This window comes from Bacillus sp. ISO11, assembly GCF_003458115.1.
Classification (GTDB): Bacteria; Bacillota; Bacilli; order Bacillales; family Bacillaceae_G; genus Bacillus_A; species Bacillus_A cereus.
In genome coordinates, this window is the sequence record NZ_QXCO01000006.1 from 1 (window position 1) to 57,671 (window position 57,671).

The following is a 57,671-nucleotide window of genomic DNA, read 5'->3' on the forward strand; positions in this document are numbered from 1 at the left end:
TTCTCTTTCTGTAAATAGTTTTTTTGTCATTTTCAACATTCTCCGATCCCAATTTTCCTTTTATTATACAAGAAATACCCTATAGAATAGACTTTTTTCAAGTGTCTATTCTATAGGGTACATTTTAGAATATCCTACAAGTTCTTTTTATTATATTATTAAAACGGGAACAACAAACTATTTTAACATTCAGTACAGGGAGACCATTTTGATTATGGCTTGATTTTATTATAAATCAAATATAAGCTTTTGAAAGGTCTAGATTTTGAAAATTATGTGAATTAAAAAGCTACGATGTTTATATTAGATTTCATTTACGACCAACTTCTGCTTACTTAAATACACTGCACGATCTGATTTTTTAGCAACCTCCTGTGAGTGCGTCACAACAATAATGCATTTATTCTCTTTATGTGCAAGTTCTTGAAATAGTTCTATTATATCCATTGCAGTTTCCTCGTCGAGGTTTCCTGTCGGCTCATCTGCAATCAGTAAATCAACATTACAAGATAGTGCTCGAGCAATTGCTACACGCTGTTGTTGTCCGCCGCTTAGTTGGAGGACGTTTCGTTTCGCTTCAACTTCTGTGAGTCCTACCCTTTCTAACAATTCTAATGCTCTTGCTGTTTTATTTTGCACTTTAACACCCGTAATTTCCATTGCTGTTAAGACATTTTGAAGAGCTGTCATATAGGTTATCAAATTATAAGATTGGAAAATTACAGATACATTTTGATTACGGTATCGATCCAAACCAATTTTTCTAATATCTTTACCATTATACAGTACATAACCATTTTTAGGGACATCCAGTCCACAACCTAAGCTCAGAGTTGTGGTTTTACCAGATCCAGATGGTCCTAAAATCGTGTAGAAATGTCCTTTTTGAAAAGAAAAGTTAACATTATCTAGTATCGCTACATTTTTCCCATTACTTTCATAATAATAATCCAAATTTTTAAACTGTAAAATCGTCTCCATATTAAGCCTCCTCATTCATCTTTTAAAAGAATTTGTTTTGGGTTTAAACGTAGAATAGATAATGCTGGAAGAAGCGTTGCTATTATAGCAATAGCTAGTCCAATTCCACCCATTTTCCCTACATCTTCTCCTGTTACACTTACATCAATTTTATCAATTGGATCTTCTTTTTGATTTTGTAGAGTACCACCAGATCCAGCCATCATTACAGTACCATGTTGCGAAGTATCTGTTTCTTCGCTTGCAGTAGCAATTTCATTCGAAAGTAAATTATCTCCGATATATTGAGAAACTTTAGCTCCTGTTGTTATGGATAATCCAAATGCTAAAATAGCGACACACACTACTTCTACTACGAATTGCGCTATCAGTTTCCACTTTTTCTCTCCAATAGACAATAGAATTCCCATTTCTTTACGACGTCCTTTAATTGATAGCATAATGATTAATCCTAAAATAATTGCACCTGCAATCGATACAATATAAATAATCATTTGAGAAGTCGAAGAGATATTTTCGATAGGACCAATCATTTGCTTGTACAATGAATCATGCGCATCTAATTTATAATAATTAAAATCAATGTTAGATTTTTTTGCTTCTTTTTTAAATGCATCAATATATTGTGGATCATTCAAGAAATACACGACTTGACCACTACTTATACCTTGGTCTACTTCTAATTTTTTCATAGTTGAATGCGGCATATATAGTTTATTAGCTGGATCCATAATAGGAGGAGCCTGTTGACCCATTGCTTGCTCATTTGTTTCGTAAATGCCGATAATTTCAACCTCAAGAGTTTCCTTCTTATCCCCTGATTGTACTTTAACTTTGTCTCCTACTTTCAAATTGTTTAATTCCGCTAATCGTTTTTCCATTAAAGCTACATTCTGATCTTTCATTTGCTCTGTTATTGGTTTTCCATCAATGATTTTACTTTTTCCGTTTTTAAAGCTTTCTTGTAATGCAGTCTTGCGAATTCCCTCAATCATAAAAGAAGCATTCATATCTATTTCTGTACCAGAGCTTGAACCGCCTCGCACAGCCGTCATTCCCACTTTACCTTTTCCTTCTTCTTCTCCTTCTGAAGCTCCTACTAGTTTAAGCCCATCAGAAATACCGAAAGTGTTAGCTATGTAATTATAATCTTTTACATACTTGGACTTCGCTAATTGATCTGTTTCTTTTGCATCGAGCTGCGGCGGATTTGGCATTTCTCCAGTTTCCTTAGCTTTTTGACCTATTTTGTCGAAATCAAGACCTAAAGTAACATCTGCACCAAGTTTTTTTCTTGCAGCATCCGCTGCTTTTTTTGATGCATTTTGGATTGTGAAACCTGAAAGAACCAAATTTGTAACAATCAGAAAAACTGCCATCAAAATTAATGATGTTCCTATCCTTTTTTTCATACTGAGAATTGCTCGTTTCATAAAATTCATTTTTTCTTACCTCCTTGATAACTTGTATTCTATATAGGTTATCTAGAGTTTATATGGAGCTAATCGGTAGTTTAACTAGAGATATAAGGAGTTTATGTGTAGTTATTCATTTACCTGTTCAAGAAAAACTAGAACACAAATTCAAAAATGCAGTCGTTTTTGAATATTGGTAAGGATTTAGTCAATTTAAGAGACTTATAGAAAAGAGAGGTTAAGCTTAATTTAATGTATATAATATAAAAAATATATTTATTGTATAATTTCTATACAATAAATATAGAGAAGCTATTTGTGAATATCTAGATGGGAATTGTTAAGTTCCTCATAGAAATTACATCTTTTAATAAGAAAAGAAACAAGTTAATATTCTTTTATAAGGATAAGAATATTAACTTACTTCTTAAATTTTAATATAAATTATTTATAGTTTTATTTTATTGCAAGATTTATAATATAATATACAAATTTATCACCTATTTTTATAATTCAAGCACCTACTATTAGGAAAAGAGAATATTTCCTAATTAATTTAAAACATAAATTTTGTCTATGTTTTAAACAATATGTATTTTGGAGGAGGTTAATTTGATTTTTTCAAAACTCATTGATCGGTACGCCTTATATGATTTACACAAAAAAAGAAGTGTAGCGTTTCAGTTTACTTCCCTTTCTAACACTTCATTAAATATAAAGAACATAGAATCTTTTTATAAAGTAAAACCATCACATTTTCATTTTGACATTAAGCATTCAAAGCAGGAAAATGAATACATAGTTGGGCAATTCAACTATAAAAGCTCGGTTCAATCCAATGATTCACGAAACGACTCTGTAACTGGGGAATTATTCTTACATGAAAATGAAAATGCACCTCATGTTATCTTTGTTCACGGTTGGAGAATGGATTCTAACGAACGTGTGAAAAAAATATTCCACGATCATATGACCAGCCTGAAGTGGAATATGTATTATTTCACTCTACCCTATCATTTTGAAAGAAAACCCGATCAATCCTTATTCAGTGGAGAGTATATGGTAAGTGCAAATATTGAACGAACATTACAAGCAACTAGACAAGCGGTAGCTGATTTACGAGCTTTGATTAAATGGATTAAAGCAAATAAAAAGGGGCCCCTGATTCTAATAGGAATTAGTTTAGGCGGATTTATTACTAACTTAACCTCTCTTGTTGAAGAAGAAATTGATGTGTTAGCATCCATTTTCTATGCAAATCGACTTTCTTATTCTATTTGGAATACAACTCCAGGTAAATTTATTAGAGAAGACTTGGAACATCATGGTGTTACGTATGATGATTTAATAGATTATTGGAAAATCACTGAACCGAGTCAAGCATTGCCAAAAGTAAAAAAAGAAAATATTTTATTAATTTCAGGTAAGCATGATCTATATGTGCATTCTGAGGATACAGACTACTTGTGGGAATCTTGGGAAAGACCTCCACGATATATTTATAAATGTGGGCATGCCGGGATCGTTCTTAAACGTAAAAAAATTGCAACTGATACTATTGATTTTATTCAAAATCGATTGAACTCCCCACACTTATCCAATGTCATGCCTTAAATCGCGAGATTACTAAGTACAAAATCTTATACTTATATTGTTATATTTTTTACTAGTCACCTTTGTAAATCTTCGCCCCTAGCCTTACACGATTGAAAATGAAATAAAATAAATAACTAAGGAACTAATTTACCATATGGAAAAACATTGCTCAACATTTTCACTAGTAGTCCCTGTATATGCAATATTACATATAAAAATCTTTATGTATTCCGTTATTAATTTAAAAGGAAATTATTCATCCATTAATCTATACCATCCGTATTTGCAGTTAAGGATACCCTAATTACATATGAAAAAGAGAGAAGAACATTGGTTAGTTCTTCTCTCTTTGTTTATTTTTAAGATAACTATCTATAAAATTTTGCTTTTCATAATTCTTCATGAGTCTAGAAAAGAATCTAATCCTTTTCTAGACTCAAAAAGAAATTTTTCTAATGTACATAATTACAACGACATTAAACCACTTTGCTCTTAAATCCACTACTTGTATTATTGATTGCATGAAACTCCTTCTTGAGAAAGGTTTTAATTTCTGAATATTCTGTTGACCGTTATAACATATTCAATTTACAATTTAATTGTGGTGTTCTTTCACAATTAAACTACTTAGAATACACTTCATTTATTTGAAAACAATTACAAATAGAGGTGCTAAAATGAAAACTAGAGTAAATCCAGAATTATTACAAGGGTTAGAGATGTTTCCGGATCTCGATTTACGCCCAGAAAATTTGCAATCAATCAGAGAAGGAATAGCTCAAATGAGACCACCTACCGTTGTTGATGACTCTCTTTCTTTAACAGATAAAGTCATTGTTGGGCCTGATGATAATCCGTTACCATTACGAATTTATCGTCCAAAATCAAATCATGAATCTTTACCTGTCTTATTATGGATACATGGTGGAGGTTATATCTTAGGGTCGATAGATGATAACGATGATACTTGTATGAGGTTTGCAAAAGAAGCTAGCTGTGTGGTCGTGTCTGTAGACTACCGCTTAGCACCTGAACACCCTTACCCAGCACCAATTGAGGATTGTTATTCAGCTTTAAAATGGATTGCTGATAATGCAAAGTCATTAAACATTGATTCGAATCGAATTGGGGTTGCAGGAGTAAGCGCTGGCGGTGGACTAACAGCAGCATTATCATTATTAGCCCGAGATCGAAAATATCCTTCAATTTGTTTACAAATGCCACTATATCCAATGATTGATGACAGAAATGATACACCTTCAGCGAATGAAATTAAAGAGGGATTTGTTTGGAACCAAAAGGCAAATGAAGCTGGCTGGAAAATGTATTTAGGAGAAATGTATGGAACGGATCAAATCCCTGTCTATGCAGCACCTTCTCGAGCTGAGGATTATAGTGACTTACCGTATACTTACACATTTGTTGGTCAATTAGATCCATTCCGCAGCGAAACATTAACCTATGTAAGCAAACTAGCACAAGCTGGTGTTGATGTGGAGTTTCATTTATATCCAAATGCCTATCACTGGTTTGAAGGGTTAAATCCAAATGCCGATGTATCTATTTATGCTGTGAACGAAATAGTACAAGCAATAAAGACTGGTTTCAAACGAGTATCCAAGGTTGAGGCTTAATCCCATTACAAGAGAAACACTTATAAATAGTATATATGTATTTATCATTTAAATATAATAGCCGATTCTAAATAAGAATCGGCTATTAATATGTAAAATCCGCCTAATATATTAAGGTTGAGAAACAGATATAAGATGTTTAGGCGATGTGTTTATTTCCTCTGCTAATGCTTTGATGTTCATCATGATTTGAAGTATTTCTTCTTTTGTTGTCCTTGGGTTGATAGAGCAAAGTCGAATTACTACTTTTTCTTTTAATTTAGTCGTACTTAGCATAGCAAATCCTCTTTGATTAATTTCTTCCACCAATTTTTTGTTTATTTCATGAATTGTATCTGTAGATGTTAGCTCACATGGAATATAACGAAAAGTAACAATTCCTAATTGGGCAGGTGTTACTACTTCCCAATCTTTTTCTTTCCTTAAAAACTCTTCAACTTGTTCAGCTAGCATAATGCCATGATCAATTGCCTCACGAAAAGCTGTAACTCCGAATGCTTTAAAAGAAAGCCATACCTTTAATGCTCTAAATCTACGAGAAAGTTCAATTCCACGCTCCCCAAAATTCACTTTTTCTTCTATATTAGTTTCTGTATCCTTAATATACTCTGGGATCATACGGAATGTTTCACTTAAATATTGGCTATTTCGAATAAGTACACAACCAACATCATAAGGCTGAAAAAGCCATTTGTGCGGGTCTAACGTTAAAGAATCGGCACGATGAATTCCACTTAATAACTCCCTTCCTTTTTCACTGAGAATTGCTGCAGCCCCATAAGCACCATCCACGTGTAGCCATATATCTTCATCACCACATACATCAGCCAATTCATCGAGGGAGTCCACCGCTCCGCAATTCGTTGTCCCTGCATTAGCAATAACACAGAATGGTTTTTTCCCTTTTAATCGATCTTCTTTTATTTGTTTTCTTAAAGTACTAACTGAAATTTTTAAATCTTCATCTGTCTCAATTCGGCAAATTTGATGCTGTTTAAAACCTAATACTTTAAGTGCTCGATCTACAGAAAAATGAGTTTGGTTAGAAAAATAAACAATCGTATTTTCTATGTCATTATTCAGCTTGACCTGTCTCGCTACAGTAAGTGCAGTCAAATTAGCCATGGAACCACCACTGACAAATAGTCCTTCAGCTGAATCAGGGAATCCTAGCATTGATTTTAACCAGTTAATTGTCGTTAATTCAATTTGTTCGGCACCTGCACCTACTATCCAAGCTGTAGGAAATACATTAAACCCACTTGCTAAAAAATCTGCTAATACACCAACATAATTATTAGGACCTGGCACAAAAGCCATAAAATGAGGATGATCCACATGAGTAATTTGATTAAACACATTGTTATTAAGAAAATGAAGTAATTCCTTTGGATTAGATCCGTTTTCCGGAATCGTTTCAATTAGCTTGTCTCTAAAAATATTACTATCAATCGTTTCTGAAACTGGTTTACTTTTTAAATGATTCATATGATCAACAATCAAGTCAACCGCTTGATATCCTAACTGACGCATCTCTTCGGCTGATAACTGCAAGTTTTTTGTCATTTGATTTACTCCTATTCTATTTAAAAAGGCGAGTTCTTGCTCGCCTTTTTATTTTTTATAATTTGTAATCACCAATTGCTTGTATTGGATTTTGAAGAATCATGTTGATTAATCCATGGATCTGATTTAATATTTCCTGTATTTTCTCTGCTTCATATACCGTTTGATCAAATCCAAACTTTATTGTAAGTTTTTCTTCAGGGAAGCACATAATTCCATACTTTACATGTGGCTCATCAACAACTTCGTAATCCGTGATAGCAAAATGTCTGTTTTCATTTGAAGAAAAGATTGCTGGATTAGTTGGATAGTTTTCAAAAACCCAAAGATGGTCAGTCAACTCAGTTTTTAATTCACTTTGCTTTTGTATATCAACAAATGAATAGTATGCATACTCATTACATTTCAATGTCTCTAGTTGTACCTTTTGCAGAAAATCCACAAAAGATTGCGTTTCTGTCCATGCTAATCGGATAGGCAAAATATTTGTGAACAGACCGAACATATTTTCAATTCCTTCTACTTCGGGAGGTCTGACTGATACTAGATTAGGCAATACTACTTCTCTCGTTCCGTTAAATTTGCCAAGCAATATTCCCCATACAGCTAGTAATGCCGTATTCATAGTTATATTATTTTTAGTTACAAATGTCTGTAACTGATCAGTCAAATCCTTGTCTAATGTTAAATCCATAAAAGTGAAGTTTAACCCTTCACTTTTAGATGGGACTTTCTTTTTAGGAATACTAATTTTCTGATTGTATCCTGATAAATAATCTCGCCAAAAATGACGTGCTTTCTCATGATCTTGTGCCAAAGTCCAATCTATAAATGTTTCAAAAGGTTTTACCATAGGTAACTCCGCCGTAGTTCCCGCATTTGTAGTTTCGTAGAGCTGGAATAATTCGTCTATCAAAATGCTGACGCTCCAACCATCACATAATAGATGATGGGAACTCCAAATTACCTTATACTCGTTATTACCTAGTTGGAATATACAGAGACGGGTCATAAGTTCACCATTTTTAAATCCTTGACTTAAATTTTCATTCATCCACTGATCTAGGAATTCTTGCTGTTCTTGTTTCGTCATCTCAATCAAGTTTTTTATTTCTGAATTTATTTGAACATCATATAGAACAGCTTGCCAAGGTTTTGCTTGTTCATCTTGCACAATTATTGTTCTTAAAGAATCATGACGATCAACTAATTGTTGGAAACACTGAATAAAGAGTTTAATATCCAGCTCCCCCTCAAGTGCCCAAATTGTTTGTTCAAAATATGCATTTGTATCAGGTTCATTCGTAGCATGCTCATAAATAACTTCCTGGAAAGGTGCTAGCGGGTAAATACGTTCTATTTTTATATCCGGCATTTTTTCTTGTATTTTGGTAAGTGTATGTTGATTAAGTTGTTTATCTTTAACATTTAGTAATGTAGCTTTATTATCGTTCATTATATTTACATCATTTGTTTGTGAACTTGAAAACTGGTCTAGCTTTTTAACAAATTGAACCATATCTCTTAATATAGGAAATGAAAATAGATTTTTTGGTTCAAGCTCGAATCCTTGTCGATACAGTCTAACGGACACTTGAATTGCTTTTATCGAATCTCCACCTAAGGCGAAGAAATGATCATTTACTCCAACTTGATCTATTTTGAGTACTTCTTGCCAAATACTAGTTAATATTTTTTCCATTTCAGTTTTTGGGGCAATAAATACTTCATTTTTTTGTTTCTCCGGAGTAGGGAGCGCTTTTCTATCTAATTTCCCGTTTGGAGTCAGGGGTAATTGGTCCAAATAAACAAAATAAGAAGGAATCATATAATCTGGCAAGTGATCTCGCAAATGCTTTCGTAGTTCTGTTGTACTAATATTTTGCTCAGTTACCACATATGCAACTAAAAATTTTATCCCGTTCTCATCTGTTTGATCAATTACGACAGCATGTTCGACTTGTTTATAAGTTAGAAGACAATGAGAGATTTCTTCTAACTCTACTCGATATCCCTGAATTTTCACTTGGTAATCTTGGCGGCCTAAAAATTCAATATATCCCTCAGAATGCATTTTTCCACAATCTCCTGTTTTATATATAAGACCAAAATCAGGATGTGAAACAAACGCTTCATTTGTTTTCTTTTCATCATTTAAATATCCTTTAGCAAGGCCCACTCCCCCGATATATAAATCTCCAATTACACCAATAGGGCACATTTTCTTTTCATAGTTCAACACATAATACGTTTGGTTTGCCAAGGGCATCCCGTATGGAATACTATTCCAATGTGATTCCACCTGTTTGACCGGATAATAAATTGACCAAATCGATGCTTCTGTTGCCCCTCCTAGTGAAACTACTTCTGCAATCGGAAAATGTCTTTTTATTTTTTCTGGTAAAGAAAGCGGAATCCAATCTCCACTATGTAAAACTAAACGTAAAGAAGGATATTCAAAATGAGAACCTACTTGATCCAATGCCAAATCCATGATTGCAGGCACTGTATTCCAAATTGTAATCCCTCTACGTTCGACAGTGCGGATTAATTCTTGCATGTCTCTCGGATCACGAATCATTACTAACATTGCACCTGTGCTTAAAGCTCCGAAAATATCGTATACAGATAGGTCAAAACACATGGAAGAGATACCAATAATACGATCATCTTCATTCACCTCATATTTTTGATTTATGTCTTGAATAGTATTTGTAACCGCTTGGTGAGTAATAATTACTCCTTTTGGTTTTCCTGTACTTCCTGAAGTGTATATAATATAGGCAATATCTTCTGGACCAGCAATAGCGGGCATATCTTCTGTTGTATAAAATGACAAATGATTTTCTTCATAAAGACTAGGTTCTAATAAAAGCTTGCATGAGCTATTTTTTAAAATATATGTTTGGCGATCTAAAGGATGATCGGGATCAATCGGAACATAAGCGGCACCTGATTTTAAAATACCTAACATATTAACAATTGTGTCAACTCGCCTTTTTGCTAAAAGACCCACTTTGTCACCTAGACCAATACCTTGCTCTTTTAAGAAGTGGGCAATTTGATTAGAACGTTTATGAAGTTCCGAGTATGTTAACCATTCTTGTTCAAATACCACTGCTACTTCATCCGGTGTACGTTTTACTTGGTCTGTAAATAATTGATACAGAGTAGTTGAAGGTATTTTTTCTGTTGTTTCATTGTATTGCTTAATTAAAGTTTGATCCGATTCTTTTATCTGCAAAGATGTTATATCGCTTTGTTTCACCAATTGTTCCAATAAGTCAACAAATTGGGAAAACATTGCTTCTATTACATCAACATCAAACAACTCTTCAACATAGTTCCAGCTAATTAGTAACTCTCCATTTTTTTCAATTACTACATTATCCAAATACACTTGTGGAGTCCGAGCATGAATATAGCGAAGAGAACCAAGTTGTTCCCAAGAGAAAGCACCTGCACCTGCTAACATCGAGGTGAAAACGATTGGCATAACTGCTTTTGGCGTCATTTGATGATATCGAGTAAAATCTCGAATAAAGTTAACTCCATCGTAATGACGATGTTCAAGGCCATCTAATAAAGTAGCTTGCGTTTCTTTTACTCTAGTAAAGAAAGTTTGCTCTGGTTTTACATCAACATCCAATAAAATAAGCGATGTGAAATCTCCAACAATCTGTTCTACTTCATCATGAACAGGATAACGGTTAAATACAGTCAAGTTAATTGCTAATCGACGTTGATTACTCCAATATGCCAACACATCACCATATATTGTACAAAGTAGAGCGGAAGGAGTTACCTCTTTCTCTTGTGCTAACTTTCGTAGCTTTGTCCATTTTTTATTATCCAGGATTTTTGTAAGTGATTGGAATTTAGGAGTAGCAATCTCTGCTGGATCCTTTTTTAACAGCAAAGAAGGTGCAAACGGAAAGTCAGGAAGCTTACTTGTCCAATAATCTTTTGCTGTTTTATATTCTTCGCTTTGTTCCATTTCATCATAGATAAACATATAATCTTGAAAATCAAAAGATAAAGATTCTAATTTTTGATTTGGTTTATAATAATAATGCAACAAATCCTGTCCAACAATGTTCATGCTTGCTCCGTCCATTAATAAAGCATCGTATCGAAAACATAATAAATATGTGTCTTCTTTTAAAAGAAAAGCTTTCAATTCAAACAAAGGCCATTGCCCCAAAGGGAATACATGGTTAGTCATTCGAGAACGCTCTTCTTGTAAGCGAGCATTTTGATTCCTATCATCTAAATCTATGAGACTCACTATTTCAATCTCGTAATCAGGAACGCTTTGTAATATTTGCTGTTTTCCCTCTGGTAAAATTACAGCTCGCAACATTGGATGACGATGGATCACCTTTTGAAAACTTTTTGAAAGACGATTGATATCCAATGCTGTTTCATATTCAAAATATGTTTGAGGTGAAATACCACTTAATTCAAACTGTGAATTCCTTCCTAACATATACGCCGTCTGAACTTCTGTTAAGGAAAATGGATTAGACAAATCTTTAACATGAGTTGGTTTACTTTCAAAGTTTTCTTCTTTATGCTCTAACTTTACACAAGAACTCAGTTGAGCGATTGTAGGGTGCTTAAAAAAATCTGTTGTACTTATTTTTAAGCAGTCTTTTCTTAATAAATTAATTACCTGAAGTGCTTTAATAGATTCTCCTTTTAATGCAAAAAAATTATCATGAATACCGATTCCCTCAATCTCCATAACTTTTTCCCACGCACGCACCAATTTTTGTTCAATTTCATTGCGCGGGGCAACGTATGGAATTGATACATAATCCGTTTGGGTTATATCCAATAACCTTTTTCTATCCACTTTTCCATTTGGATTCAATGGAATCTCTTCTACCTGAATCATTTTTTCAGGAATCATAAACTCAGGTAATTTATTACTTAAATATTTTCTGATTTCACCAAAAGACACCTTGTTATCCGATACATAGTAGGCAGCTAATAATTTCCTATTTCCATACACTTGATCAACAACGATAGCCTGGTTTATTTCTGGATATTCCCTTAATTGAGTTTCGATTTCTCTTAATTCAATCCGATACCCTCGAATTTTCACTTGATGATCCATTCGACCTAAATACTCAAGTTCTCCATTAGGCAACCAACGAACGAGATCACCTGTATGATACATCATTTCCCCTGCCGCAAAAGGACTCTGTACAAATTTTTCATCTGTCAGTTTACTTTTACCAAGATACCCTCGTGCTACCGCTACTCCAGCAATGCAGAGTTCACCGGGAATTCCAAATGGTTTTAATTGGCCATACTTATTCAATATATAGGAATGATAATTCGGATTTGGTTTGCCGATCGTAACTTCTTTGGAAGTGCTCAAGTCTTTTACTGTTGCGCAAATGGTTGTTTCTGTGGGACCATAAATATTTAAAATTGTTGCTTCACTGATACAACGAATTTTTTCAACCAAATCAATGGAAAATGCTTCTCCTGCTAATAAAATAGATTTTAAATCTTTTAGAAAACTTGCCCCTTCTGGATCACTCAAAATCACTTCCATTCGCGATGGCGTTGATTCCCATAAATCCACCTTATGTTTTTTGACCAAATGAGCCAATTCTTTTGTTGCAAACTGTTCCTCTGTAGCAATTACTACTTTTGAACCTTGCGTTAAAGGAAGACATATTTCTAACAAGGAAATATCAAAAGATACACTAGCAAGAAACAAGAATGATTGATTAGCTTTTACTTTTTCCCTCATTACATTTAAAAAATGAACTAGCGATTTTTGTTCTATCATTACCCCTTTTGGATTTCCTGTCGATCCTGATGTGTAAATAACATAAGCCAAATCATTAGGATTATGTTCTCGTACTAAATTACTTTCTTCACCTTGGAAAAGATATTCTTTATCAAGATACAGTACTTCACCCGCAAATTGCGGCAATACTTCCTCTGTTCGCTTACTAAGTAAATATTTTGCTTGACTATCTTGTAACATATATTCAATTCGTTCAGTTGGGTAGTTAGGGTCGATTGGTAAATACGCTGCTCCTGCTTTTAAAATCCCCATCATACCAATAATCATTTCTAATGACCGATCTACCATAACGCCAATAATACTTTCTTTTGAAACACCTTTACTTTGAAGAATAGAAGCCAATTGATTCGCTTTCTTATTCAATTCTCTATATGTCAAAGATTGATCATTACAAACAACAGCAATTTGATCTGGAGTTTTTAATACTTGCGCTTCAAACAAATCTTGAAATGATTGAAACAAGTCTATGCCCGTTTGAAAAGCATTCAATCCTTCTAACAACTCTTTTTCTTCTTCTGCAATAATACAAATATCTTTCAATGCCAAATTCGGATTTTGTAAAACTTGCTTTAAAACATAACAATACGAATTGGCAAACTGTTGCAAAGAAGAGAATGAACGGGACTTACAAGAAATTTGAAATTCAAATTCATTATGTATTTCATTCCATTTTCTTCGTATCCATAGGGCTAAATTATTCTCTGCGTATTCTTCTAGCGAATTTTCATTATGTAATCCTTCCATCCCGATTACAATTTGAAAAGGAGTTAAATTGTGTTTAACTAATAATTCAGAGAGCGGATACTCCTGATTTTCATACCCGAATAAAGTCGTTTGTTCAATCTCATTTACTAATTGTTTAAAGGTGTGATGCGGATGGATTTCACTTCCTAAAGGAATCAACTTATTAAGATTCTCACTTTGTTCAAGATTCTTTTCAATTATAGGAATACCAATAGTAATTCTTTCTTGATCTGTATAATGTGCCAAACAAACCCTTAAAGCGGCTTGAAACCAGCTAAATAATAATAAATCTTGAGACTTACTTATTTTTTGTATACTTTTACTAAATTCTACATTCACTATGACTTGAACGTACTCACAAGGTGTTTCTTTATTTAGTTGGTAATCGCTATTAAATTTAAATACAGAAAAATCGAGAATCTCGGAAGATAATTGCTCCTTCCAAAACGCTTCTACTTCTTTATTTTCATGAATTGAACTTCGATCTTTAATGTGCATTTTTATCTTTATCCCCCTAATATTCATTTCTTCTACTCGTTAATTTTTAAGCCAACTTCAAGCCCATGGAGAAACACTTGATGATTATCCAAACATAAAAATTGCTGAATATCTTCAAATTTCATATGACCAACTGAACAAACCCCTAAATTTAATGTCTCAGCAACCATATTTAAGGTAGCAGTGATAATGCCTGACTCAATACAAGCAAATAAATATCCATCTGAACCGTATTTCGGGATGGAAGCGTTCGCATTATAAACCAAATAAACTGAGAAGGCAGATTGAGTAAATAAATCCTGATTAATTAACTCATGATCACTTTTGATTACTTGATCAATGTTGTTTACAATCACAAGACTATTTTTTGATGGGTTATAATAATAAAATCCAGCTTTCATATCCTCTATACGTTTTGGTTTTACATAAACAAAGATATCAATGGGATAGAGCCCGCCTGCACTTGCGTAATGATAGTATATTTTTTCTTCCCTAACCTGTTTTAGAGTTGATAAGAATCGGGAAAATTCCGAAAAACTAATATGTTTTTCCATATCAAATTGACGACAAGACCTACGTTCCTTGATTATAGTAGGTAGCTCATTTGTTGTTTCAAGTTGAATTTCGGTCGACCGTGCAGCAACGTGCGTGCGATTTAATTGTTCACTCATATACTTATCTAACTTTTCTTTAGAAAAGCGAATCTGGTTGCTATATGGATTTGAAAAAATCTTTTCTTGTGAAGAAAATACTTCTCTTGGGTGTAATATATTACTTACTAACACACGATTTTTTATCATGAGCTCTATGTTTTTTTGTGTCTCTTCTACATTTCCTAACGAAAAGCGCTCTACTAGTTCACTAATTTTCACACCTTTTTGAGCCATAAAATAAAAATCTGGAAACCACTCAGACAGAATACCTGTAAATCTCATTTCCCCTATCAAAACTTCATTATGCAACTTCTCCCAATGCTTAATCGGAGACCAGTAATAAATTTTCTCGCTCATATAACCCTCCATAAACGTTTAACTTATTTTTGAAATGCAATTTTCTAATTTACAAAAATTTTTTCGGATTCTGCTCCTTGTCTCATAGTGATTATAAATACATGCACTTTAACGAAACTTGAAAATAATGAAATAACTTTTTCTTCATTAAAATTTTTTATTTCATCATAAAAAATGATTTCTTTTTGGATATTTCACATCCTTTCCCATAGTAATCCTATAAGGTATAAACCATTTATAACATTGAGAATATTCATGTATTTCCAATGTGAAATTATTGTAATGGATTGGAGAGCGGTTGAATATAGTTATTAAATCAAATAATGTTGAGAAAGTTTTATTTATTATATCGATAAAATTTTATGATGTAATTTATTACAAATAGATTAAGAAAAGAGTTTTAAATTTTTCTTAATCAGTTAGTGTGAAAATATCACATACTATTACATACAATCGAGTTACTTACATTTCATATTCAAAATAGAGAAAAGACACCTTGAATGGTGTCTTTTCTCTATTTTAATTCCATATACTTTTTACGCCTTTGTTATTTTTAAACGATTTGTAGGAATTAATACAACTCGAACATCTAGTTCGTTATATGTGCGAATATATAATAAACATTATATGAATTACGAATGGATTTCAGGTAATTTTATAAATAAACTCAAAGATATCTTCTCCTCCTACTGTCACAAAAGAAATAATCTATTGCTTATTTCTTTTATTAAATTGTAATATAATTACAGTATGTGAAATTATATTACATTAACTTTAAAAACGAAGTGAGAATAATCTTCACTTCGCTTTTTTTATTTGCAATCCTTGTTAAATTTGCTCAATGCAGTATTTATTTCCACATTCTTCGCTTTTATTTAATCGGTTTCTCTGTTTTTAAGACAAATGAACTTAATGCAGGAACTTTAATTTTATTGTCATGGACAACATAAAGTGGTTTACTTCCCGCCTGCTTGCTGTCTACTAGTACTTTCCAAGGCCCTTTCGATGGAAGTGTTATTTCAACAGCTTCTCTATTTGCATTGTGAGCCACTGTAAAGTATTCATTTTTATTCCCCTCTATTGTATAAGCTACAGTATTTTTCGGAGCATCAATAAATGATACGTGTGTTTTTATTTGCTCTGCAGATGTCATTCGAAAAGCTGAGTACTTTTTGCGTAATTCTATTAAACCCTTCATATAATCTACTTCATTATTAAACGTTGCACGGCGCAGCCAATCCATCTGGTTAATTGAATCTGGAGATTTGTAACTATTATGATCACCGTATTTCGTCCGCATAAACTCTTGCCCTGCATGTAAAAATGGAACTCCTTGTGATGTTAATAAAATTGAAGAAGACAATTTGTGCATTTGTTTTCGCACTTCTTCACTGTCACCTGAATTAGTTAACTCAAGTTTATCCCATAATGTATGATTGTCATGTGCTTCCACATAAGTTAATACCTGTTCCGGATCTTGATAGGTAGACGAATTTGTATCGTAGTCAATACCTGCCGTAATACCTTTTTTAATACGATCTTCCATGTTTTCCTTTCCATTTATAAAACCATTTTCCTTTTCCTCAAATACACTACCTTTCAACCCATCACGTATATTATCGTTAAAATGAGCAATCCCTTTCATTTTCTCTGCATTTTTTTGATTTGCTTTCAGCTCAGCTGCAAGAGGTGTATTTAAATCCCATCCTTCTCCGTGTAGTATAATAGAAGGGTCAATTTGATTAACAGCTTTACGTATTTCATTCATCGTTTCATAATCATGAATACCCATTAAATCAAAACGGAATCCATCTAAATTGTATTCTTTTGCCCAATATGTGACGGAATCTATCATAAATTTCCTCATCATTTTTCTTTCTGAAGCAGTATCATTTCCTACTCCAGTTCCATTTGCAAATGTTCCATCTTCATTGTAACGATAATAATAACCTGGAACTAACTTATGGAAATTAGATTCAGCAGCGTTATACATATGGTTATATACTACATCCATCACTACTCGAAGATTATTATCATGTAGTGTTTGAACCATTTGCTTCAATTCAGTTATTCGCACAGTCGGCTCATAAGGATTTGTAGAATAGGAGCCTTCTGGAACGTTGAAATTTTTAGGATCATATCCCCAGTTATATTGCGGTTCATTTAAAGTCTCTTCATTTACAGAAGCATAATCAAATATCGGTAAAAACTGAACGTGAGTAACACCTAGATCCTTTATATGATCAAGTCCTGTTTTTACACCTTCTGGCCCTTTTGTTCCTTTTTCTGTTACACCTAAATACTTCCCTTTCTGTTTAATACCACTTTCAGGTTGGATGGAAAGATCGCGTACATGTAACTCATAAATAATAGCATCTTCCGGATTTTTAAATTTTGGCTTTTTGTTTGCTTTCCATTTTTTCGGATTTGTTTCTTCTAAATTAACGACTGCCCCTTTATCCCCATTTACAGAAGCAGCACGCACATATGGATCAACCGCTTCAGTCCACTTATCACCAATTTTGACCTTATACGTATAAAAGAGCCCTTTTTGGTTCCCCTTTAGTTCTGCTGTCCAAGTTCCCTTTTCACCTTGTTGCATGTTTATTTCAGCACCTATTTTATCGTTCCAGTTTTTATATGTAACTAACTTCGCTTCACTTGCAGTAGGAGCCCATAAACGGAACTTTGTATGTTGCGGAGTATATGTATTTCCTAAATCGTTACCACCATAATAAAATAAATTATCAAATTCTTCGCTACGAATGACTTTACCAATTTCAGTATTCGTATCAGCTAAGTTTTCAATTTTAACTTTGTATGTTTGTTTTAAATCAATTCTCTGTTCCGTAATTATTTTAACCTTATTAGTAATATCTCCACTGTTTGTATCATAAGGAGTAATATTTTTAATTTTAATGCCTTCAATTTCAATTTTCTTTTCCTTAATATGAAACGGGACATTAGTCGTTACAGTAATTTCATTGAAACTATCAATAGTTGCTTTTTGAATTGAGAGATCCGATGAAGGCTTAGAGTTATATACTTTTTCATCACCCGAAAGAATCCATACTTCAGCACGACCGTCCTTTATATTTTCAATCCAACGATCCCCACCATCTTTTTCCCATTCATTTGTTCGAACTATAAATCCTACACGATTATAGTCACCGTCTATTTTTATCTTAGCGTATTTTCCAAATTCATCTTCACCAGTAAATTCATAAGATGTACCATTTGCATTTTCTCCCCATAACCAAAGATTCCAGTCTTTTGTATTTCCAAGCTTTTCTTTGTAATGAATGATAATTTCAGTTGTTTTCGAATTTGAAACTGCCTTCACACTCTGAAAAGAGAAAACAGATGATAACATAATGATTAAAGTAAGTAATAAAACTGTTTTATTAATTAATCTTTTTGTAATTTGCACCACATACACCCTTTCTTCAAATATTACTAACGATTTATTATGCTTTCACTGAATAAAACTGCTTAAATTTATCTAGAAATCTCTTTAACTTCACCTCCATATTGACTATTTTCACGTATGTATTTCAATGACCTTTTTATTACGGAAACGTTTGCATTAATACTTAAAAAAATAGATTTGTTAATGCCTTCATATGTTTGTAAATGCTAAAAGATCAGGGAAATCATTTTAAAGCAATCGTTTGTTATCGCTTTCATTTTATAGACTTTCTATCAAGAGGTCAATATATTATTAATTTTCTGTTTTTATACACTTTAAACCTTATTTATTTGTCGCTACTTCTTAAAGAGAAAGCGCCTCATTATTGCTTAGTCAGTTTATTTTCAATAATACATTGCTATGAAAAAAACAGCTAATATCCTTAAAATGACATTAGCTGTTTTTCATAATGTATTAATATATGAATGAGAACTATATTTCTAAATTACTTAATTTTTGCTGCATCAAATGCTTTTTGAACTGCTTGAACTTCAGCTGTATTCGCACCATATTTATTAGTTGCCACTCGAATACATGCTGATCTCAATTCTTTGAAATTAGAAGTCATGTTTAACTCATCTGTATTTGCATAATAGAAAATATCAAACATTTTATCTTCACCAATTCCTTTAACAGTTACTCCGTTATGAGTTCCGCCTTTCGCAATGAGATACGCAACTTTATTAATAATACTTGAATTAAAATGAACACCGCCTTGATCCCATCCATTAAAATCGTTAAATTCACTGTAATCATCTGGATAAGGTACTCCAAGTGAAGATGGAACAGAAGCTGGGTTTTCCATATCACGGAAAACAGATCCCGTTTGTTCTCCCATTGTCCAGTTGAATTTTCCATTATTTACGTATTTCTCAATAGATGTTCCCATAATATCAGATAATGCCTCATTAATCGCACCGGATTCTCCGTAATATTCAAGATTAGATTCGCTAGAAGTAACAGCGTGTGTAAATTCATGTCCAGCTACGTCATATGCTTTAACAATAGGATCGCCATATACAAGCATACTTCCATTATTAGCACTTAATGCATTCTGCCAATTTTTCGGATCATTCGTCTCTTCAGAATCCCAAGCGTGTACAACTGAAACTACTTTTTGTCCTTTATTATCAAAGCTATTACGCTTGTATTTATCTTTATAAAAATCAAATACTTTTGTTGCTAAGTAATGAGCACTTACTGCTTTCGGATCGTTAAATGTTGCCGAAGTACTAGTCGCTAATGTACCAGGATAATAGCTTTCTTCTTTAGTAATATCTCTGTAATTCACATCATATGTTTCAATGCCTTGCCCTCTTGTATAATCAGCAAGAGCATATTTGCCATTACTTTGTTTAGAGATACCAAATGAACGAGAAATACCTAAATCATCTTTTCCTGTTCCAGTTAATGATGTAAGACTGCTTTGTTTACTTTTCTTTAAAGCTCCAACTAGTTTGTCACTGGCTTTTAAGTTAGATTCTTGTACCATATTTTTTAACATATCACCATTTTGTGCATTTACTAAATAAGTACCAGAAACATAGTTTGGTGTTGCAGCTTCAAAGGTAACTTGGTATGCATTTTTAGCTTCTCCATTATCTTCATCAACAAAAATAACCTCTTTAACTTCTGGCTCAGAAATAAACTTGATATCGTTACCGTACTTCGTATAAATAAATTGTTTTGCTTCATCTTTTGATAGATTAATAGGTTTTTTCAATTCTTCTTGTTTTAAATTTTGCGCGCTATCACCTGAAACACTTTTAATAACACCCTTATTATCTACGTGTGCAGTTAATTGATGGCCATATACTTCTTTTCCTTCGTATGTTTGCTGCATACGCACAAGTGTAGTTCCATCATACGAACCACGTTTTTGAAGGACTTTATAATCTACCCCTGCTTCTCCATTGACTTGTTTTTGGGACAGAGCTTGCTCTGTTTTCTCCTTAAGTGCATCCTTTACTACATTTTCTGGTGCCTTTTGTGACGGCTGTGTAAGTTCACCCGAACGGAACGATTCCTCTTGAATTTGAACTTGTAGTTGATCTGTTTCCTCCGCATGACCTACGCCATATGGTGCCACAGCTGTTAAAGCTAATCCTGTTGTTAATGCTACCTTAGTTAATGTCTTTTTGTTTTTCATTATTTCACCTCGTATAATTTTTGAAATAGAAAGCTTGTACAAAGTATACTGTCTATTCCTGTCGGAAAAAAGAGAAAATACGAAATTTATGTAACATTATGCAAAATTACATAAATTGTGGTCAATATTATAAATAATGAACGGAACACATATGTACATTATTTTGAATAAAAGAGAATCCTTATAGACACTCATCCAATTGGTTAGTTATTAATTATCTATATTCATTCTAATAAAAGTATACTTACATCTAAATAACAACATAAAAACCCACTCTTTACTATTGTAAGAGTGGGTTTCATACTATTAAAATAACAATTACTATAAGAAACCTTATAATTTATATTTTTTTAGTAATCCTATTAAGTTTTTTATAAAATTCACCTTTTGTCTTTGCATGATTAAACTCATTTGGATTAATATTTGCTTTTTGTGCGAGTGCTACAATCTCTTCTTTTGAAATTGAGTCTTTCGTATTTATAGATGCTATATTTGTGTATTTTCCGTCTTCTGTTTTTGGAATTTCTAAAATCCCTTTATTCACAAGATCAACTACAGCCTTATGCTCTGAAGAATGTAAATCTACACCAGTAATTTTCCAATTACGCATAACTTTTGGTGTGTATACACCGTTCTTTACCTCTTTTAAATATGTAATAGCAAGGTTACGAATGGTTCCACCAGTTTCTCCAAATGCATTCTCTTGTTTAGATGACCAAATTTGTTCAAACTTACGCCCCTCTAAAGCTCCCCCTTTTGCCTGAAGAGCCTCCATTCTATATGCATTCATTCCCAGCGTCATAACATCGCTCGTTTTGATTGGTTTGTTTGTACGAATAGAGCGTAAATTTGTAATTCTACTTCCATATGGTTTTGTTAAGTCAATTTCGTATTTTACGCCTCCAAAGAAATCGTTCGTACTGTATTTAGATGCACGGCGGGTTTTATCAAAGCTAACGGTTACATCTCCGGCACGAGATGAGTTAAAATATCCTGCTGCCCATTCCATATAGTCTTTTAAATCTTTTCCAGAAATCTTATATACTGTAATTTCTCCCAAGGCATATTGGTAATTGTACGCAATATCTTTTTTCTTAATAGGACCTATATCCAAACGGGCATAATCATTATCAATTTGATGGGCTACTACATCCGCTTTACTGTAGTAGAGCATGACTTCATGAAAGAAATCTGATAAAGGTGTTTCTTGAATCTGAACACTTGGAATACCTTTTATTTCATTTTCAGGAACAAGATTTCTCCCCTTTAATTGAGCGACTACAACATTTGCATCTCCTCTCGCATATTCGTGAAAAGGTGTTAATGTTTCTTCAAGTGTAGGATCAGATAATATCGTTGTTCCATCAGCATTTTTTACAGGTATAGCGGTAGCAGTTTTATTTTTTAAAGTCAACTTCCCATCTTGCTTTGTAAAAGTAAGGTCAATACGTGAAATATGTGTTCCATATTTATCTGGTTCTGTAATAATTACGCCATTTACAACTTCTTTTTTTACAAGTTTATGCATGTGAGCCGCAAAAATAGCGCTTAGTTCCGGACAAGCATTTGCAATATCTTGAACACCAGTACCAGGGATACCATTCTCATTTTCTAATCCCATATGCATAACTCCTACCATTACATCTACTTTACCTTCTAATTCCTTAATTGCCTTTTTCGTCTCTTCTACCGGATTTTTCACCACTAAACCATCTAAGTGATCTGTCCCTTTTTCAAAATCACTAATCATTGGTGTATTCATACCAATAATCCCAACTTTAATTCCACCTTTTTCTACAATTGTATATGCAGGAAGAAAGCGCTCTCCATTTTCCTTATAAATATTTCCTGCTAACGTTTTTCCCTTATATTGCTCACTAACTTTTTTCAATGTATCTAATCCAAAATTGAATTCATGATTTCCAAATGCCCAGGCGTCATATCCCATTGTATTCATCGCTACCATCATTGGCGATTGTGGTTTATCGTTGAATAATTCTACTGAGTTTCCTTGAATTGTATCCCCAGCATCTACTAATATGGTATTTGGATTTTCTTGACGGACCTTCTTTATAACCGTATAAAGCTGCGTCAAACTTCCACTCATATTTGCTCCATCAAGCGCATAATCCCAAGGCATAAATCTACCATGAATATCTGCAGTACCTAACAATGTGATATTAACTTCAGATTCCTCAGCCTTAGAGATAGGTGGTTTGACTATTACTGCTGTTCCAAGCAGTAATAGAATTACAAAGCAACATACATAGTTCTTCCATTTCATTTTTTGCATAATAATAATATTTCTCCCCTTTTTGTACTTTCATAAAGTTGCTTGAACTTTAAAAATGTAACTTATTATTCAGGAAACTTCAACTACAAAAGGTAATTTTGAAGGTAGTTCTGTTGCAAAATAAAGAGAATAAATTGCATACATCCCCTAACAGAATTGTATTTTATCGTTTCCTGACAGAATACCCCTTCCTTAAGCGTGTGAAGAGTACTTTCAAAATAAGGACATATCATTCATCATTATAAAATCATTATTTCAATTTACTAAAATTCGCATATAAAATATGTTATGATGATTATTTTTTTGAATTTCATTGTCGAAGTATTTCCTTCTCAATGAAAATACTTCCAAAAAAATAACCCCGTTCTTCATTTAAGACGGGGTTACACTTATACAGAAAATCGGATAGTTTCATATTTTCTTAAGTTTATTGGTTACTTTCAACTAATTTCATTCTATTTTTGTTTTCTTCTGAATCAATATGAATCAACCGTTTTCCCTGTTTATAATACGCATCAATAAATAGGGAATGATTTTTACTTTTCAATTTCACAAAGCAATTTTATCTCTTTTATTTGTGAAATATGACGCTGTTCATGTAAATAGATCAGTTCTATCCACTGATCAAGGGATAATTCTCCAAGAGCTGGATGCATCACTGATTTTTTCGCTAATATAGACTCATCTTCTATTGTACTCAGGAAACGCATCAATTCTTTTCTTGATTCGTTTAGCATATTGAGCATTTGCTCCACTTCAAATGGTTCTATACTTGGTTCAATCATTTCTGGAGCTATAAACTTTTTCGTTCTATCTAATAAAATAGTGTGAATTTCTTTACGCTCATTTTGGGTACTATCTAACTTTTTTAATCCTGATGAAATAACTGTTATAACTCTCTCATCTAATAAAACTAAATGATGACAAACTTGTGCAATACTCCATTTATCCTTATCTGGTTTCCTATTAAATTGAGCATCACTCAACAAATTAATTTCCTCAATTAATTGATCTCTCGTTTCATAAAACTTGTCATTTACAAATGTATCCATGTGGATTCTCCTTTCATTGCAACCTACATACTTAAATTCCTACGCTAGAAATATTATCTTCAAAAAAAGTTTTTCTTTCACTACTATTCCAATTTCATTTTAAAGCTACAAATGAAATTATTTGTTTTTTATATCTTTTTAATTGGCACAAATAAATTAACCTTTAACTTTCCGTCTAGATCTTCAGCAACATTATTTAAGCAAAACTCTAAATTATCTCTATCATAATCTGCATCATACTCACTATTTGGTAGCCACTCTGCATACATGTATTGATACGCTTCACTTAATTTATGAGGTTCATCATAGAACTGGTATAGACCATATGTACCTCCATCTAATCTTTTAAATTGCACATCATGATGCTTTTCTTTATCGAAGTTTTCAGGAATCGTAACACATGCATCATGCCGGCACTTATGACTTGCAACAAGTTCAGGATTATCTAATGATATTCCGATAAATGATTGCTCTGGTGGATAAAGTTTATTTTCAATTGACCAATTCAGTAACTTTCCCCAGTGATCTTTTGGTTCAAAGTAGCTACCAGTTCGTCTTATATACGCTACTTTTAATGGTGGTAATTTTTTTATAAAAACTTTCATTTACATCTTCTCCCCTATAAATATGTACACTGTTTATTTAGCTTTCTTTAAATATTTATTCCTTCTTAAATAAAAAGAATCCTCTAATCACATGAATTTTAATTGAAATACAATTGATTACTATTACTACTACTAAAGTAGTATGTACTTTCATACTTTTATTTGATTTTAAAGTCTTTTTAAATCGATATATTGATTGTAGGAAAATAAAAAGGTGGAGGATTTTAATTGATTAAAGGAATATACGAAGCGCATTTACCAGTATAATGTCCTATCAATTTATCATTAAATAAATGTAAAAAATGACCCTATTTATTCATTTTTAATGCGTATGTATGTACATTTGTTAATTTATTCGATATATTATGGGTATTGAATGATTACGTGAAGTGTATAGGTCGCTTATATAACACCTTATATTTTTATATCCGTGAAAACTACAAAGTGTATGAAAATCCATTTGTCAAATGAATTTAGTGCGGAAGGAGGTTTGTGGTTACTTCATAGGGTATAATAATCAGTTTTTTACTGATAAAAATATAGGAGGCGACATAATGTTTCGTACGATTTCAAATTTCATGAGAGTAGCTGAGATAAGAAGGAAAATCCTTTTTACACTAGCGATGTTAATCGTTTTTCGAATTGGCACGTTTATTCCAGTTCCTCATACTAACGCAGAGGTATTAAAAGTACAAGATCAAGCTAACGTTCTAGGTATGTTAAACGTATTTGGCGGAGGAGCATTGCAACACTTCTCAATCTTTGCTGTAGGTATTACACCATATATTACAGCTTCCATCATAGTACAATTACTACAAATGGATGTTATACCTAAGTTTTCGGAATGGGCAAAGCAAGGAGAAATGGGCCGTAAGAAATCAGCTCAATTCACTCGATACTTTACAATCATTCTCGCATTCATACAGGCCATCGGAATGTCTTATGGCTTTAATAATATAGCAGGTGGACAATTAATAACAGATCAAAGCTGGACTACATACTTATTTATTGCGACAGTTTTAACTGCAGGTACTGCATTTTTACTTTGGTTAGGCGAACAAATTACCGCTAACGGAGTTGGTAATGGTATTTCGATGATTATCTTCGCAGGTCTCGTTGCTGCGATTCCAAATGTTGCAAATCAAATTTATTTACAACAATTCCAAAATGCTGGAGATCAGCTATTCATGCACATAATAAAAATTGTTTTAATTGGACTCGTAATTTTAGCGATAGTTGTTGGCGTTATTTACATACAACAAGCTGTACGTAAAATACCGATCCAATATGCAAAAGCTGTTTCAGGAAACAATCAATATCAAGGAGCAAAAAACACTCATTTACCGCTTAAAGTAAATAGTGCTGGTGTTATACCAGTTATCTTTGCTTCTGCATTTTTAATGACGCCGCGTACAATTGCGCAGCTCTTCCCTGATTCAAGCGTATCAAAATGGTTAGTTGCAAATCTTGATTTCGCACATCCAATTGGAATGACACTTTATGTCGGTCTTATCGTTGCTTTCACATACTTCTACGCATTTATTCAAGTAAATCCTGAACAAATGGCTGAGAATTTGAAAAAGCAAAATGGATATGTTCCTGGTATTCGTCCTGGTAAAGCAACTGAACAATATGTAACTAAAATTCTATACCGTTTAACATTTATCGGTGCAATTTTCTTAGGTGCTATTTCTATATTACCGCTCGTATTCACGAAAATTGCTACGTTACCACCTTCTGCTCAAATTGGTGGTACAAGCTTACTTATCATTGTCGGTGTAGCACTAGAAACTATGAAGACGCTAGAAAGCCAGCTTGTAAAACGTCATTATAAAGGCTTTATTAAAAAAGTGAATTAATTATAAAAAACACAGTTGGTTATTTTTCCAACTGTGTTTTTTATTTTATCAGTCCTATAATATACAGGGCTGTTGCTTTATGGAACTACATCTCCTTCTCTAATAACCGCCCTTTTTTGAAATAAGCCCGTAGTGTTGAACGATTGGCCAAAAATACACCAATCAATATAAAACAAGCCCCCATTCCCATTGTAGGATTTAAAGGTTCTCCTAAAATGATATATCCCACAATTATTGCAATTAATGGTGATACATATAACCACGTCGATGGAAATACTGGATTTGTTTTTGATAAGAGCCAGTAATATAATCCGTGTCCACCAATCGATCCGATAAATATGAGATATAAAATAGGCCATTGCACACTCCATGAAGTTAATACGGTTACATTTGGTTGTTCTACAATAATAGATGTGATTAGTAGTAAAATCCCTCCATAAAACATTTGAATACCGTTAATAAGAAATGGTGATACATTTGATAGATCTGAAAGTATTTCTTTCGAACGAATAGAGCCTATTCCGTAAAATAACTCTCCTATAACTAAAACAATACAAGCAATACTCCATATGAAACTTACTTGTTGATGCATTCCTGGTAAAGAAACAAATATAACACCTATTAGTGCAATAACTAAAGCAACGAGTTGTTCCTTTTGTAATTTCTCCCTATTCCTCTTTGCTTGTATTAATAAAATCATCATTGGTCCCGTAGCAGAAAGAACAGCAGCTAATCCTGAAGAAATATATTGTTCTGACCAATATAAACTTGCGAATGTCATAAATGTTAAACAAAATCCAGCATACATAATGCGTTTTGAAAATATATGTGGCATAATTTCTTTTCGCTTGAATTTAAAAATAATCATAAGGATTATGCCCGCTAAAAAGAAGCGAATTCCTGCTGAAAACAACGGTGGCGCGCCTGCTTCAATTCCAATTTTTATCGTTAAAAATGTTGTCCCGAAAATAATACATACTAAAATGTAATTAAAAATGACCATTTTTCTTCCTCCTTTTTACTCTTAAAATGAGTATAGAGGGTATGGTGTATAACAGTGTATCTGCGTATATAACAGTTACCTAAAATCATAGTTGATTCTATTTATATTTTTCGCTTTAATTAAATAAAAACGAAAAAGGTGAAACCATGAAGATTGTCCTTCGTAAAGAATCCAACATACCGTATTATCAGCAAATATATATGCAAATTGTAGAAAGAGTACAAAGTGGCATGCTTTCGCATGGTGACTCACTCCCATCTTTACGCTCTATGGCCGAAAATTTGCAGATTAGTCTATTAACTGTTCGTAAAGCATATAAGCAGTTAGAAAAGAAAGAATATATACGCATCGAACAAGGAAAAGGTGCTTACATATATAAACGGGTAAAGAAAGATTTCAAACCAATTCCGTATAAATGGCAACAAACGAAAACGATTAATGTTATGCGTTCTCAATATGCAATGAATAAGCACCGTAAATATTATAATTTTTCACAAGCAATTCTGTATCCTCGTCTGTTACCAAATCCATTTTTGGCAGATGAAATGCATAAATTGCTGGATAAAAATCCGATGTTGTTAGCAACTTATGGGCCAGTTCAAGGCGATTATGAATTGCGAGTTGAAATAGCAAATTACTTAAATGAACACCAGAAATTAGTGACAGACCCATCTCAATTATTAATTACAAGCGGCGCACAACAAGGAATTGATTTAATTGCTCAAACATTATTAAAACCTGGAGATATTGTATTAGTAGAAAGTCCATGTTACAGTGCTGCGCTTGATATTTTCATCAATAAAGGTGTTCAAATCATTCCCGTTTCTCTTGATAATCATGGAGTTCGCTCCGACTTAATTGATGATATTTGTCAAAGTAAAAATCCCGTTTTATTGTATACGAATCCCACCTTCCAGAATCCGACAGGTACAGTAATGAGTAAAGAACGAAGAATGGAACTTATAGAACTATCGGAGCTATATCAATTTTTTATTATTGAAGATGATTCTTTCGGAGAAATATATTTTGAGGATGCTATAGTCCCGCCCCCAATCAAAAGTTTTGATAAAGATGGCCACGTAATATATATAAAAGGATTTAGTAAAACGTTAGCACCAGGACTGCGTATCGCAGCACTTATTGCCGATGGCCCTATTTTTGAATGGCTATATGCAGTAAAAGGTTCGATGGATATCGGTAGTCCTTTATTAACACAGAAGGCGCTTCTACCATTTTTACGTGCAGAACGTATGAAAAACCATTTAGAAAAATTACGTACAGCTTTACAAATGAGACGTGATTTAACAATTGATACATTGTCGCCATTAAAAGAACTAAACTTTGAAATACCAAATGGAGGTTTTAATTTATGGGTGACACTGCCTGATTCGATAGATCCCTTTACCTTATTACAAAAAGCAAATGAAGTAGATGTCTCTTTTTTACCAGGAACAGCTTGTCTATTAAATTACGAAACAAATGATAACCAATTAAGAATTAGCTATTCAATGTTAAACGAGAAAGATATGGAAATTGGATTAGAAAAATTACACGATACAATACGAAACAGTATTTGTTAGAAGTAATATCACAATAGCTAACAATAAATAATACCTGAAAATGAAAATGTATAGTATGGGATATTATTTATTGTTGAGCTTTTTCGTTATTCTGAACAACCGGTTTTAAAACTTGCCTTTCTTTTAATTCTTCAACACTACCATATTGATCAATAACAATTGCTTTCATTTCCTCTCCTCCTTGCTGTTTATTTTAATAACATACAATTATTTCTCAAAATTTTTTGCCTTGAATTAACATATAATTATTTTTGGGGGTAATTATGCAAGAAGCATTATAAAGTGAAACTTTAATCAACCCTCGCCAATCGGGCTTTTCCGGGCAGTTGGTCCCCTCCCAACTTCTTTACTTTCCCGGAATTTTGAGATGGGACTCTTACTGCCCGGCAAATAGCGGGATAAATTCCAATACGAATCTTACACACATCTTAGAATCATCCAAAACTGTTTTATTAATTAAATTCAAAAGAAATGAGGCCTAACTATATGAGTGAAAAGATATTTAAAATAAACGGAATTGATATATGTACAGAAAGCTTTGGGAACCCTAAGAACCCTGCTATTTTATTAATTATGGGCGCTACATGTTCCATGGTTTATTGGGACGAAGAGTTTTGTGAGCTGTTGGCTAGTACGGGGAAGTTTGTTATTCGCTTTGATAACCGTGATGTTGGACGCTCTGTTGCCTATGAACCTAGAACTTCCAATTATACAGTAACAGATATGGCTGAAGATGCAATTGGAGTACTAGATGCTTATCATATTGATAAAGCTCACCTATTTGGTATGTCATTAGGTGGTATGATTGCTCAAATTGCTGCTGTAAAACATCCCGAAAGAATTTTGACGCTAACTTTACTAGCGACTAGTGTAATAGGATCTGATGACAATACTCGCGATTTACCTCCAATGGATGAAAGGATTTTAACACATCATGTAAATGGCACAAGTATAGATTGGGCAAATAAAAATGATGTGGCAGAGTATTTAGTTTCAGGATCTCGTCTATTATGTGGATCAGAACGAATATTTGATGAAAATAGAGTTTATAAACAAGTAAAACAAGAAATAGAACGCGCAAACAATTTATTAAGTATGTTTAATCACGCTTTACTTCAAGGTGATGATGCATATGAAGGTGTACTTCAATCCATACAAGCACCTACATTAGTTATTCACGGAACAGACGATACAGCACTACCATTTGAACATGGCCTCGCACTAATTGATGAAATTCCAAACTCAGTACTATTAACCCTTAAAGGGGCAGGCCATGAAAACCATCCAGATGACTGGGAAAGCATAATTAATGCTGTTTCTAAACATACAGCTAAAATTTAGATAAATAACTAATGGAAGGGTCACAAATTGTATTGTACCCCTTCCATTTACAAACAAAACCCCATCACTGTATTCGTATGTATAGTGATGGGGACTTCTTATATTTTTCTATGTTTAAAAAAATGGACAATCTAATTGATCAACAGATTCCCATAATTTTTTTTTTGCATTTTCGGTGGATATATTTGTGTCTAGTGTCATGTTTTTAAAAGGGTTTACTTCGACTTTTAATAAGGATGAAGGCTCCACATATAATGAGAAAACATGGCTGCTTGGTAAAGCTTTAGAAACGTCAATATCTCCTACTTGTTTAAATAGTTGCTGCGCAGCAAAGAAGAAGAAATTAGTTGGATTTGATTGTTTATTCAGCCACGCAAGCATTTCAGGTGATACCGATTTATGAATATTGATTTTTACTCGATCACCACGTTTATATCGCCTAGATCGCATACTTCCACCAACTAACTTATCGTTAAGTTTGTAAATCCTAACTCTTTTTGCTTATGCTCTCTATATTTTGGCGAACAAGTATAGACTAATAATCCTCGTGCATTTGTAAATAACGGATTATCTACAAAGATTACATTTTTGAGTCGTCCTTTTTGCTTTAAAATCATTTTTAAACTGTTTTTAATAATTACTGCACCCCCGCCATAAATAAACACGTATGGATCGTCTTTCATATCATCAATTTTATTTATAATATCTGTTGCAACACGCGCTGCTAAACCTAATAGCGCTGGCTGTGATTCCTCAACTAATAATGTATTTCTCGGATGCTTATCATTTAAATAAATTTGATTGAATTCTGTAATACTATCAATCGTTTTAGTTGGATACTTCCGGTTCCATCTCGTAATGATTTGTAGTAACGTCTCTTTTACACCATAAGATAAACCTTTACTTAGTTGCGGACGGAAATTCACCCCTAATGAAACGACTTCTTCTGTCGTCCCTGCGCCAATATCAAAAGAGAGTAGAGTTTTATCTACAAAATCAATTTCAGAAACTTGATTTTGCTCACATTCTATTTTATGTTTCACAACATTTCCTTCTTCATCGTATACAATGCCCCACGTCCCAGAAGCCCCCTCAGGCAGGCATTTACAATACTCAATTGAAACATTAATTGTCACATCGCGTCCGTTCGGATAATGGAAAATAACCTTGTGATTTCCCATATAACGTTTTGCATTTTCAGCAGCTATTTCTTGTGTAATAAGCTGCATAGGAAGAGCGACAGATAAATCATAACGAATATTAATATGGCTAGAAGTTGGACTTTGACGCATAGCGCTTACCGCCAAACCTGATAGTATTGTAATAACCATTAACTCATCCGTTGACTTATTTGATTTCTTCTCTACCTCAGTACCTTTTAATTGATCTTGAATGACTTTTTCTCCAACGATGTATCGTACATTATTTAGCATTAACGATGGCGAACTTATAGTCACATCAATGTGGTTTTCTAATTCAGATAATGAAACATCTACCTCATCTAAGAGTCCTGTAGGCTCACCTATATATAAAGAATAAATACTGGGAATAAAAATAGGGTCTTGCCCTTTCACCATTAACTTCAAACCGTTGTTTCCTGCATCTGCACCAGCTTTTAAAAGTATAGACATAACTACCCCCTAAATTAATCTGACATCCCTTCCAAATATATGCGAGCCCATTCTTTTACATTCAAATGTATTGTAATTTTTTATTTATCATAAAACCAAAATATTGCATACTTACATATTTTATGTAAAAAGTATTTGACATGATACTTTTCCAATTTTATACTTATATTTGTAAAGAGTTTTTTACAATCGAGGGGGCAATTATTTATTGAATACTAAAAAAATTATTTTTATAATCATTGTTTTAGCATTAATTGCAATACTAGTACATGGCACATATAAATACATAACTGAAGGTTCTATTTTGGGCGGTACGATTTTTGCTATTTCGTTAATACTTAGTAATTTAATTAATTACATTACTTGGGGAGATCCCCACGGTGTATCAGAAGAAAGTCAAGATGAAATGGGACAACAAATTACATATAAAAGCTTTAAAATTGCATATTTTGTGCTTGTAGTTGTAATGTTCCTTATATTAATCTTCTCTGAAGGATTTTCTATGGGGGCTAATTTAGATGGAGTAAAAAACCTCCCTCTGTTCATCGCAATTTGCTCTTCATTCTTTATTTATCCTATTGTCGAACTCGTAGTTGCAAAACAATATAAATAAAAAGATGAGGTTTTCTACATGTAGAAAACCTCATCTTTTTATATTTACATACCCTCTACAATTGCTTTTAATTTGTTCACAGTCCGCCAATTCCTAACTGTAGCTGGTGTATGTAACTTCTGAAACTGGTTCATTAATTTAGAATTTCGAATGCTATTTTTGAAAAACAAATAAACGACTTTCTCATCTATATAGCAATCTTCAAGTTCACTTTTAAATATAAGCAATTGACTACTCTCTTCTTCAGAAAGTACATTAGCTAAAAAAGCAACATGAACACTTTCTCCTTCTAACAATGAATGAACTTCATACGGACATTGCTTAATAATATTTATAAATTCATCATGTGTTCTTAGCATGACTGGAACATCGAAATCAAATTCATTTTTTATTTCCGTTTGTATTCGGTCTTTTAGAAAGTTTATATCTTCCTCAGATTCGAACACGATATTACCACTTTGTATATACGTTTTCACTTGTTTTAACCCTATTGATTCAAACACTCGTTTTAACTCAGCCATTTTGATTACTTTATGTCCACCGACATTGATTCCTCTTAGTAATGCAATATAAAGTGTCATACTATTTCCCCCACAATAAAATGAACTTATCAATTGAATCGATTTCCCCACTCATATTTCTCGGATATTTGTTTTAATTCTTCTAACATATCATGAATAGATAATACCTCAAATAAAATAATATACTCACTTGAAAAATGGTGATGATAATGATTTGGTTTATAATCTTTTAAATCATTTTTATAACTCCAAGTTGAGATATTAAAAAATTCACAAACTAACACTGTAAGAAAAACTGCAATCCCAGTTTTAATCACTCTTCCCCCAACGATATTCCATTTTCTATCTTGATTCATTTTTTATATCCTTCATTTCTATTTCATTTTATATACATATATTGTATATTATTAAAATAAAAAAACCTACTACATGAATATTCAAGAGTAAGTTTTCTATCTCATTATTTCATTATAGACAAATGCATTATTATTTGTTGGCCTATTGGTCCCATTCTTCTAAAACCTTTATCTTGGAAGCCGACTTTTGCATATAAATTTTGTGCAGGAATATTTCTTTCATTCACAGCAAGTACAACTTCATTTTTTATTGGAAAATAACGTTTTACAAACTCGTCTAATAATAACAATGACTTTTTAGCGTATCCTTTTCTTTGTCTATTGTGATTTATAGAAAATGAGGTTAAAAGTAAAGCGTTTTTATTGTCTGTAAATTCCTGTACTCTATCGCCTGTTTGCAATGCGAGAAGACCCACCGGTACCCCATTGTAATCTAAAATAACAATCACATTTTTTGTACGATCACTTTTTGCTTTCTCCAGTAATGCGCTTGGATCTGATGTAAACTGAACTTGTTCACTTGGTAAAGTAAATGTTTGTATAACTTCTTTATATTTCTCCTTATACGGAACTAATTGAATTTCCCCTGTGTGTATGTTCATGCTAAACTCTCCCATTTTTTAGCTTATTAACTTATACCTTGCTGTGCTTTTGAATGCACTCTTCCATCTAAAAAGGTAATTTCAACAAATGAATTTGGATTGTTTCCTTTCCAAGCAAAAATTTGTTTAATTTGTGGAGAATGTTCTACCCCTTCTTCTATAAGTAAATCTCCTTCAAAACCAATTAAATCTTTCACTTCTGTATAAGTCATTCCTTCATTTATACTCGAGAAATGATTTATATTGATAGACTCTTTCTGTTGCCTTTCCATCACAGTAGAAGAAGTTGCTGTTTGATTTTTCACTTCTTTTCTCTGTTCACACGCTGTCATACTGAAACCTAAGCATAAACTAAACAATATACATGCGCTTTTTTTCATCATAACAGTTGTCCCTCCCCTCATAATTAAACCATATTTTCCCTTAAAAATAAACTGAATATTTAATATTATATTTAAAAACCTCGTACAATTAAGTACGAGGCTAATTTCATTTATTCAAATGATTATTTGATTGATCATTCTGTTCTTTTCTTAACTCTTGTTCTTCATCTTTTGGTAATTGTTTATCATTATCCTTAATTGGATTCGTTTCTCTATTTTCTATCATATCATTTGGAACTTGTGGCATTACTCGGCCCACAATAGCGGCTAATTCATCTAGTATACCTTCACCTGTTTTTCCTTTTTTAATTTGCTTTCCAATTTGTTTGAGGCGTTCATACGTATCAACATCTGCTACAACGACTGCATTAGCACCGTCAGGGTCATTTTTTAAACTTTCTGCAACAGAGTATTTAATTGATTCAACTCGAGTTCGATCAAGTTTTGCTTTTACATCAATACCTACAATAGCATATTTTCCAACAACGACCGCGGTTGCATCATTCACACCTGGCACACTTGCCGCTAAAGATGCTAAATGATCTGCTGCTTTTTCATTTGGCTTATTTGATTTATTCGTATAATTAACATTTTTCATTGAAACATTTTTTTGTTCCGTTTTTTCGTTTGGATTGTCTTTTTTTCCAATACTGCATCCAGTTATAACAAAGCAAAGCATCAATATATATATTAGAGTTTTCATTATTTTCACCACTTCACTATTAAGGTTTAATCATAAATTTTTTCAACAGCTTGCATTTTCTTTACCTTTTCCTCGGCCCCGCTATTAGCATTAATGAATATTTGGTACGTATCTTTTCCTAATGTGCCTACAAATTCATAGCAAAGTACTTCATTATGCAAATCATTGACTACTAAAGCTTTACGTTCTTCCATGACTTTTACATCCGGATTGATTTTCTTTCTTGCTTCTGCTGCAGTTAGCTTTGCCGATGGAACTGTTCGCTTTTGATGTGATGCTAAATATTCTTTTGCGGAGAACCCAACGATAGAACCATCATCTAAAGCAATTTTCATTTGGATTGCTTCTGGATAAATTCGTACTCCATTTTCATTTACTACATACGTAAATACACCAACATTATCATATTGAGAGCTATCATAAAGCTCCATATTATTAAACTTATGGTCCTTTAAAAATTTCAAACCTTTACTACCTGCATCGTTTAAACTAACTTTCTGTTCTTTAATTTCGCGGTTATTCATAACCCAAATTGGATATCCGCCTTTTCCGGTAATATCCATATAGAACTCATTGTTCGTTGCTTCATCTTTAATTTTCACACTATAGAAGGATTCTTTCGCACCTTTTCCGCTTTTCTCAACATCTACTTTTTCATTTCCTTTTAAATTCAAAAACGATTTGGCAATTTTCGCCGCTTCATCTTTAGAAATTGCCTTTCCTTCCGCTTCAAATCCGCCTTTTTTATTTTTTTGCGCACTTGTAAAGGTCGGTCCGAAGTTTGTAGAAGAATATGATGTTACGTTTTTCTCTACAGTTTTCAATCCATCAATAATTGTGTTATCTGCTGGATCGCGATTTGATGCAAGTGCCATTTCTACATCCATCCAACGTAAATTATTTTTCAAAACAAGATGTTGTACTTTTCTTAGTTCATCTTGTATATTTCCTGCATTTGAATATAAAGTTTGCAACGTTTTATATTCTTGCTCATTTAACGGTTCTTTTTCTAAATCACGAATGGCTGCACGGTAACTAAAATCACCGATATTCGCTAAAAATTCTTCCGTTTTATTAAATGGCATTAATGTTAAAGGAAGTTGCCCTACATCTGAGCGAGCTTCAGATGTTAAACGCCATACATCCGCTAATGCAGGTGATAAAGATGATCGTGAATTCATCGCAAGTGTTGTGCCAATTTTATCGTGTAATAAATCGACTTCGTATGCTAAATCATGGAATGCACGTTGATAGCTATTTTCCGCTCGAATTAAAACCGCATTTTTCTCTTGGTGCTCTTTATAGCCCCAATACCCTGTTCCTACTACACCTACTGTTAATAATACAATGATAATACCTCGTAACATTGTCCCACCTCCACTCTATTTACAGAAAATATGTTTACCGATTTTTTTAATTTGTGGACGAGTCCAAATCCATTTACTAGTCGCAGTATCTGGATTGAAATAATATAAAGCATTTCCTGTTGGATCCCATCCGTTAATCGCATCTAAAACTGCTTTTTTTGCTGTTTCATTTGGCGTTAAATATATTTGTCCATCGGCTACCGCTGTAAATGCTCTAGGCTCAAAGATTACACCTGAAACAGTATTTGGGAATGACGCACTTGTAACACGGTTCAAAATGACAGCAGCTACTGCAACTTGTCCTAAATATGGTTCACCGCGTGATTCTCCGTATACTGCGTTTGCCATAAGCTGAATATCATTTTGAGAATAACCGTTCGGCACATTTGTCCCTTTATTTTGAGGTGGTTTATTCTCTTGTGCAGTGCCACCACTATTTCCTTTATTTGTTGTCGTCCCTTTATTAGCAGTTGACTTGTCATACTTCGTTGCTTTCACGAGCATTTGCTTCGTTTTAGCTCCAGCTAAACCGTCAACGGGTAATCCGAATTTCTCTTGAAAATTCCGAAGTGCCCAATATGTACCCCATCCGAAAACACCATCCACTTTTCCCGTATAAAATCCGTTATATTTCAAACGAGATTGCAGTTCAATGACATCTTCGCCAGATGCCCCTCTTTGAATGACTTGATTAGAAAAAGCTTCTACATTCTTTAGTTGTATACTACTGACCATTAAAGACAGTCCTATGAACGCAAGTAAAACTGCTATTTTAAAAATAGCCTTTTTGTGCATAATTTTCCCTCCTTAATTACGGAAATGATTTCTTGGTTATGTTTTGTAAAAGCCTCGCTTTTATGTAAAGAAGACAAAAAAATCCAAACTCATATCGTTGAAAAAATATGTAAACAATATACAAAAAAGATAAAAGGAGTTCATCATGAAGAAATTGTTAAAGCGTGTCGCACTTGTCATTCTGTTCCTAACAACATGTTCAAATATATATACAGGCTCATCAATTGTTCGTGCGCAGCCGCCGTATGCCAAATGGGGTAAGCTTGCCGTAGAAAAGACGAAAGAACAATACCCAAAAGCAGAAATTATTGACTATCTTCATATAGGTAGAAAACCAAAAACAGTTCAAATAACTGTTGAAAAATTTAAATTGTGGTTACGTGAGAACGGAAAAGAATACGGTGTTTTTGTTGATGTAGAATTTGAAACGAAGACGGAGAAATTTATAAAGTTGTCGTTTCAGAAGACGAGTAGATAAAGTGAAACTTTAATCAGTGGGGGTTTTGTTCATCTCCCACTAATCATCCGCCCTCACCAATCGGACTTTTACGGGCAGCCCGACAAATAGCTGGATAAAGTGAAACCCCCACTGTTAAAACAGACACAGTGGGGGTTCTTGCATTTCTAAAATTTTTCCCTAAAGTTTCGATTCCCTAAAAATCTTACCAATATACAAATAGAGCCAATTACAACTGCTATCCCTATACTGTATAAAAGTACTTTACCATACCCACCTATTCTTGGATCTAAAAACGGATATGGATACCAATTCACGATTGGGCCACGTATTAAGCTATATACAACGTAAAAACACGGGAATAAGAGCCAACTTGCAGATTGTTTCCAAGTGATTTTCTTAATAGGTGGATTTAAAATCCAATCTAAAAGCATTGCAATCGGCATGATATAATGTAGCACAGTATTTACCCATGGTATTGCCGTTTGAAGTGACTCTTCTAACCCTCTTAGTAACAAAAAATAAACGAGTCCTGTCGTAAGTATGTATACCGTTGCCGCACCACGAAGTATACTAAACTGTTCTGAGCGACCAAATGTAGCTGTTCCGATACTACTTAAAAGGAGAATACATGCAACTAAAATGTTACTTTCGATAGTAAAGAAACTAAAAAAGTTAACTGGATTGAACGGTTTCACTTGTGCCCTGATTATGAATTGCGTAATAATGGCGCTACATACTAGAAGACTTAAACAGAATCTAAATAAAGATAAAATTTTTTCATCCTTCATACATTCCCTCCTTTTCTTATATATAATTAGAAATTCCCTGTACATGCTCAATAAATAGTTTTAATGGAACGAGCCCACGTTTTGGCATATGACTACTTATAATAGCTACTACTTCTAACTGAGGAATGATAACGATGTATTGTCCACCGTATCCCATAGCGAAATATATACAATACGGTATGTGAAATCTTTCGGTATGTAATACCCACCAGTGATATCCATATGCGCCGACATGTTCATATGTTTCAAAATGCGCCCTACTTGACTCTTCTAACCATTTCGCTGATACAATTTCTTTTTCATTCCAATATCCATTTTGCAAACATAATTTTCCTAATTTTAACAAATCGGTAGATTTCATTTTCATACCGAAGCCGCCGACATATATACCCTGCGGATCTTGTTGCCACTCGTATTCGTTAATTTCTAATGGATTAAATAAATATTTCTTTGCAAACCGCTCTGTCGACATTCCAGTAGCTTCTTGAATAATATAGCTCAGTAAATGAGAAGAACCTGAATTATAATTCATTTTTGTAGCAGGTTCTTCAATTATTGGCTTTTCTAATATGTACTGTACCCAGTTCTCTGATTCTACAAAGTCATTTGGGAATACTACTCCATTCCCAAACTCTTTCCAGTCCTCACCAGTAGTCATTGTTAATAAGTGATATAGCGTTAAATCATGTTTTCCCCTAGGTACATTTTCAATCCACTCTGTGATCGGTGTATGTATATCATTTATATAGCCCTTATCAATTGCAATACCAATTAATAAAGATACGATACTTTTTGTAATCGAATTTATTTTATATAAGTTATTTGCACATTCGGGTGTTTTATAATACTCAGTTGTTAATTGTCCTTTTTGATAAACAAGAAATGTATTCACTTTTTTCTTTTCGAATTTATTTTCTAGTTGCTTGAAATCCAAAAACTTTACCTCCATTTAAATAGTTAATCCATTTATTATATCTTGTTCCTTCATTTTAAACATAATTGTGCTCAAATAAAAATAAACCTGTCAGCCATAATGAACTGACAGGTTTATTTTTATAATTTCGTACGAACATTCCAAAGCTCTGGGAAGAATTGTTGATCAAGTACTCGCTTTAAATAAGAAACACCGGAGGATCCACCTGTACCCATTTTATGTCCAATAATTCTTTCTACTGTTTTCATATGACGGAAACGCCATTGTTGTAGCCAGTCTTCAATATCAATCAATTTTTCAGCAAGCTGATATAAATTCCAATATTTTTTCACATCCGCATACACTTCTAACCATGCTGCTTCTACTGTTGCATCTTCTTCATAAGGCTGCGTAATATCACGGTTTAACACATCTTTATGAATAGGGAATCCTTCTTTTACTAATGCTTGAATCGCGACATCATATAGACTTGGTGCATGTAGCGCTTTATGAAGTCGTGCATGTAATTCTGGATCCTTTTCATAAATTTTTAATGCATGTGGCGTTTTATAGCCAAGTGCATACTCAATCATACGATATTGATACGATTGAAAACCTGAAGCTTGACCGAGTGAATCACGAAACTCAATATATTCTGATGGTGTTAATGTCGCAAGAATATCCCAAGATTGAATAATTTGAGACTGAATTTTTGATACACGTGCTAACATTTTAAAAGCTGGTTGTAATTTATCTTGTTTAATAGATTCAATCGCCGCATTTAGCTCATGTAAAATGAGCTTCATCCAAAGCTCACTTGCTTGGTGAATAACGATAAATAACATTTCATCATGATGGTCTGATAATCTTTTTTGAGAAGATAGTAAACTATCTAATTGTAAATATTCCCCATACGTCATATTCTCTTTAAAATCCGTATGAATCCCTTTTTCCATAATTACTTTTTCATTTTCTTTCATATTAGCCAAACGCCCCTTTTATATGATTCTACTTATATTGGTCTAATAACGGCTCGAACTGGACTTCCATCCGCATCAGTTAATGCAAGTGGTAATGCAATCAATTCATAATCACCGTCTGCTACATGATCTAGTACGACATTTTCTAAAATATGAATTCCATGTTTAAATAATTGATGATGCGCTGCTAATTCTTTATCATCTAGCGGATCAATTGATGGTACATCTACTCCAATTAAACGAATACCTTTCTCCGAAAGAAAAGGTGCTATGTCTGCACGTAAATGAGGGATCACATCTGGAAATTCTTCAGCTTTTCCATGTGAAGATGTACGTAATAATAATCGTTCTACACCTTCTAAATGAAAGCTTTCTAATTCCTTTTCCCCGATGCTTTCAAGATTAGAAACGTCAATAATCCGTGCTGGGCCAACATAAACTTGAACATCTAAATCCAATACTTTCTTTCCATCATTATCAAAATGAAATGGTGCATCAATATGAGTGCCTGTATGAATACTCATCGTTAACTTTCCAACATTTACCGAGCCACTTTCTTCTTTTGACCATGAAACTTCATATGAGAACGGTGTGTCTCCTGGCCACGTTGCAATATCATTATTTAGCGGTTGTGAAATATCAATCCACTCTGATGTTTTCATGCTTATGCCACAACCTCTCGCTTATTTTCAAACTGTTTATACTCTTCTTCTTTCATAATTTTCTTTAATATTTGTACAGATTTCCACACTTCTTCATATGTGTTATATAAAGCGACCGGCGCCAGTCTTACTCCATTAGGTGCTCGGAAATCAGGGATAACTCCATTTGCTTTTAGCGCTTTACAAATACGTGCTGCTTCTGCATGTTCTAAATATATGTGCCCGCCACGTTTTTCATCCTCTAATGGATTTCCAATTGTAAATCCGAAATCTTTTAATTCGTGATCAATTAAATTCAGCATATATCTTGTAATATGTAAAGATTTTTCGCGTAAACGTTCAATACCAGCATCTTTAAACATTTCAAGAGAACCAATTAAAGGTGCTGTACTTAATACGTGCGGTGTACCAATTTGATAAGCACCTGCATGATCGGCAGCTGTTAATGTATGCTCCATATCAAACTGTTTATCTTTTCTAGAACTAAACCATCCAGACAATCCTGGCAGTCTATTAAAATGTTTACTATTTACATAAATTCCTGCAACGCCACCAGGTCCTGCATTTAAATATTTATAATTACACCAAATAGCGAAATCAACATCCCATTCTTTGAAAAAATGCGGAATAGATCCTATTGAATGGCATAAATCAAATCCAATGTGAATGCCGCGTTTATGAGCTTCCGTTGTTAAACGTTTCATATCAAGAATTTGACCACTTCTATATAAAACAGAAGGTAATAAAATTAAAGCGATATCATCTTCCATCGCATGAATAATATCTTCTTCAGAAAGTGTTCTACCATCTCTGCTTTTCACTCTTACTAAATGCTCATCTGGATCTAATCCTTTTAAACGAATTTGACTTTGAAGTGCATATATATCTGACGGGAATGTTAATTCATCCGCAAGAATTTTTGTACGTATTCCTTTCGGCTCATAAAATGTGGCAATCACTTGGTGTATATTTGTCGTCGTGGAACCGGTTACAATAGTTTCTTCTGGTAAAGCTCCAATAAGAGGTGCAGTCAACTCACCTAATTTCTCCGAGAGAAAAAACCACGGATGCTCACCTTCTGTCCAGCCGTCAATGCCATACTCTTTCCACGAATCTAGCAACGTAAGTAATGATTTCTCTGCTCTTTTTGAAAGTAGCCCTAATGAGTTTCCATCTAAATATATAGTACCTTCTTTTTTATAGAATTCAGTTTGAAAATCTTTCAGTTCATCATGTTTATCACATTCAAGCGCATACTCATAAGTTGGTTGAAATGGTTCTTTATACATGGTGTCACCTTCTCTTAATTTTCTTTTTATTCTAACTAATTGAAATATATCACCTCAATTGATACAACGTCAATGATATTATGTCAGTTGACTTTATATATGAACTTCTTTTACAATACAATTATATTTTCAGACATTTCAGTATAAAGAGGTGATTCTTTGAAAAACTCTACTCTTTCATCAAGAAAACACCGCTCCTTAGAAACGAAGAAGAAACTATTACACTCTGGTTACACTATTTTTATAAATAATGGATTTCAAAAAACGACAATTACACAAATTATTAAACATGCAGAAACTGGTTACGGAACAGCATATGTATACTTCAAAAACAAAGATGATCTCCTAATTAGTTTAATGGAAGATGTTATGAATCGTTTTTATAATATCGCTGAACGCTCTTTTTCTCCACAAACAAAAGAGGAAGCACGTATAATGATCCAAAATCAAGTTAGAGCATTCCTGCAATTAGCAGATGAAGAACGCGCTATTTTGCAAGTTGTAGAGGAAGCGATAGGATTATCAAGAGAAATACGGCAAAAATGGGATGAGATTCGGGAACGTTTTATAACAAGCATTAAACAGGATATTACTTACTCTCAAGAAAGTGGATTAGCACAACCTAATTTAAATAAAGAGATTGTAGCACGCGGTTGGTTCGCGATGAATGAATCGTTTCTTTGGACTATTATGCAAAATGACAAAAAGATTAACTTAGAGGAAATTGTGTATACGTTAACGGAGATGTATACGACCGGGTTATATAAATAGCACACCTTCAATAAATAAGGTGTGCTATTTTACATCTATAAAAATATATTATCCGGGTATGGTAGTGCTAAAGGAGGCTTTTCAGAAAATGAGAAATATTGTAGTTTTAAAGATTCACCATCTATCGATTTCAGTTTTCCACTAGTAATTTCACATTCAAACACAACAACAATATATTCTACTTGATCGCCATTCGGATATATATGACGGAACCTTTCCCCTCCAAATACCCCTTTTTGTTTTTTTACTTGCACTTTCAAACCCGTTTCTTCCCACACTTCACGAACTACCGCTTCTTCTGGAGTTTCTCCAGGCTCAATTGCTCCAGCTGGCAAACTCCAGTATTCCCCGCCAGGATATTGAAACAAAATATCTCCCTGCCCATTTTTTATAACAGCAGCTACACTTGGCATGAATATTAGTTCATGTCCTAATTGCTCCCGGATTTTTTTATAATATAGCGACATCGACATATAATTCTCTCCCACTCCATTAATGAATAACTGTATTTTCTGACATATATTCTATAATAATACCAATAACAATTTCTATATAGAAAGGATAAGAAAATGACCCAAGTACAACTAGTAAATAGCTTTCTATCATTTTTAGGAACGACAAAACAGCCTACTAGCTTAAAGTTTCTAAATGAGCTTATTAAAGCTCATCAAGAAAAAGTAAAAGAACCAATACACTTATCAAATATGAAAGAACTTATTTCAAGGTCTAACGATTGGCATACATCTCCTGTATTAAAGAAAATTCAGATTTTCGGTTATATCGATGGTATTCCAACTTCTATTAATGATAATGTTTTAAAACGATATTTCCAAGGTAAGAAAAGAGAACAAATCATTACATCTTCTGAACTTAATTATTGGATAACAGAAAGATTTTGTGTTGATAAAGAAATATATGAAAGAGCTATTGAGATTTTCAATGAAAAATCTTCAAATAGAATATTACAAACAAGTTCTTTAATATCTTTAGGCTGAGGTAAATAGCTAGTTGAAGGAGCAATTTCAAAATTAAAGCTTATATGTCCACATCCAGTTAGCCACATATAGTGACATTTCAACTCTTCATCGAACATATATTTCACAATATCTATAAATAATAAATCTCCTGCGTATTGCAACAGAAACTCCATATTCGAGCTACAAGTATAATAATTGTCATCGTCATCAAGATTTTTTATATTATATTCCGCCAAATCCCATAAAAAATCTTCTTTTAATATATTTTTAATTTTTTCAACAATGCTTATCCCCCCGAATTTTCCCAAGAATAACTCTCTAATCTACTTAAAATAATTTCAGTAAATTCTTCAGCAATGTCCTTAGAAATCTCACCACGATTTCCAATAATATCCCAAGCAATATTAATTGAAGTCCATCTCATCAATGAATTCTTTTCAAATTTTAAAAACTCTATTATTTTCTCCTCTTTCATTTCACTTAGAATTGCTTTTAATTCACTTTCTTCTAATTTACTTCTTTGATCATAATCAGTTTGATTTAGTATTTTTACATATTCCTTACTTTCTTGATAAAAAGCAATCTTTACTTGTTCTGGTGATAAATCCGCTAATAGTTTTTCAATTTCTTCAGCGCCTATTTCTTTACCTTTATTTATACATTTGAAATAAATATGTTTTAATCCTGCTCGGTCTTCTTTGTGATACCAAGATAATATCCCACAACTTAATATCCAAATAGAAATTAACTCTTCAATATCAGTAGCAATCTCCACAAAATCAAATAATTGATTATATATTAAATTTAACGAGAAAAGAAATTCTTCATCATGTTGTCTAACTTGCCATATGTCATTAATCCCACTTTTTACTGCAGCAGTTGCAATTTCTTTTTGTATATCGTACGAGGCTCTATTACTCCCCTTTATATCTGCTACACTAGATAATTTATACAGTTCTAAACCTCGTGTTTTCCATTCTTGTGAATCTTGTTTAATTATCTTTTTAAAATATTTTAGTAGTGGCCATAAAGCATACTCCTTATGATCTACATAACTAACAACATCCCATTTTAACTTTTCATTAATTTCACTCATAAGTTGGGGTATTACTACTTCACCATATTTTTTAAAACATTCATGAGTTCCTTCGTAATTTTAAAATAAAGTTTGATTAAAAATATCGTGTTAACCCGTATTCTATGGTAAATAAAAAGAATCCATTTTGAAAAAGATTGATCAAAATGGATTCTTATCCAGCAGGTTTATGTTTTGGTTTTATAAAAAAGTTTGATCATTTTCTATCAATGAAAACAATTAATTGACTATTTTTATTATGAAGAGGTCGGAGCAGGAAATTCATCAATTTTGATACGAAGTAAACTATAAGGTTTCTGTCGTAAGTCTTTTCCATAATGAAATCTAGGCTGTCGATGTAATTGGTTCACAATGACATACAAATATTGATCCGGACCAATTGAAAAAGTATCCGGCCACAAAATTCTCGGATCATGTGCGATAGCTTCCATTATGCCATTTGGCAATATCTTACGGATACTGTTGTTTTCATAATCTCCAGCATAAACAGCTCCCTTTGCATCGGTGATCATTCCATCAGACGCACCTTTTTCTCCCCAATACTCCACATGATAAGGTAAATTCATGTCCGGTATCGTTCTGTCTCTCAAGGCTTCTGTTGAGATCGAGAACAAATGCCGACTGGTTAGTGGAGCAAAAAATAATATCTTTCCATCGGGAGAAATCGCAAGACTATCAGACGCCAACCTAAATGGAGAAGTTGAACCGTCTTTGTTTCGATTCATTAAAATTTGACCTTCTACTTTCGGTAAAAAATAGGGATCGGGTGAAGTTGAATTTGCTCCATTTAACCGTCTAAACGCGTTTCCATTTAATAAATCTACGACGATAATAGCTCCTGGTCCTCTTGAAGAAGAATCCGTTATATAGGCATAACCTGCTTTTCCAACACGAAAATCAAAACGGACATCATTCAGATAAGTTGTAGGCAGGACAACATCTTCTGTAAAGGTATATACTTTTCTTATTGTATTGGTTTCTAAATCAACAGCGACTAATTTTGCCCCCCCTTTAATAGGTTCAGAAAAATTGGGTGCCGCTGTATCTAATATCCAAAGCGTTCCCCTTCCATCAGCAACTACACTTTGGACACTGATGAAAGTCATTGGGATATTCTCGGGATTAACCAAATTGGTTTGTAAATTAGGATAAGGCTGCAATTTATCCTCAAAAATTTCCGCCACCGTAAATTTAACATCGTCTCCCCATTTCGGAAAGCAAATGAAAATACGACCGGTTTCTGAAACAGTAACACCTGTAGGCATAGCCCCATAAAATGCATAAACTAGTTCTAAATTACCGAAATATTTTTCACTAGGTAACATAGGTTTCATAATATCCTCCTCAAGCATTCAAACGGGATATCTCCTATATATGATTTATATTTTTTCTAGTGCATGTTTCTTAATAAGTTTTTCTATACGAAAAGATGATTGAATTGATTGTTTTCGAAATTTAATAAGTCTGTCAGAAGAAAGGAAACATTTTAATTTAAAGGTCTCCAGATGAAGTAGAATTCAATTAGCAGGTAGCGAAGTTCAACATTCCCGAATCAACGTTAAGCTGGTATAAAAAATGGGGAAATATCCCCCTTTAAATTTGTGAAAAAATGTACTTAAGCTAAACTGCCCGTTAGTTTAAGTGTAACACTTCACAAACAATCTTTTGAGTATTCTTATTATTCCTGTTTCCTCAACAATCTGGCCCTTTAATTGAACAATACAACTGAAATTTAAGGGGCAAAAGAAAAATCTTATATTAATACAGGGTTTTATCAATCTTTTTTATAAATTATCAAACTTTATTTTAAATCAATACCACACTTTATTCCATGTTCCATGAGTGACTAACGGGTGCTTTGAACAAGAAAATAAAGGTGAGTACATATTATACATGACTAATATGCGCTCACCTTTATTTTTTTAGGATTTTTAGCTTTTAGGTCTTGATAATAATTTTTAGTGGTTTTATTAACAATTTATATTTAGTAAAATTGCTTTTTATGAATTTAATATAAGTCCAAAGAATTTCCTGGTCAATATAATAACGTATATCAGCACACTTTTTCTTTATTCAGTCTACTTACAATTCCAACTATAAATTTATATTCAATCCTCCTCTTCTTAGTTTTTTTAAACCCTTCTTTCGTATCAAAAATAAAACACGTTTTCCGAAACCAAATTCGTACATATAAAGACTCAAAATAAATAGGTTTTATAATTCCTCGTTCCTCAAATTCAGTTCCATCTTTATTTTCAGTTTCTGTTCGAACGAACCACCTATTTCCGAAGCCAATTTCAATATACTTCACATAAGTCCCCCTTTCGGAAATTAATTTCTAACTGTTCTATTATTTCCCCGGTAAGCGCACATTCCGACAGAACATGAGCCCACAAAGAAAAAGTAGATTGCAAAAATCTACTTTATAACTTATATTTTTGCATTCGTTTATAAAATGTACTACGGGGTACATTTAATAGTTTTGCAGCTAACGAAACATTTCCATTTGTCTTTTGTAATGCTTCAATCATGCTATCACGCTGTATTTTTTCACGAAAATTCAATGTATGTTCTGTTTTATTTTCAACTTGTAACTCAAGTTGTTGTTGATTTCCCCTCATTGTTTGCAGCAAAAAAGCGACTTGTTTTTCGCATATTTCCCGTCCTTGCGACAAAATGTAAATGCGTTCTAATACATTTACTAGTTCCCGAATATTTCCGGGCCATGTATGTTGTAAAAATTGATTGTATATACTCTTTGGAAATACAACATTCCAATTCTTCCGTTCGCAAAAGTGTTGTATAAAATATGGGATATCCTCTTTTCTTTCTATTAACGATGGAACATATAACGGATAAACGTGCAAACGATAATATAAATCTTGACGGAATTTCCCTTCTTCTACTAACCGTAGTAAATCTTTATGTGTGGCAGTAATAATACGAATATTTACTGGTACCAATTTTGAACTCCCAATTGGAGTTATTGTGCGTTCTTGTAAAACACGCAATAATGCTACTTGCATCTCTGGTGGTACTTCACCAATTTCATCTAAAAATAATGTTCCTCCGTTTGCTTGTTCAAATTTCCCTTTATATCCTTGACGTCGCGCACCTGTAAATGCACCTTCAGCATAACCGAACAATTCACTTTCCATTAATTCTTTAGGCAAAGAACCGCAGTTAACAGCTATAAAGGGCCCGTCTTTTCTTGGACTATTTTCATGAATCGCTCTCGCGACATATTCCTTTCCTACTCCTGTCTCACCACATACATACACACTAGCATCAGTCGGTGAAACAAGCTTAATTTCTTCTAGTGTGTGTTGAAATGCTCTGCTTGTCCCGGTAACTCCTGAAAAAGTAATCCCTTTTATAAATGTGAGAGCAGAATATGTATTCATTTGTTTATTTTCCTTTAAATACATACATTTCCCAATCATTCTTTCATTACTATATACTGGTATCTCTAATTTAGTTTCCAATCCATGGTGCATTAACTCTTCAAGTTTCATTCTTGACCAATTATTTATTCGTTCACGAACGCTCTTACTCGCAGAAACGATAACATCACGATGATTACAAATAACTACTTGTTCATCACTATCAATGACATCTAAAAAACGATGGATTAAGTGTAATTCATTTTGATGAACTCTTATGCTACATTCACGTTCTATCGCATGTGCAATTGAAGTTACCATACCGAGCATATATGGATGCGAAAATTCAATTGGACACGAGAAATCTAGAACACCAATTAATTTCCCATCATCATTATGAATGGGAGCAGCCGCACAACTCCAGCTATGAGATGCCACGGTGTAATGTTCAGTACCACTTATCATAATAGCTTCTTCAATTTCTAGCGCTGTTCCAATTGCATTTGTGCCAACAGCTGATTCCGTCCATTTTACACCTTCAATAAAATTAATATGTTTCGCTCGCTTTAACGTTTGTTTATTTCCACTTAACGATAGAACATAACCATCTGGATCGATTAATAATGCCATCATTTGTAGTTCATCAATGGTTTTTCTCATATTTTGTATTTGAGGTAATGCGATATCAAGGAAAATTTCACTCTTTTTCTTTTGTTCTTGAAAAATGTTAGAAGACAAAATTTTCTGACCTTTATTCATGTGAGGATTAACATTAGCCTGTTTACATCGATGCCACGATTCTGAAATTCTTTGATTTATGCGATTTGAATCAAGAACACCTTCATTAACAAACTTTTTCCATGTATGTAAGTAAAACGGTGAAGCTAACATTGTATCATCTCCCTTTTAATTGTTTTGGAGATTTATAAAACATACTTTTATTATAAAACTGAATAAAAGCGCTTTCAATACAACTAGCAAGACGACACAAATATGTTAATAATTTGAATATCTTCATGCGCTTCTTTATTCTTTTTTAGTAGCACTATATTTTGTATAATGGACGCAAAGAAAATACATAACCAAAACCACTTTTGTGGATTGCCGTTTATAAAGAAAACAATCACGGCTATTGCAAATAAAATAGTGGATGCTAAACTAAAATATAATTTTGTTTTCATTCCTATTATCCCTCACCCCTCTATTACTTTACAGTACATACTAACTCTTCATTTTTCATCTCTACTATGTACTCCTGTAAAACATATTCTTTCCCGCCATGGTTTTCATACCATTCATGTATTCCTTTAATATGCCTCTCGTCACTTCTAATTTTCGATTCTATTTCATTATACTGTTCATAACTATCATATTCCCATATGGCAAATACTTCAGACGTACCATTCTTATTATCTTTCATCCAGCGTCCTATTAGCCTAGAACCATGCTTTAATTGATTAGGTAAGTTCGTGTGATTGAAATGATCATTAAATACTTCTATGAATTCATTTTTCACTACATAGTACTTCCTTCTGTAAAACATACTTCTTCACCTCTTTCATGAAAAGTATTAGTAAATCTTCCCATCACTACCGTATTATAATACTTTCCATCCGATAGTCTTTTGTCATTTTTCAAAATGCCTTCTACTTCAAAACCTAATTTTTTATAAAGATGAATAGCTTTCTCGTTTGTCTCTAATACTTGTAAAGATATTTTATTTACTGCATTTTCGTCAGCCCATTTAATAGATTGTTGTAATAGGCTCTTCCCCATTCTATATCCCCAAAACTCTTTTAAAATACAAACGCCAAACTCCACTTTATGAGATAATCTCTTAAAATTTGATCCTTCACATCTTGAAAATCCAACAATTCGATTGTGCACTTCTACAACTAAAAAGAGATTCTTCGTTTCTTCACTATCTGTTTTTATTATTTTTTGAAACCCTAGGTCATCTATAAATCCCTCTCCAGCATCTCTATCCATATTTTCAGTTTCTCCATCAATCTGAACTCTAATTTTCGATAACTGCTCAGCATCTTTTTCAGCTGCAGAACGAATTGTATAAGTTAATCCATTTATATGATACTCTTGCTCTTTTACAATCATGTCAAACTCCTTTCAAATCAATATAATGGCGCTATTACAACTTGTTTACCTTGTTTCTCAAATTCCTGAACAGTTTCTTTACTAGCCTCTTCGTCAGTTATAATAAGGTCAATTTCTTTTAGAGACTCTCCTCTTATAAAACAATCTATTCCAAGTTTATTATGCGGAGCTAAACAAATATTTCTTCTAGCAATTTCACTTACTCTTTTACTAAAATAAGCAACTTCAGGTGTTACAGTACTAATACCTTGTAATGAAATGCCTCCACCTGTAGAGAAATAAAGATCAATAGAAAATCTACTTATCAATTCAGAGGCAAATGTATCAGTAATATTTCCTGAAGGCTTTACTTTTCCACCAATTAAATATGTATCGATGTTCTTATATTCTCTTAGATGACCAGCTATTTCTATAGAATTCGTAATAACCGTAAATGATACTTCCGGTAAATATTTCAGCATCGCATTATGAATGGAAGCCCCGCCAATAAAAATAGAATCATCTTCTTGTATATAAGATGCCGCAACTTTTGCAATTGTGTTCTCATATATTGAGCTGTCACTATAACGTTTAGCTGGTTCCGCAGCTAAGTTCCTCACTCGCGTAAGTTCAATTGCACCTCCGTGCGTTCTTTTTAATAAACCATCCTTTTCCATAATAGACAAATCTCTTCTTATAGAATCAATAGACATTTCAAATCTTTCCGCAAGTTCCTTTGCGATTACTCTTCCATCTGTATTAAGTAGTTCTAAGATTCTCTCTCGACGTTCTTCAGTAAACATGTTATCACCACCGTTATTGAAGATTCAGAAACTTAAACTTTATTTTAATTATATGTATGCCTCTTCTGTTTTACAATATTTTCAGTTCTTATTTATTCCGTTTTATACAGTCTTCTCCCTCTTTCTATCCTGTTAACTTGACAACCAAATAAATGTATATCTGTATATTACGCAAAAATACTTCCATTCACCTTCCTATTGATGTAAAATTATTCCTATGTTTTACTTTTTAACACAGAAAGGGATTACTATGAAATCATTAATCAAAACGACATGTACAGCATTATTATTTACTGGAATATTAACAGGATGTAATAGCAATACTACACCAAAACAAGAAAAGAGTGCTCTCGAAAAGAATGCAATGCACTATGGAGAAATAGTTAAAAACGAATACTATAGAGCGACAGTTGAAAATGCAAAGTTTGAAAAAATAGACAAAGAGCGACGCCTTACTACTCGTGTTATGATTAATAATGTTCGGGACGATGGACAAACTATTGATCTTTCGGAAATAAAATATTTCATACAAGATGAAAAAACTGGTCAGAAATATGAAGGTGAAGCTCATCCGATAGATGACGAGCACTATAAAAATGTTCCACACGAATTCTCTTTAACTACTGACGTTGTGTTTGAACTGAAAACTTCACCAAAAGATTTAAATAATATGTATTTATACATAGATAGCAAAGCTGCGCCGTTAACAGATACATATTGGAAGCTTGATAATTTAGTATCTAAATAGAAAGACCAGTCTTACATGACTGGTCTTTTACATTCATACATTTAACTTTCATTAACACTTATATTCATTTTCTAATAACAACTTGAATAACATCAGCTAAACCAGTATGCCCTTTCCCTTCAATTCGCTCTTGTTCGCCATTAAAGAAATGAATTACCTTATGTTCTTCACACCAAGTAAGGATATCAATTGGATCATACAGCATATCAACATCTTTTGGTCCACCAGTACCATAGTTTATTTGTTTTTTTGAGTAAACTTCAAACATAATTAAACCATCAGGCTTTATCGTTTGTATCATTTTACCTAATATCATTTTTTTATAATCATCATGAAAATGTCCAAATACCATAACTGCTGCATCATATTCATTTTCTGGCAAACTATCAGCTAATAAATCTACTTTTTTTGTATGCACGTTTACGTTATGCTTCTCTGCCAATTTTTTTGTCTTCTCTAATCCATCTTCCGAATAATCAATAGCTGTTACTTCGTTCCCTTGTCTTGCTAGAAATACAGCATTTCTACCTTCTCCCTCCGCAAATGCTATTACTTTATTGTGATTTGCTAAACGAAATGCTTGTTCTTTAATAAATGTATTAGGTTCTTCCCCGTAAAAATATTCATCTGATTTATATCGATCATTCCAAAATTTAGTCATCATCTTCTCTCCTTCTTCATATCATTTTCTAACTACAATTAAAGATATCAAAGAGTCTTTTTATCCTTAATTAATTTAAAAATAAAAGCAGATTAAAAATCCACTTTTATTTTTTTCGCAAGATCTACGATTTTTTGATTCCGTAACTCTTCTTCCATTTTCTCTTCTGCTGCGAGCATTACTTCATTAATTAAACATCCAGGTTTGTCATGTAAACAACATTCAAACAATGATGTTTTACCTTCAATTGCATGTATAATATCTAAAAATGAAATATCTTCCCAATTCTTACTAAGCGAGTAACCGCCCTTTGGACCAGATGATGAATGTATCATCCCTTCCTTCGTCAACTTAGTTAGTATTTTAGACAAGTACGTTGGTGAAACATTTTGCATTTCTGCTAATTGGTGAACACTAACTAACTTATTTGGTGTAGCCTTTGCCAGAAAAAGCATTGTATGAAGAGCATAATTTGTAGCTTTAGAATATTTCATAATACAGCTCCTATTGTAGACTTCATGTATCTACAATAACTTTATTTTTTTATTATGTCAAACGTTTGTAATACTCCATACAACATTATTTCTTCACAAGTAATACATCTGCCGCGCAAATCGTCACTTCTCTAAATGGAGAGTCAAATAAAACACCTAGTTCAAAACCATCTTCAGTAAGAGCTATTTCATGATATAACCACCAAGCATTTTCAAAGTTTTCCGGCATAGAACACTTTGTTACTCCTATAAAGGTTACTTCAAGTTTATCAAATTCACTAAAAGTACCACTGCAATCTAATACGATAGACAAAGTATCTTCTGATTCTCTCTTTATTACTTTAATTACACTATCGTGTAGTGATGTCTTGTGTAACTGAGCGACATTTGACGGAAGTTTTTTCTCAATGGAATTAAAATATTCTACGTATAATTGATCTAATTGTGCCACTCTTTTCTCATAATCTGTTGTCCACTTTTGCATACGTTTTTTCAGTTCACCTGATGGGTATTCTGAATTAATTGTGATGTTTTGTATAATTGAGTATATCGATTCAGGAAGGAATTTTAATAAATCTATTTTCCTTTCCTCTATTTCTTCCTTTAAACTTTGTATATCCATTTCTGACCATTCTTTTATAGACTCTATAAAACTTACAAATTCTAAAACTTGCATTTTTTTATACCAATCTCTTGTAAAATATTTCAATGACACCTCTCCTAAAACATTTTTAAATCCAGTAAAAACAATATATCCACTTATTATATCATTCCAATAACTATTTTTTCTAAAGAAAAAATGTAAAACTGTAAATATTCCGCCTATTATTTCTAAAACTTCAGAATATTTACAAAAGTATAAAATTAGAATACATTTTAGCTGTACAAGATTCACCTGTACAAAAATTCAAACAAAAAGGGATGGTTATATGTTGAAGAAATTAGTAGCAGGAACATTAGTAGCGGGTTTTGCATTAACTGGAGGACTAGGTGCGGTAAGTGCTGAAGAAAAAAGCAACACAATTAAGTCATTTGATTATTTAAAAGTGGATGAACAAAATGTTAATTCATTTGCAAAATTAAATGATCAGGATAAGAAAAATATCCAAATTACTATGGTATTACCAGAGCAAAATGAAAATGGGGATTGGCTAGCTTATGGTTTTACTAGTCGTGAAACATTAGATGCGTATATTGAAAAGGATAAAAAAGCAATTAAAAATAAAATTAATCCTTTAGGTAGCGGTGCTGGTAGTACTGATTTTTATGAACATAAAGATAAAGGTGGCCAATACATTTACTGGAGCAGCGGATTTAAAAACTTACCGTCTAGCTGGAATGACAGAATTTCTTCTGTAAGTACAGCGTCACCTTCTGCAAGTTATTCAACGACACTTTGGGAGCACACTTCAACACAAGGATATGGAAAAGGCGTTTTATTTAAACACGCTGATTGGTACGGTAAAACTGCTAATTTAGCTGCTGATTGGAACGATATTACTTCAGCGATTGAAATTAAATAGTAATAAGACATTTAATTTCTTCTATAAAAATTCAAACCACTATTCTCTCTTTCATTTAGAGAATAGTGGTTTATCATATTTCTATTTAAGCATGTACAGCATGTCCTACTGCTTGCATTAACGCTTCATGAATCGCCTCAGATAAAGTTGGATGTGCTGCAATATAATCTCTCATTATATCAGCGGTAACTTCTGTATGAATCATTACGGTTCCTTGACCAATAAGTTCAGTTGCATAAGGACCGATAATAGAAATCCCTACAATTTCTTGGTATTTAGGTTCCACAATGACTTTTACTTTCCCTACTTGTTCTCCTAAAATAAGAGCTTTTCCGTTCGCTGTAAAAGGAAATTCTCCGATGAGAATATCACCATATTGTTCTCTTGCACCTTTTTCACTTAACCCGACACTAGCTATTTCTGGAGCTGTGTATATACATCGAGGCACAGCGTGATAATTTACTTTCACGTCTTCTCCACTTGCGTGTAATGCTGCTGTCGTTCCTTCATGGAAGGCAACGTGAGCAAGCTGAATTCCACCGATTACATCACCAGCTGCGTAAATATGCGATACGTTCGTTTGCATATGTTCATTCACAGAAATCCCTTTATTTGAAAACTGAACCCCTGCCTTTTCTAATCCTAATTGTTGCACTCGTGGTTTTCTTCCTACAGAAACAAGAACAAATTCTGGAGTTACTTCTTGAGTAATTCCCTCATATTCAAATGAAGCTTGCTTCTTATAATTATTTAATCCTTTTAAAGCAGCTCCTGTAAATATTTCTACGCCATCACTTTCTAATTTCTCTCTTAAAATATGTGCGATATCTTCATCTTCACCTGGTAATAATTGCGGTGCCATTTCAACAATCGTAACTTTTGTCCCAAGGCGACTATAAATACTTGCAAACTCGCATCCTATTACACCACCGCCAACGATTAACAATGAAGATGGTACACTCTCAAGAGACATCGCATGGCTACTATTTAAAATCCATTTTCCATCAAACGGAGCGAATGGTAATTCTGTAGGTTCGGAACCAGCTGCGATAATAAACCTCTCTCCATCCACTACTTCTTCTTTATTTCCTTGTACAACTCGCACACGATGATCCGTTTCGAATTTCGCTTTTCCTTTTACAACTTTAATTTTATTTTTCTTCATTAAATATTGTATTCCTTGGACGAGTTGCATTACGATTTGTGATTTCCTTGCCTGTATTTGATCCCAATCAATTGATATACTTCCTGTATTAAGCGTAACCCCATAATCATTCGCTTTTCTCACAATGTCATGCACTTCTGCACTTTCTAACAATGATTTCGTCGGCATACACCCAACATTTAAACACGTTCCGCCAAGGTCAGCTTCATCAATAAGAGTGACCTCTTTTCCATTTTGAGCCGCGGTAATTGCCGCTACATATCCAGCTGGTCCGCCTCCAATTACAACTAATTTACTCATTCTCTCACCTTCTCTTTATAAAAGAATTGTTATAGGTTCTTCTAAATAATATTTAATTGTGCGTAAAAATGCAGCTGCTGGTGCACCGTCTAGTGCACGATGATCGAATGTTAAACTTAAAGGTAACATACTACCTTTTTTTAATTTTTTCCCTTTATATACAGGAACATGTTCAATTGCGCCAATACCTAAAATACCAGTCTCAGGTGTATTTAATACAGGTGTGAAATATTCAATACCAAAGCTACCTAAATTACTAATTGTAAATGTCGTTCCGTGCATATCATCACTACTTAAGCTACCTGCTCGCGCCTTTTGTGCCATATCCTTAATCTCTTTAGACAACTCTACTAAAGATAAATTATTTGCAAAGCGAATAGCTGGAACGACTAATCCTTTTTCTAATGCGACTGCTATGCCTAAATGCACATGTTCAAATTGATGAATTGCATCATCTATATAAGCGCTGTTCATTTCTTTATGCTCTCTAAGCGCTAATACAACAGCACGAGAAACGAAATCCGTAATAGTTAGTTTGTTTTCGTATCGTTTTTGTACAACTTCCGCTATGTCTTTATGTAATGCAACTAAATCTGTAACATCTACTTTCATCGTTAATGTTAATTGCGCACTATTTTGTAAGCTTGCATGCATACGACTCGCAATTGCTTTTCTCATACCAGTAACAGGAACGACTGTACTTTCTTCTTGTTCAGGTACTTCTGGATTTGCTACTCTTTCTTCTAGCGCCTTTAATACATCTGCCTTTGTAATCCTTCCGCCAGGACCTGTACCAACTAATGCCTTGATATCCAGATTTTCAGACTTTGCAATTTTCTTCGCTACAGGTGAAATTTTAATTCTTTGCTTCGATACTTCTTTCCCATTTGGTTCTTGATTTTGTACATTTTGTACTTCTATATTAGATGTTTTTTCTTCTATAACATGTGTGCTTTCCTGCATTTCTACTT

At 33.2% G+C, this 57,671-nt stretch carries 49 protein-coding genes and 1 pseudogene (1 of these 50 running past the window's edge); 11 read left to right on the forward strand and 39 right to left on the reverse strand.

Going from position 1 to position 57,671, the window contains the following annotated elements; translation table 11 throughout:
* Positions 1–303 precede the first annotated feature (303 nt).
* On the reverse strand, positions 304–981 hold the full coding sequence (locus tag D1166_RS07815; RefSeq protein ID WP_030025800.1) for an ABC transporter ATP-binding protein: 678 nt from the start codon (positions 979–981) through the stop codon (positions 304–306).
* Between the two features lie 11 nt (positions 982–992).
* The gene (locus D1166_RS07820) at positions 993–2,423 is read right to left on the reverse strand and encodes an ABC transporter permease (RefSeq protein ID WP_097856752.1); all 1,431 of its coding nucleotides are present in this window, start codon (positions 2,421–2,423) and stop codon (positions 993–995) included.
* 585 nt (positions 2,424–3,008) lie between these two features.
* On the opposite strand from D1166_RS07820, the gene D1166_RS07825 reads away from it, so the two are divergent.
* Both D1166_RS07825 and D1166_RS07830 read left to right on the forward strand, forming a co-directional pair.
* Complete coding sequence (locus D1166_RS07825; RefSeq protein ID WP_097856018.1) at positions 3,009–4,010, forward strand: alpha/beta hydrolase; 1,002 nt, start codon at positions 3,009–3,011, stop codon at positions 4,008–4,010.
* A 659-nt stretch (positions 4,011–4,669) separates the two neighbouring features.
* Positions 4,670–5,626: an alpha/beta hydrolase gene (locus D1166_RS07830; RefSeq protein WP_000857944.1), complete on the forward strand. Its 957-nt coding sequence runs from the start codon at positions 4,670–4,672 to the stop codon at positions 5,624–5,626.
* Positions 5,627–5,737: 111 nt separating this feature from the next.
* Here D1166_RS07830 and D1166_RS07835 read toward each other — a convergent pair whose 3' ends face one another.
* The 8 genes from D1166_RS07835 to D1166_RS07870 all read right to left on the reverse strand — a co-directional run bounded on the left by D1166_RS07835 (position 5,738) and on the right by D1166_RS07870 (position 24,842).
* Positions 5,738–7,192, reverse strand: a complete 1,455-nt coding sequence (locus D1166_RS07835) for a pyridoxal phosphate-dependent decarboxylase family protein (protein ID WP_000164811.1) — start codon at positions 7,190–7,192, stop codon at positions 5,738–5,740.
* A 55-nt stretch (positions 7,193–7,247) separates the two neighbouring features.
* Complete coding sequence (locus D1166_RS07840; protein ID WP_118043265.1) at positions 7,248–14,264, reverse strand: non-ribosomal peptide synthetase; 7,017 nt, start codon at positions 14,262–14,264, stop codon at positions 7,248–7,250.
* Between the two features lie 32 nt (positions 14,265–14,296).
* Positions 14,297–15,274 carry a SagB/ThcOx family dehydrogenase gene (locus D1166_RS07845; RefSeq protein ID WP_033667158.1) on the reverse strand — a complete coding sequence of 326 codons (978 nt, stop codon included), beginning with the start codon at positions 15,272–15,274 and terminating at the stop codon, positions 14,297–14,299.
* Between the two features lie 871 nt (positions 15,275–16,145).
* The gene (gene pulA, locus D1166_RS07850; RefSeq protein ID WP_097856016.1) at positions 16,146–18,704 is read right to left on the reverse strand and encodes a type I pullulanase; all 2,559 of its coding nucleotides are present in this window, start codon (positions 18,702–18,704) and stop codon (positions 16,146–16,148) included.
* A 484-nt stretch (positions 18,705–19,188) separates the two neighbouring features.
* Positions 19,189–20,892, reverse strand: coding sequence for a M4 family metallopeptidase (locus tag D1166_RS07855; protein ID WP_097856015.1), 1,704 nt, complete (start codon positions 20,890–20,892; stop codon positions 19,189–19,191).
* Positions 20,893–21,232: 340 nt separating this feature from the next.
* Entirely contained in the window at positions 21,233–23,185 is a 1,953-nt protein-coding gene (locus D1166_RS07860; protein ID WP_097861604.1) for a bifunctional metallophosphatase/5'-nucleotidase, read from the reverse strand.
* Between the two features lie 536 nt (positions 23,186–23,721).
* Entirely contained in the window at positions 23,722–24,237 is a 516-nt protein-coding gene (locus tag D1166_RS07865; RefSeq protein WP_097861603.1) for a DinB family protein, read from the reverse strand.
* Positions 24,238–24,365: 128 nt separating this feature from the next.
* Positions 24,366–24,842, reverse strand: a complete 477-nt coding sequence (locus D1166_RS07870; protein ID WP_118043266.1) for an AraC family transcriptional regulator — start codon at positions 24,840–24,842, stop codon at positions 24,366–24,368.
* 554 nt (positions 24,843–25,396) lie between these two features.
* Between D1166_RS07870 and secY the strand changes: the two genes are divergently transcribed.
* A complete protein-coding gene (secY, locus tag D1166_RS07875) occupies positions 25,397–26,701 on the forward strand; it encodes a preprotein translocase subunit SecY (RefSeq protein WP_000490135.1) in 1,305 nt (434 codons plus the stop codon).
* Positions 26,702–26,786: 85 nt separating this feature from the next.
* Here secY and D1166_RS07880 read toward each other — a convergent pair whose 3' ends face one another.
* On the reverse strand, positions 26,787–27,704 hold the full coding sequence (locus tag D1166_RS07880; protein ID WP_097856011.1) for a DMT family transporter: 918 nt from the start codon (positions 27,702–27,704) through the stop codon (positions 26,787–26,789).
* Between the two features lie 146 nt (positions 27,705–27,850).
* On the opposite strand from D1166_RS07880, the gene pdxR reads away from it, so the two are divergent.
* Together pdxR and mleBCA are read left to right on the forward strand one after the other, a co-directional pair.
* Positions 27,851–29,284 carry a MocR-like pyridoxine biosynthesis transcription factor PdxR gene (gene pdxR, locus D1166_RS07885; RefSeq protein WP_097856010.1) on the forward strand — a complete coding sequence of 478 codons (1,434 nt, stop codon included), beginning with the start codon at positions 27,851–27,853 and terminating at the stop codon, positions 29,282–29,284.
* 486 nt (positions 29,285–29,770) lie between these two features.
* On the forward strand, positions 29,771–30,625 hold the full coding sequence (mleBCA, locus tag D1166_RS07890) for a BCA family alpha/beta fold macrolide esterase (protein WP_097856009.1): 855 nt from the start codon (positions 29,771–29,773) through the stop codon (positions 30,623–30,625).
* Between the two features lie 114 nt (positions 30,626–30,739).
* Here mleBCA and D1166_RS07895 read toward each other — a convergent pair whose 3' ends face one another.
* Complete coding sequence (locus D1166_RS07895; RefSeq protein WP_001257759.1) at positions 30,740–31,075, reverse strand: hypothetical protein; 336 nt, start codon at positions 31,073–31,075, stop codon at positions 30,740–30,742.
* 11 nt (positions 31,076–31,086) lie between these two features.
* Positions 31,087–32,256: a ParM/StbA family protein gene (locus D1166_RS07900; RefSeq protein WP_000025622.1), complete on the reverse strand. Its 1,170-nt coding sequence runs from the start codon at positions 32,254–32,256 to the stop codon at positions 31,087–31,089.
* Between the two features lie 208 nt (positions 32,257–32,464).
* Between D1166_RS07900 and D1166_RS07905 the strand changes: the two genes are divergently transcribed.
* Positions 32,465–32,869, forward strand: coding sequence for a hypothetical protein (locus D1166_RS07905; protein ID WP_097856008.1), 405 nt, complete (start codon positions 32,465–32,467; stop codon positions 32,867–32,869).
* Between the two features lie 44 nt (positions 32,870–32,913).
* Here the strand turns inward: D1166_RS07905 and D1166_RS07910 are convergent, their stop codons facing one another.
* The 7 genes and pseudogenes from D1166_RS07910 to sleB all read right to left on the reverse strand — a co-directional run bounded on the left by D1166_RS07910 (position 32,914) and on the right by sleB (position 37,596).
* Complete coding sequence (locus D1166_RS07910) at positions 32,914–33,450, reverse strand: DUF1697 domain-containing protein (protein WP_000177395.1); 537 nt, start codon at positions 33,448–33,450, stop codon at positions 32,914–32,916.
* Positions 33,451–33,674: 224 nt separating this feature from the next.
* Positions 33,675–33,746: pseudogene (locus D1166_RS32295) on the reverse strand (hypothetical protein); the annotation flags it as partial.
* 104 nt (positions 33,747–33,850) lie between these two features.
* The gene (locus D1166_RS07920; RefSeq protein WP_118043267.1) at positions 33,851–34,363 is read right to left on the reverse strand and encodes a GNAT family N-acetyltransferase; all 513 of its coding nucleotides are present in this window, start codon (positions 34,361–34,363) and stop codon (positions 33,851–33,853) included.
* 11 nt (positions 34,364–34,374) lie between these two features.
* Positions 34,375–34,731 carry a hypothetical protein gene (locus D1166_RS07925; protein WP_000976445.1) on the reverse strand — a complete coding sequence of 119 codons (357 nt, stop codon included), beginning with the start codon at positions 34,729–34,731 and terminating at the stop codon, positions 34,375–34,377.
* Between the two features lie 106 nt (positions 34,732–34,837).
* On the reverse strand, positions 34,838–35,434 hold the full coding sequence (locus tag D1166_RS07930; protein WP_000854059.1) for a YhcN/YlaJ family sporulation lipoprotein: 597 nt from the start codon (positions 35,432–35,434) through the stop codon (positions 34,838–34,840).
* Positions 35,435–35,460: 26 nt separating this feature from the next.
* Positions 35,461–36,801 (reverse strand): germination protein YpeB, encoded by a 1,341-nt coding sequence (ypeB, locus tag D1166_RS07935; protein WP_000943727.1) that lies wholly within the window; start codon positions 36,799–36,801, stop codon positions 35,461–35,463.
* 15 nt (positions 36,802–36,816) lie between these two features.
* A complete protein-coding gene (sleB, locus tag D1166_RS07940; protein WP_000549033.1) occupies positions 36,817–37,596 on the reverse strand; it encodes a spore cortex-lytic enzyme in 780 nt (259 codons plus the stop codon).
* Positions 37,597–37,741: 145 nt separating this feature from the next.
* Between sleB and D1166_RS07950 the strand changes: the two genes are divergently transcribed.
* On the forward strand, positions 37,742–38,074 hold the full coding sequence (locus tag D1166_RS07950; protein WP_097856005.1) for a DUF3889 domain-containing protein: 333 nt from the start codon (positions 37,742–37,744) through the stop codon (positions 38,072–38,074).
* Between the two features lie 146 nt (positions 38,075–38,220).
* Here the strand turns inward: D1166_RS07950 and D1166_RS07955 are convergent, their stop codons facing one another.
* From D1166_RS07955 to kynU, 5 genes are all read right to left on the reverse strand, one after another.
* The gene (locus D1166_RS07955) at positions 38,221–38,844 is read right to left on the reverse strand and encodes a Pr6Pr family membrane protein (protein ID WP_000650950.1); all 624 of its coding nucleotides are present in this window, start codon (positions 38,842–38,844) and stop codon (positions 38,221–38,223) included.
* 16 nt (positions 38,845–38,860) lie between these two features.
* A complete protein-coding gene (locus D1166_RS07960; RefSeq protein ID WP_097856004.1) occupies positions 38,861–39,778 on the reverse strand; it encodes a serine hydrolase domain-containing protein in 918 nt (305 codons plus the stop codon).
* Positions 39,779–39,897: 119 nt separating this feature from the next.
* A complete protein-coding gene (kynA, locus tag D1166_RS07965) occupies positions 39,898–40,737 on the reverse strand; it encodes a tryptophan 2,3-dioxygenase (RefSeq protein WP_000661957.1) in 840 nt (279 codons plus the stop codon).
* Positions 40,738–40,769: 32 nt separating this feature from the next.
* The gene (kynB, locus tag D1166_RS07970) at positions 40,770–41,399 is read right to left on the reverse strand and encodes an arylformamidase (RefSeq protein ID WP_097856002.1); all 630 of its coding nucleotides are present in this window, start codon (positions 41,397–41,399) and stop codon (positions 40,770–40,772) included.
* A 2-nt stretch (positions 41,400–41,401) separates the two neighbouring features.
* The gene (kynU, locus tag D1166_RS07975) at positions 41,402–42,688 is read right to left on the reverse strand and encodes a kynureninase (protein ID WP_097856001.1); all 1,287 of its coding nucleotides are present in this window, start codon (positions 42,686–42,688) and stop codon (positions 41,402–41,404) included.
* Positions 42,689–42,847: 159 nt separating this feature from the next.
* Between kynU and D1166_RS07980 the strand changes: the two genes are divergently transcribed.
* Positions 42,848–43,459: a TetR/AcrR family transcriptional regulator gene (locus D1166_RS07980; RefSeq protein ID WP_097856000.1), complete on the forward strand. Its 612-nt coding sequence runs from the start codon at positions 42,848–42,850 to the stop codon at positions 43,457–43,459.
* Positions 43,460–43,494: 35 nt separating this feature from the next.
* Here the strand turns inward: D1166_RS07980 and D1166_RS07985 are convergent, their stop codons facing one another.
* Positions 43,495–43,932 (reverse strand): NUDIX hydrolase, encoded by a 438-nt coding sequence (locus tag D1166_RS07985; RefSeq protein ID WP_097855999.1) that lies wholly within the window; start codon positions 43,930–43,932, stop codon positions 43,495–43,497.
* 96 nt (positions 43,933–44,028) lie between these two features.
* Here D1166_RS07985 and D1166_RS07995 point away from each other — a divergent pair, with 96 nt between their 5' ends.
* The gene (locus tag D1166_RS07995; protein ID WP_000195532.1) at positions 44,029–44,454 is read left to right on the forward strand and encodes a hypothetical protein; all 426 of its coding nucleotides are present in this window, start codon (positions 44,029–44,031) and stop codon (positions 44,452–44,454) included.
* Positions 44,455–44,722: 268 nt separating this feature from the next.
* Here the strand turns inward: D1166_RS07995 and D1166_RS31735 are convergent, their stop codons facing one another.
* From D1166_RS31735 to D1166_RS08040, 8 genes are all read right to left on the reverse strand, one after another.
* Positions 44,723–45,532, reverse strand: coding sequence for a hypothetical protein (locus D1166_RS31735; RefSeq protein WP_240523643.1), 810 nt, complete (start codon positions 45,530–45,532; stop codon positions 44,723–44,725).
* Positions 45,533–45,768: 236 nt separating this feature from the next.
* Positions 45,769–46,866, reverse strand: a complete 1,098-nt coding sequence (locus D1166_RS08010; protein ID WP_097856021.1) for an L-dopachrome tautomerase-related protein — start codon at positions 46,864–46,866, stop codon at positions 45,769–45,771.
* Between the two features lie 719 nt (positions 46,867–47,585).
* Positions 47,586–47,843, reverse strand: coding sequence for a DUF3977 family protein (locus D1166_RS08015; protein ID WP_000873827.1), 258 nt, complete (start codon positions 47,841–47,843; stop codon positions 47,586–47,588).
* Positions 47,844–47,955: 112 nt separating this feature from the next.
* A complete protein-coding gene (locus tag D1166_RS08020; RefSeq protein WP_097855998.1) occupies positions 47,956–49,806 on the reverse strand; it encodes a sigma-54-dependent Fis family transcriptional regulator in 1,851 nt (616 codons plus the stop codon).
* An 83-nt stretch (positions 49,807–49,889) separates the two neighbouring features.
* Complete coding sequence (locus tag D1166_RS08025) at positions 49,890–50,096, reverse strand: hypothetical protein (RefSeq protein WP_097861601.1); 207 nt, start codon at positions 50,094–50,096, stop codon at positions 49,890–49,892.
* Positions 50,097–50,119: 23 nt separating this feature from the next.
* Positions 50,120–50,458 carry an NIPSNAP family protein gene (locus D1166_RS08030; RefSeq protein ID WP_000499983.1) on the reverse strand — a complete coding sequence of 113 codons (339 nt, stop codon included), beginning with the start codon at positions 50,456–50,458 and terminating at the stop codon, positions 50,120–50,122.
* Positions 50,431–51,027, reverse strand: a complete 597-nt coding sequence (locus D1166_RS08035) for a GNAT family N-acetyltransferase (protein WP_000635686.1) — start codon at positions 51,025–51,027, stop codon at positions 50,431–50,433. The genes D1166_RS08030 and D1166_RS08035 overlap by 28 nt, the downstream gene beginning before the upstream one ends.
* A 17-nt stretch (positions 51,028–51,044) precedes the next feature.
* Positions 51,045–51,809: a DeoR/GlpR family DNA-binding transcription regulator gene (locus D1166_RS08040; protein WP_097855997.1), complete on the reverse strand. Its 765-nt coding sequence runs from the start codon at positions 51,807–51,809 to the stop codon at positions 51,045–51,047.
* A gap of 250 nt (positions 51,810–52,059) precedes the next feature.
* Here D1166_RS08040 and D1166_RS08045 point away from each other — a divergent pair, with 250 nt between their 5' ends.
* A complete protein-coding gene (locus tag D1166_RS08045; RefSeq protein ID WP_097855996.1) occupies positions 52,060–52,557 on the forward strand; it encodes a hypothetical protein in 498 nt (165 codons plus the stop codon).
* A gap of 64 nt (positions 52,558–52,621) precedes the next feature.
* On the opposite strand, the gene D1166_RS08050 is transcribed toward D1166_RS08045, so the two are convergent.
* The 3 genes from D1166_RS08050 to D1166_RS08060 form a co-directional block, all read right to left on the reverse strand.
* Positions 52,622–53,221, reverse strand: coding sequence for a class I SAM-dependent methyltransferase (locus tag D1166_RS08050; protein WP_118043270.1), 600 nt, complete (start codon positions 53,219–53,221; stop codon positions 52,622–52,624).
* An 89-nt stretch (positions 53,222–53,310) separates the two neighbouring features.
* Positions 53,311–53,712: an Rrf2 family transcriptional regulator gene (locus D1166_RS08055; protein WP_000877650.1), complete on the reverse strand. Its 402-nt coding sequence runs from the start codon at positions 53,710–53,712 to the stop codon at positions 53,311–53,313.
* Positions 53,713–53,797: 85 nt separating this feature from the next.
* Complete coding sequence (locus tag D1166_RS08060) at positions 53,798–54,421, reverse strand: DUF4085 domain-containing protein (RefSeq protein WP_065703914.1); 624 nt, start codon at positions 54,419–54,421, stop codon at positions 53,798–53,800.
* Positions 54,422–54,641: 220 nt separating this feature from the next.
* Between D1166_RS08060 and D1166_RS08065 the strand changes: the two genes are divergently transcribed.
* Complete coding sequence (locus tag D1166_RS08065) at positions 54,642–55,235, forward strand: hypothetical protein (RefSeq protein WP_000914430.1); 594 nt, start codon at positions 54,642–54,644, stop codon at positions 55,233–55,235.
* 85 nt (positions 55,236–55,320) lie between these two features.
* On the opposite strand, the gene lpdA is transcribed toward D1166_RS08065, so the two are convergent.
* Together lpdA and D1166_RS08075 are read right to left on the reverse strand one after the other, a co-directional pair.
* Positions 55,321–56,700, reverse strand: coding sequence for a dihydrolipoyl dehydrogenase (gene lpdA, locus D1166_RS08070; protein ID WP_097861600.1), 1,380 nt, complete (start codon positions 56,698–56,700; stop codon positions 55,321–55,323).
* 15 nt (positions 56,701–56,715) lie between these two features.
* Positions 56,716–57,671, reverse strand: partial view of a dihydrolipoamide acetyltransferase family protein gene (locus D1166_RS08075; protein WP_097855992.1) — the 3' portion only. Its footprint extends 244 nt past the window's final position; the window shows 956 of its 1,200 coding nt (coding positions 245–1,200); its start codon lies off the right edge, out of view; the stop codon is at positions 56,716–56,718.

What these genes read in the sequence shown, in the direction of transcription:
- D1166_RS08065 (WP_000914430.1), top strand. Translation starts at nt 54,642, where the DNA reads ATGTTGAAGAAATTAGTAGCAGGAACATTAGTAGCGGGTTTTGCATTA.
- D1166_RS08040 (WP_097855997.1), bottom strand. Translation starts at nt 51,809, where the DNA reads ATGTTTACTGAAGAACGTCGAGAGAGAATCTTAGAACTACTTAATACA.
- D1166_RS07950 (WP_097856005.1), top strand. Translation starts at nt 37,742, where the DNA reads ATGAAGAAATTGTTAAAGCGTGTCGCACTTGTCATTCTGTTCCTAACA.
- ypeB (WP_000943727.1), bottom strand. Translation starts at nt 36,801, where the DNA reads ATGTTACGAGGTATTATCATTGTATTATTAACAGTAGGTGTAGTAGGA.
- D1166_RS07900 (WP_000025622.1), bottom strand. Translation starts at nt 32,256, where the DNA reads ATGTCTATACTTTTAAAAGCTGGTGCAGATGCAGGAAACAACGGTTTG.
- D1166_RS07840 (WP_118043265.1), bottom strand. Translation starts at nt 14,264, where the DNA reads ATGCACATTAAAGATCGAAGTTCAATTCATGAAAATAAAGAAGTAGAA.
- D1166_RS07920 (WP_118043267.1), bottom strand. Translation starts at nt 34,363, where the DNA reads ATGGGAGAGTTTAGCATGAACATACACACAGGGGAAATTCAATTAGTT.
- lpdA (WP_097861600.1), bottom strand. Translation starts at nt 56,700, where the DNA reads ATGAGTAAATTAGTTGTAATTGGAGGCGGACCAGCTGGATATGTAGCG.
- kynB (WP_097856002.1), bottom strand. Translation starts at nt 41,399, where the DNA reads ATGAAAACATCAGAGTGGATTGATATTTCACAACCGCTAAATAATGAT.
- D1166_RS07985 (WP_097855999.1), bottom strand. Translation starts at nt 43,932, where the DNA reads ATGTCGATGTCGCTATATTATAAAAAAATCCGGGAGCAATTAGGACAT.
- D1166_RS07925 (WP_000976445.1), bottom strand. Translation starts at nt 34,731, where the DNA reads ATGATGAAAAAAAGCGCATGTATATTGTTTAGTTTATGCTTAGGTTTC.
- D1166_RS08030 (WP_000499983.1), bottom strand. Translation starts at nt 50,458, where the DNA reads ATGTTTTACAGAAGGAAGTACTATGTAGTGAAAAATGAATTCATAGAA.
- D1166_RS08020 (WP_097855998.1), bottom strand. Translation starts at nt 49,806, where the DNA reads ATGTTAGCTTCACCGTTTTACTTACATACATGGAAAAAGTTTGTTAAT.
- D1166_RS07845 (WP_033667158.1), bottom strand. Translation starts at nt 15,274, where the DNA reads ATGAGCGAGAAAATTTATTACTGGTCTCCGATTAAGCATTGGGAGAAG.
- D1166_RS07995 (WP_000195532.1), top strand. Translation starts at nt 44,029, where the DNA reads ATGACCCAAGTACAACTAGTAAATAGCTTTCTATCATTTTTAGGAACG.
- kynA (WP_000661957.1), bottom strand. Translation starts at nt 40,737, where the DNA reads ATGAAAGAAAATGAAAAAGTAATTATGGAAAAAGGGATTCATACGGAT.
- D1166_RS08010 (WP_097856021.1), bottom strand. Translation starts at nt 46,866, where the DNA reads ATGAAACCTATGTTACCTAGTGAAAAATATTTCGGTAATTTAGAACTA.
- D1166_RS07820 (WP_097856752.1), bottom strand. Translation starts at nt 2,423, where the DNA reads ATGAATTTTATGAAACGAGCAATTCTCAGTATGAAAAAAAGGATAGGA.
- D1166_RS31735 (WP_240523643.1), bottom strand. Translation starts at nt 45,532, where the DNA reads ATGAGTGAAATTAATGAAAAGTTAAAATGGGATGTTGTTAGTTATGTA.
- D1166_RS07855 (WP_097856015.1), bottom strand. Translation starts at nt 20,892, where the DNA reads ATGAAAAACAAAAAGACATTAACTAAGGTAGCATTAACAACAGGATTA.
- kynU (WP_097856001.1), bottom strand. Translation starts at nt 42,688, where the DNA reads ATGTATAAAGAACCATTTCAACCAACTTATGAGTATGCGCTTGAATGT.
- sleB (WP_000549033.1), bottom strand. Translation starts at nt 37,596, where the DNA reads ATGCACAAAAAGGCTATTTTTAAAATAGCAGTTTTACTTGCGTTCATA.
- D1166_RS08045 (WP_097855996.1), top strand. Translation starts at nt 52,060, where the DNA reads ATGAAATCATTAATCAAAACGACATGTACAGCATTATTATTTACTGGA.
- D1166_RS08050 (WP_118043270.1), bottom strand. Translation starts at nt 53,221, where the DNA reads ATGATGACTAAATTTTGGAATGATCGATATAAATCAGATGAATATTTT.
- D1166_RS07860 (WP_097861604.1), bottom strand. Translation starts at nt 23,185, where the DNA reads ATGCAAAAAATGAAATGGAAGAACTATGTATGTTGCTTTGTAATTCTA.
- D1166_RS07955 (WP_000650950.1), bottom strand. Translation starts at nt 38,844, where the DNA reads ATGAAGGATGAAAAAATTTTATCTTTATTTAGATTCTGTTTAAGTCTT.
- pdxR (WP_097856010.1), top strand. Translation starts at nt 27,851, where the DNA reads ATGAAGATTGTCCTTCGTAAAGAATCCAACATACCGTATTATCAGCAA.
- D1166_RS07830 (WP_000857944.1), top strand. Translation starts at nt 4,670, where the DNA reads ATGAAAACTAGAGTAAATCCAGAATTATTACAAGGGTTAGAGATGTTT.
- D1166_RS07835 (WP_000164811.1), bottom strand. Translation starts at nt 7,192, where the DNA reads ATGACAAAAAACTTGCAGTTATCAGCCGAAGAGATGCGTCAGTTAGGA.
- D1166_RS07895 (WP_001257759.1), bottom strand. Translation starts at nt 31,075, where the DNA reads ATGCGATCTAGGCGATATAAACGTGGTGATCGAGTAAAAATCAATATT.
- D1166_RS08055 (WP_000877650.1), bottom strand. Translation starts at nt 53,712, where the DNA reads ATGAAATATTCTAAAGCTACAAATTATGCTCTTCATACAATGCTTTTT.
- D1166_RS07865 (WP_097861603.1), bottom strand. Translation starts at nt 24,237, where the DNA reads ATGGATACATTTGTAAATGACAAGTTTTATGAAACGAGAGATCAATTA.
- D1166_RS07815 (WP_030025800.1), bottom strand. Translation starts at nt 981, where the DNA reads ATGGAGACGATTTTACAGTTTAAAAATTTGGATTATTATTATGAAAGT.
- D1166_RS07880 (WP_097856011.1), bottom strand. Translation starts at nt 27,704, where the DNA reads ATGGTCATTTTTAATTACATTTTAGTATGTATTATTTTCGGGACAACA.
- D1166_RS07870 (WP_118043266.1), bottom strand. Translation starts at nt 24,842, where the DNA reads ATGAAAGTTTTTATAAAAAAATTACCACCATTAAAAGTAGCGTATATA.
- secY (WP_000490135.1), top strand. Translation starts at nt 25,397, where the DNA reads ATGTTTCGTACGATTTCAAATTTCATGAGAGTAGCTGAGATAAGAAGG.
- D1166_RS08025 (WP_097861601.1), bottom strand. Translation starts at nt 50,096, where the DNA reads ATGAAAACAAAATTATATTTTAGTTTAGCATCCACTATTTTATTTGCA.
- D1166_RS07930 (WP_000854059.1), bottom strand. Translation starts at nt 35,434, where the DNA reads ATGAAAACTCTAATATATATATTGATGCTTTGCTTTGTTATAACTGGA.
- D1166_RS08035 (WP_000635686.1), bottom strand. Translation starts at nt 51,027, where the DNA reads ATGATTGTAAAAGAGCAAGAGTATCATATAAATGGATTAACTTATACA.
- D1166_RS07910 (WP_000177395.1), bottom strand. Translation starts at nt 33,450, where the DNA reads ATGACACTTTATATTGCATTACTAAGAGGAATCAATGTCGGTGGACAT.
- mleBCA (WP_097856009.1), top strand. Translation starts at nt 29,771, where the DNA reads ATGAGTGAAAAGATATTTAAAATAAACGGAATTGATATATGTACAGAA.